This is a genomic window from Zobellella sp. An-6, from assembly GCF_052487945.1.
In genome coordinates, this window is record NZ_CP199259.1 from 1532007 (window position 1) to 1588299 (window position 56293).

52 protein-coding genes and 1 other RNA gene (1 of these 53 running past the window's edge) are annotated in these 56293 nt (G+C 65.4%); 35 read left to right on the forward strand and 18 right to left on the reverse strand.

From position 1 onward, the window contains the following. Together ACT7DK_RS07135 and serA are read left to right on the forward strand one after the other, a co-directional pair. Window positions 1–131, forward strand: the 3' portion of a protein-coding gene (locus ACT7DK_RS07135; protein ID WP_445397701.1) for an SIMPL domain-containing protein. It extends 580 nt beyond the left edge of the window; the window shows 131 of its 711 coding nt (coding positions 581–711); its start codon lies off the left edge, out of view; the stop codon is at window positions 129–131. Window positions 132–323: 192 nt separating this feature from the next. Next, window positions 324–1553 carry a phosphoglycerate dehydrogenase gene (gene serA, locus ACT7DK_RS07140; protein ID WP_445397703.1) on the forward strand — a complete coding sequence of 410 codons (1230 nt, stop codon included), beginning with the start codon at window positions 324–326 and terminating at the stop codon, window positions 1551–1553. 98 nt (window positions 1554–1651) lie between these two features. Here the strand turns inward: serA and ACT7DK_RS07145 are convergent, their stop codons facing one another. Both ACT7DK_RS07145 and rimK read right to left on the reverse strand, forming a co-directional pair. Beyond that, window positions 1652–2671 (reverse strand): succinylglutamate desuccinylase/aspartoacylase family protein, encoded by a 1020-nt coding sequence (locus ACT7DK_RS07145; RefSeq protein WP_445397705.1) that lies wholly within the window; start codon window positions 2669–2671, stop codon window positions 1652–1654. Further along, the gene (gene rimK, locus ACT7DK_RS07150) at window positions 2671–3573 is read right to left on the reverse strand and encodes a 30S ribosomal protein S6--L-glutamate ligase (RefSeq protein ID WP_445397707.1); all 903 of its coding nucleotides are present in this window, start codon (window positions 3571–3573) and stop codon (window positions 2671–2673) included. Before rimK ends, ACT7DK_RS07145 begins: the two co-directional genes overlap by 1 nt. Window positions 3574–3872: 299 nt before the next feature. Between rimK and acnA the strand changes: the two genes are divergently transcribed. After that, window positions 3873–6581: an aconitate hydratase AcnA gene (acnA, locus tag ACT7DK_RS07155; protein WP_445397709.1), complete on the forward strand. Its 2709-nt coding sequence runs from the start codon at window positions 3873–3875 to the stop codon at window positions 6579–6581. A gap of 178 nt (window positions 6582–6759) precedes the next feature. Here acnA and ACT7DK_RS07160 read toward each other — a convergent pair whose 3' ends face one another. Then, entirely contained in the window at window positions 6760–7533 is a 774-nt protein-coding gene (locus ACT7DK_RS07160) for a TOBE domain-containing protein (protein WP_445397711.1), read from the reverse strand. A 164-nt stretch (window positions 7534–7697) separates the two neighbouring features. On the opposite strand from ACT7DK_RS07160, the gene modA reads away from it, so the two are divergent. From modA to modC, 3 genes are read left to right on the forward strand one after another with little or no spacing between them, the layout of a single operon-like run. Then, window positions 7698–8474, forward strand: a complete 777-nt coding sequence (modA, locus tag ACT7DK_RS07165) for a molybdate ABC transporter substrate-binding protein (RefSeq protein ID WP_445397713.1) — start codon at window positions 7698–7700, stop codon at window positions 8472–8474. A 9-nt stretch (window positions 8475–8483) separates the two neighbouring features. Then, on the forward strand, window positions 8484–9164 hold the full coding sequence (modB, locus tag ACT7DK_RS07170) for a molybdate ABC transporter permease subunit (protein ID WP_445397715.1): 681 nt from the start codon (window positions 8484–8486) through the stop codon (window positions 9162–9164). Beyond that, window positions 9161–10225 (forward strand): molybdenum ABC transporter ATP-binding protein, encoded by a 1065-nt coding sequence (gene modC / locus ACT7DK_RS07175; protein WP_445397717.1) that lies wholly within the window; start codon window positions 9161–9163, stop codon window positions 10223–10225. Before modB ends, modC begins: the two co-directional genes overlap by 4 nt. Window positions 10226–10256: 31 nt before the next feature. Here modC and rpiA read toward each other — a convergent pair whose 3' ends face one another. From rpiA to ACT7DK_RS07200, 5 genes are all read right to left on the reverse strand, one after another. Then, the gene (gene rpiA / locus ACT7DK_RS07180; protein WP_445397719.1) at window positions 10257–10916 is read right to left on the reverse strand and encodes a ribose-5-phosphate isomerase RpiA; all 660 of its coding nucleotides are present in this window, start codon (window positions 10914–10916) and stop codon (window positions 10257–10259) included. Between the two features lie 66 nt (window positions 10917–10982). Further along, complete coding sequence (locus tag ACT7DK_RS07185) at window positions 10983–11561, reverse strand: 5-formyltetrahydrofolate cyclo-ligase (protein WP_445397721.1); 579 nt, start codon at window positions 11559–11561, stop codon at window positions 10983–10985. Window positions 11562–11630: 69 nt separating this feature from the next. After that, window positions 11631–11864, reverse strand: coding sequence for a VF530 family protein (locus ACT7DK_RS07190; protein WP_445397723.1), 234 nt, complete (start codon window positions 11862–11864; stop codon window positions 11631–11633). Between the two features lie 21 nt (window positions 11865–11885). After that, a non-coding RNA gene (gene ssrS / locus ACT7DK_RS07195) (6S RNA) lies at window positions 11886–12067 on the reverse strand. 18 nt (window positions 12068–12085) lie between these two features. Next, the gene (locus tag ACT7DK_RS07200; RefSeq protein WP_445397725.1) at window positions 12086–12385 is read right to left on the reverse strand and encodes a cell division protein ZapA; all 300 of its coding nucleotides are present in this window, start codon (window positions 12383–12385) and stop codon (window positions 12086–12088) included. A 151-nt stretch (window positions 12386–12536) separates the two neighbouring features. On the opposite strand from ACT7DK_RS07200, the gene ACT7DK_RS07205 reads away from it, so the two are divergent. The 15 genes from ACT7DK_RS07205 to ACT7DK_RS07275 all read left to right on the forward strand — a co-directional run bounded on the left by ACT7DK_RS07205 (window position 12537) and on the right by ACT7DK_RS07275 (window position 28241). After that, window positions 12537–13103, forward strand: a complete 567-nt coding sequence (locus tag ACT7DK_RS07205; RefSeq protein WP_445402296.1) for a UPF0149 family protein — start codon at window positions 12537–12539, stop codon at window positions 13101–13103. Window positions 13104–13124: 21 nt separating this feature from the next. After that, complete coding sequence (gene ubiH / locus ACT7DK_RS07210) at window positions 13125–14315, forward strand: 2-octaprenyl-6-methoxyphenyl hydroxylase (protein WP_445397727.1); 1191 nt, start codon at window positions 13125–13127, stop codon at window positions 14313–14315. 3 nt (window positions 14316–14318) lie between these two features. After that, window positions 14319–15530: an FAD-dependent monooxygenase gene (locus tag ACT7DK_RS07215; protein ID WP_445397729.1), complete on the forward strand. Its 1212-nt coding sequence runs from the start codon at window positions 14319–14321 to the stop codon at window positions 15528–15530. Between the two features lie 320 nt (window positions 15531–15850). Then, window positions 15851–16954 (forward strand): glycine cleavage system aminomethyltransferase GcvT, encoded by a 1104-nt coding sequence (gene gcvT / locus ACT7DK_RS07220; RefSeq protein WP_445397731.1) that lies wholly within the window; start codon window positions 15851–15853, stop codon window positions 16952–16954. 19 nt (window positions 16955–16973) lie between these two features. Beyond that, window positions 16974–17363, forward strand: coding sequence for a glycine cleavage system protein GcvH (gcvH, locus tag ACT7DK_RS07225; RefSeq protein WP_094037887.1), 390 nt, complete (start codon window positions 16974–16976; stop codon window positions 17361–17363). Between the two features lie 232 nt (window positions 17364–17595). Then, window positions 17596–20478, forward strand: coding sequence for an aminomethyl-transferring glycine dehydrogenase (gcvP, locus tag ACT7DK_RS07230; protein ID WP_445397734.1), 2883 nt, complete (start codon window positions 17596–17598; stop codon window positions 20476–20478). A 258-nt stretch (window positions 20479–20736) separates the two neighbouring features. Then, a complete protein-coding gene (locus tag ACT7DK_RS07235; RefSeq protein ID WP_445397736.1) occupies window positions 20737–21672 on the forward strand; it encodes an urease accessory protein UreD in 936 nt (311 codons plus the stop codon). Window positions 21673–21685: 13 nt separating this feature from the next. Next, complete coding sequence (ureA, locus tag ACT7DK_RS07240) at window positions 21686–21988, forward strand: urease subunit gamma (protein WP_445397738.1); 303 nt, start codon at window positions 21686–21688, stop codon at window positions 21986–21988. A gap of 9 nt (window positions 21989–21997) precedes the next feature. After that, window positions 21998–22327 (forward strand): urease subunit beta, encoded by a 330-nt coding sequence (locus ACT7DK_RS07245; RefSeq protein WP_445397740.1) that lies wholly within the window; start codon window positions 21998–22000, stop codon window positions 22325–22327. Further along, window positions 22314–24020, forward strand: coding sequence for an urease subunit alpha (gene ureC, locus ACT7DK_RS07250; RefSeq protein ID WP_445397742.1), 1707 nt, complete (start codon window positions 22314–22316; stop codon window positions 24018–24020). The genes ACT7DK_RS07245 and ureC overlap by 14 nt, the downstream gene beginning before the upstream one ends. Before the next feature lie 285 nt (window positions 24021–24305). Then, window positions 24306–24779: an urease accessory protein UreE gene (ureE, locus tag ACT7DK_RS07255; RefSeq protein WP_445397744.1), complete on the forward strand. Its 474-nt coding sequence runs from the start codon at window positions 24306–24308 to the stop codon at window positions 24777–24779. Then, window positions 24748–25434, forward strand: a complete 687-nt coding sequence (locus ACT7DK_RS07260; protein WP_445397746.1) for an urease accessory protein UreF — start codon at window positions 24748–24750, stop codon at window positions 25432–25434. The genes ureE and ACT7DK_RS07260 overlap by 32 nt, the downstream gene beginning before the upstream one ends. 3 nt (window positions 25435–25437) lie before the next feature. Next, window positions 25438–26091, forward strand: coding sequence for an urease accessory protein UreG (ureG, locus tag ACT7DK_RS07265; RefSeq protein WP_445397748.1), 654 nt, complete (start codon window positions 25438–25440; stop codon window positions 26089–26091). Between the two features lie 2 nt (window positions 26092–26093). Beyond that, the gene (locus ACT7DK_RS07270; protein ID WP_445397750.1) at window positions 26094–26645 is read left to right on the forward strand and encodes a HupE/UreJ family protein; all 552 of its coding nucleotides are present in this window, start codon (window positions 26094–26096) and stop codon (window positions 26643–26645) included. 303 nt (window positions 26646–26948) lie between these two features. Further along, the gene (locus tag ACT7DK_RS07275; RefSeq protein WP_445397752.1) at window positions 26949–28241 is read left to right on the forward strand and encodes an NCS2 family permease; all 1293 of its coding nucleotides are present in this window, start codon (window positions 26949–26951) and stop codon (window positions 28239–28241) included. Window positions 28242–28443: 202 nt separating this feature from the next. Here ACT7DK_RS07275 and ACT7DK_RS07280 read toward each other — a convergent pair whose 3' ends face one another. The 4 genes from ACT7DK_RS07280 to asnS form a co-directional block, all read right to left on the reverse strand. Then, the gene (locus ACT7DK_RS07280) at window positions 28444–29871 is read right to left on the reverse strand and encodes a carbon starvation CstA family protein (protein WP_445397754.1); all 1428 of its coding nucleotides are present in this window, start codon (window positions 29869–29871) and stop codon (window positions 28444–28446) included. Window positions 29872–30019: 148 nt separating this feature from the next. Then, window positions 30020–30733, reverse strand: a complete 714-nt coding sequence (btsR, locus tag ACT7DK_RS07285; RefSeq protein ID WP_445397756.1) for a two-component system response regulator BtsR — start codon at window positions 30731–30733, stop codon at window positions 30020–30022. Further along, a complete protein-coding gene (locus tag ACT7DK_RS07290; RefSeq protein ID WP_445397758.1) occupies window positions 30730–32406 on the reverse strand; it encodes a LytS/YhcK type 5TM receptor domain-containing protein in 1677 nt (558 codons plus the stop codon). The genes btsR and ACT7DK_RS07290 overlap by 4 nt, the downstream gene beginning before the upstream one ends. Window positions 32407–32875: 469 nt before the next feature. Beyond that, window positions 32876–34276: an asparagine--tRNA ligase gene (gene asnS, locus ACT7DK_RS07295; RefSeq protein ID WP_445397760.1), complete on the reverse strand. Its 1401-nt coding sequence runs from the start codon at window positions 34274–34276 to the stop codon at window positions 32876–32878. Between the two features lie 120 nt (window positions 34277–34396). Between asnS and ACT7DK_RS07300 the strand changes: the two genes are divergently transcribed. Next, window positions 34397–34741: a hypothetical protein gene (locus tag ACT7DK_RS07300; RefSeq protein ID WP_445397762.1), complete on the forward strand. Its 345-nt coding sequence runs from the start codon at window positions 34397–34399 to the stop codon at window positions 34739–34741. Between the two features lie 12 nt (window positions 34742–34753). On the opposite strand, the gene ACT7DK_RS07305 is transcribed toward ACT7DK_RS07300, so the two are convergent. From ACT7DK_RS07305 to paaZ, 3 genes are all read right to left on the reverse strand, one after another. After that, complete coding sequence (locus ACT7DK_RS07305; protein ID WP_445397764.1) at window positions 34754–35797, reverse strand: SCO family protein; 1044 nt, start codon at window positions 35795–35797, stop codon at window positions 34754–34756. Window positions 35798–35863: 66 nt separating this feature from the next. Then, window positions 35864–38647, reverse strand: a complete 2784-nt coding sequence (locus tag ACT7DK_RS07310; RefSeq protein ID WP_445397766.1) for a multicopper oxidase family protein — start codon at window positions 38645–38647, stop codon at window positions 35864–35866. Window positions 38648–39072: 425 nt separating this feature from the next. Continuing rightward, window positions 39073–41112 (reverse strand): phenylacetic acid degradation bifunctional protein PaaZ, encoded by a 2040-nt coding sequence (gene paaZ / locus ACT7DK_RS07315; protein ID WP_445397768.1) that lies wholly within the window; start codon window positions 41110–41112, stop codon window positions 39073–39075. Window positions 41113–41380: 268 nt separating this feature from the next. On the opposite strand from paaZ, the gene paaA reads away from it, so the two are divergent. From paaA to ACT7DK_RS07380, 13 genes are all read left to right on the forward strand, one after another. After that, window positions 41381–42313 carry a 1,2-phenylacetyl-CoA epoxidase subunit PaaA gene (gene paaA / locus ACT7DK_RS07320; protein ID WP_445397770.1) on the forward strand — a complete coding sequence of 311 codons (933 nt, stop codon included), beginning with the start codon at window positions 41381–41383 and terminating at the stop codon, window positions 42311–42313. 23 nt (window positions 42314–42336) lie between these two features. After that, window positions 42337–42621, forward strand: a complete 285-nt coding sequence (gene paaB / locus ACT7DK_RS07325) for a 1,2-phenylacetyl-CoA epoxidase subunit PaaB (protein WP_106729539.1) — start codon at window positions 42337–42339, stop codon at window positions 42619–42621. Between the two features lie 8 nt (window positions 42622–42629). Continuing rightward, entirely contained in the window at window positions 42630–43394 is a 765-nt protein-coding gene (gene paaC, locus ACT7DK_RS07330) for a 1,2-phenylacetyl-CoA epoxidase subunit PaaC (protein ID WP_445397773.1), read from the forward strand. Between the two features lie 11 nt (window positions 43395–43405). Continuing rightward, window positions 43406–43900, forward strand: coding sequence for a 1,2-phenylacetyl-CoA epoxidase subunit PaaD (paaD, locus tag ACT7DK_RS07335; protein ID WP_445397775.1), 495 nt, complete (start codon window positions 43406–43408; stop codon window positions 43898–43900). A 23-nt stretch (window positions 43901–43923) separates the two neighbouring features. Then, the gene (gene paaE / locus ACT7DK_RS07340) at window positions 43924–44985 is read left to right on the forward strand and encodes a 1,2-phenylacetyl-CoA epoxidase subunit PaaE (RefSeq protein WP_445397777.1); all 1062 of its coding nucleotides are present in this window, start codon (window positions 43924–43926) and stop codon (window positions 44983–44985) included. 17 nt (window positions 44986–45002) lie between these two features. Beyond that, the gene (locus tag ACT7DK_RS07345) at window positions 45003–45779 is read left to right on the forward strand and encodes an enoyl-CoA hydratase-related protein (RefSeq protein WP_445397779.1); all 777 of its coding nucleotides are present in this window, start codon (window positions 45003–45005) and stop codon (window positions 45777–45779) included. Next, a complete protein-coding gene (paaG, locus tag ACT7DK_RS07350; protein ID WP_445397781.1) occupies window positions 45779–46570 on the forward strand; it encodes a 2-(1,2-epoxy-1,2-dihydrophenyl)acetyl-CoA isomerase PaaG in 792 nt (263 codons plus the stop codon). Before ACT7DK_RS07345 ends, paaG begins: the two co-directional genes overlap by 1 nt. A gap of 1 nt (window position 46571) precedes the next feature. Beyond that, window positions 46572–48074: a 3-hydroxyacyl-CoA dehydrogenase gene (locus tag ACT7DK_RS07355; protein WP_445397783.1), complete on the forward strand. Its 1503-nt coding sequence runs from the start codon at window positions 46572–46574 to the stop codon at window positions 48072–48074. After that, window positions 48067–48513: a hydroxyphenylacetyl-CoA thioesterase PaaI gene (paaI, locus tag ACT7DK_RS07360; protein WP_445397785.1), complete on the forward strand. Its 447-nt coding sequence runs from the start codon at window positions 48067–48069 to the stop codon at window positions 48511–48513. Before ACT7DK_RS07355 ends, paaI begins: the two co-directional genes overlap by 8 nt. Beyond that, on the forward strand, window positions 48506–49714 hold the full coding sequence (gene pcaF, locus ACT7DK_RS07365; protein ID WP_445397787.1) for a 3-oxoadipyl-CoA thiolase: 1209 nt from the start codon (window positions 48506–48508) through the stop codon (window positions 49712–49714). Before paaI ends, pcaF begins: the two co-directional genes overlap by 8 nt. Before the next feature lie 24 nt (window positions 49715–49738). Next, the gene (paaK, locus tag ACT7DK_RS07370) at window positions 49739–51034 is read left to right on the forward strand and encodes a phenylacetate--CoA ligase PaaK (protein WP_445397789.1); all 1296 of its coding nucleotides are present in this window, start codon (window positions 49739–49741) and stop codon (window positions 51032–51034) included. A gap of 296 nt (window positions 51035–51330) precedes the next feature. Further along, the gene (gene paaX / locus ACT7DK_RS07375; protein ID WP_445397791.1) at window positions 51331–52257 is read left to right on the forward strand and encodes a phenylacetic acid degradation operon negative regulatory protein PaaX; all 927 of its coding nucleotides are present in this window, start codon (window positions 51331–51333) and stop codon (window positions 52255–52257) included. Window positions 52258–52427: 170 nt separating this feature from the next. Then, window positions 52428–53024 carry a hypothetical protein gene (locus ACT7DK_RS07380; protein WP_445397793.1) on the forward strand — a complete coding sequence of 199 codons (597 nt, stop codon included), beginning with the start codon at window positions 52428–52430 and terminating at the stop codon, window positions 53022–53024. 287 nt (window positions 53025–53311) lie between these two features. Here the strand turns inward: ACT7DK_RS07380 and ACT7DK_RS07385 are convergent, their stop codons facing one another. Genes ACT7DK_RS07385 through ACT7DK_RS07395 form a run of 3 tightly spaced genes read right to left on the reverse strand, consistent with a single transcriptional unit; the run spans window position 53312 to window position 56180 of the window. Continuing rightward, window positions 53312–54613 (reverse strand): TRAP transporter large permease, encoded by a 1302-nt coding sequence (locus tag ACT7DK_RS07385; protein WP_445397795.1) that lies wholly within the window; start codon window positions 54611–54613, stop codon window positions 53312–53314. Continuing rightward, entirely contained in the window at window positions 54610–55149 is a 540-nt protein-coding gene (locus tag ACT7DK_RS07390; RefSeq protein WP_445397797.1) for a TRAP transporter small permease, read from the reverse strand. The genes ACT7DK_RS07385 and ACT7DK_RS07390 overlap by 4 nt, the downstream gene beginning before the upstream one ends. A 5-nt stretch (window positions 55150–55154) precedes the next feature. Continuing rightward, on the reverse strand, window positions 55155–56180 hold the full coding sequence (locus ACT7DK_RS07395; protein ID WP_445397799.1) for a TRAP transporter substrate-binding protein: 1026 nt from the start codon (window positions 56178–56180) through the stop codon (window positions 55155–55157). Between the last annotated feature and the right edge of the window lie 113 nt (window positions 56181–56293).

Sequence of the window (56293 nt, forward strand, 5' to 3'; positions counted from 1 at the left end):
AGGGGCCCATCATGCCGCGTCCCTTCGGCATGATGGCGAAGCTGGCCTCGGCCGAGAGCCTGGACGCCAGCTATGTACAGAATGAAATCCAGTTCAACGACTCGGTACAGGTGGTGTTTACCCTCGAATAACGGCGGCCGGGGAAAAGGAATATTTCCCGGATGCTTCGCCCGGAGCCGGCCGGTACCCTTGCAGAAAGGGGCCGGTGATTAAAAAAAAATTTATAACTTAAAAAAACGTGACCTTGATTACAGAAATTCCCTAAAGCGGATGTTTTTGATACTTTATGGCCCTATAACGCAGTTGTCATAAAGGACCAGGTAATGGCTAACTATTCTTTAGATAAAGAAAAAATTAAAATTTTATTATTGGAAGGCGTGCATCCGGGCACTGTTGATTCTTTCAAAAATGCTGGCTATAGCAATATCGACTACCTGAAGACCTCTCTGGCAGAAGATGAACTCAAGGAACGCATCAAAGACGTTCATTTCGTCGGCATCCGTTCCCGTACCCAATTGACCGAAGCCGTACTGGACGCCGCCGACAAGCTGGTGGCCGTCGGCTGCTTCTGCATCGGCACCAACCAGGTCGATCTGGCGGCGGCGGAGATCCGCGGTATTCCGGTGTTCAACGCCCCCTTTTCCAATACCCGCAGTGTGGCCGAGCTGGTGCTGGGTGAACTGCTGCTGCTGCTGCGCGGTATTCCCGAGCGCAATGCCCTGGCCCACCGCGGCATCTGGCAGAAAACCGCCACCCGTTCCTTCGAGGCCCGCGGCAAGAAGCTCGGCATCATCGGTTACGGCCATATCGGTACCCAGCTCGGCATCATCGCCGAGGGCATCGGCATGCAGGTGTTCTACTACGATATAGAGAACAAGCTGTCGCTCGGCAACGCCACCCAGATCGCCAGCCTGGAGGAACTGCTGAACATGTCCGATGTGGTGTCCCTGCACGTGCCGGAAACCCCCCAGACCAAAAACATGTTCGGGGCCGAAGAGCTGGCGATGATGAAGCCGGGCGCCATCCTGATCAACGCCTCCCGCGGCACCGTGGTGGAAATCGATGCCCTGGCCGAGGCCTTGCGCAGCAAGCATATCGCCGGTGCGGCCATCGATGTGTTCCCGATCGAGCCCAAGTCCAACGATGAAGAGTTTGTGACCCCGCTGCGCGAGTTCGACAACGTCATTCTGACTCCCCATGTCGGTGGCTCCACCCAGGAAGCCCAGGAAAACATCGGTTACGAAGTGGCCGGCAAGCTTATCAAGTACTCTGACAACGGCTCCACCCTGTCGGCTGTCAACTTCCCCGAGGTGTCCCTGCCCGAGCATTCCGGCACCAGCCGGCTGCTGCACATCCACCACAACAAGCCCGGTATCCTGAGCCAGATAGCCCAGGCCTTCGCCAGCGAAAATATCAATATCGCGGCCCAGTACCTGCAGACTTCACCGAAAATCGGTTATGTGGTGATCGACGTGGAAACCGCCCAGAGCGAGCAGGCCCTGAACAAGCTCAAGGCCATCGAGGGCACCATCCGCGCTCGTATCCTGCACTAGAAGCTAGAAGCTAGAAGCTAGAAGCTAGGAGCTAAAAGCCCGGGAAACCGGGCTTTTTATTGCTCAAATTGTCGGTTGTTCTTCTTGGCCGTTACGGGTTACAGCACTTCCGGCCGGATATCCAGCTCGTCCACAAAGCGCTCGACGCTGAGCTCCGCCTGCTTCACCTCGTCGAAGCTGGCCAGGTGGCATACCGCATCCCCCTCGTTGACCAGCGGCATGGTCAGGCAGCCGATGACGATGCCGCTCTTCGGTGCCGTGACCTCGCAGGTGTCGGCGCCCAGGGGCGCGCTGATGGTGCCCAGGCACTGGCCCTTGCTGACCCGGTCGCCGAGCCGGGCCTTGAGATGCAGCAGACCGTCCTGCTCGGCGCGGATCCAGGTGCTGGAGCGGGCGATCATGGGAGGGACGCGAACTTGGCTGGCCACCGGTTTCAGCATGCCGAGACTGCGCATCACGTTGAGCACGCCACGGGTACCGGCCTTGATGGCGAGGGGGTCGAAGCGCAGGGCTTCGCCCGCCTCGTAAAGGATCACCGGTATACCGCTGCTCTCCGCTACCGCCCGGAGCGAGCCGTCGCGGATGCTGGCATCCAGCACCACGGGGGCGCCGAAGGCATCGGCCATCTGGCGGGTGATGGCGCAGTCCAGCTTGGCCCGGATCTGGGGCAGGTTGGATCTGTGGATGGCACCGGTATGCAGATCCACGATGTGGCTGCACTGACTGACGATCTCGTCCACGAAGAAATGGGCCACCCGCGCACCCAGGGAGCCCTTTTCCGAGCCGGGAAAACAGCGGTTCAGATCCCGCCTGTCCGGCAGGTAGCGGGACTTGTGGATAAAGCCGAACACATTGACCACGGGCACCGCCACCAGGGTGCCCTTGAGCCGGGCCGGGTTCACTCTGGCCAGCACCTGGTTGACGATCTCGATGCCGTTCAGTTCGTCGCCGTGGATGGCGGCGCAGATCAAGAGCACCGGGCCGGGCTGCCGGCCGTGCACCACTTCCAACGGTACCGTCAGGGGAGACTGGGTGTAGAGCTGGGCCAGGGCCAGCTGCAGCACCCGGCGGCTGCCGGGCGTTATCTGGGTGCCGGCGATATGGAAGGCCTCCTGCATCAGCCGCGCTCCCGCGTCTTGCGCTTTTTGTGGGCGTGCTTTTCGATGTACTGGATCATCAGCTCTGCCACATCCTTGCCGGTGGCCTGCTCTATGCCCTCCAGTCCGGGGGATGAGTTGACCTCCATCACCAGAGGGCCTCGTTTAGAGCGAAGCAGATCCACCCCGGCCACGCTCAGGCCCATGGCCCTGGCCGAGGCGATGGCGGTCTTGCGCTCTTCCGGACTGATGCGCACCAACTGGGCCTCGCCACCCCGGTGCAGGTTGGAGCGGAACTCGCCCTCCCTGGCCTGACGCTTCATGGCGGCGATGACCTTGTCGCCCAGCACGAAGCAGCGAAGATCGGCGCCATTCGCCTCCTCGATAAACTCCTGCACCATGATGTTGGCCTTGAGCCCCATAAAGGCTTCCAGCACGCTCTCTGCCGCCTTGCGGGTTTCCGCCAGCACCACCCCTATGCCCTGGGTGCCTTCGAGCAGCTTGATCACCAGGGGCGCGCCGCCCACCATGTCGATCAGATCCGGCACGTCGCCGGGCTTGCAGGCGAAGCCGGTAATGGGCATGCCGACGCCCTGGCCGGACAGCAGCTGCAGCGAGCGCAGCTTGTCCCGGGAGCGGCTGATGGCAGCGGAGTGGTTGAGGGAATAGCAGCCCATCATCTCGAACTGGCGCAGCACCGCCGTGCCGTAGAAGGTGATGGAGGCGCCGATGCGCGGGATCACGGCGTCGAAATGCTCCAGCTCCCGGCCCTGGTAATGGATGGAGGGCTTGTTGTCGTTGATGTTCATGTAACACTTGAGGGCATCGATGATGGTGACCTTGTGCCCCCGCACCTCGGCCGCCTCCTGCAGGCGGCGGGTGGAGTACAGGGACGCGTTACGCGAAAGAATGGCAATGTTCATGGGTTTCATCAGGCTTGGCACGGCTCTCTGTTCCTCGATCCGAGGGAGGCTAAAATCAGGCCCACTATCTACGCTATCCGGGGGGCCGGCGCCAACAAGAAAAAGCGGGGTCGGGGTCAAAAATATTCGTTTTGCGGTCAAAGCGCCACTATTGTCGGTTTATCAGCCATCATTGGGAAGTATCCGTTTTCGGCGGCGCCTTTATTTGTGGCGCCCGCTGTGCCTAAATAATAATCCGATGTGAGCGGGCGGCAGCATACTGGCCTGCTGCCCGGCAGACAACCGAGTGAGGAGGAGCCATGTCTTCCATTTCGAAGGTATCCACACTGAAACTGGGCAAGCAGTCTTACCTTTACTACAGCCTGGAGCAGGCGCCCGGCGGCGAGGCCCTGGCCCGCCTGCCCAAGTCCCTCAAGGTGCTCGCCGAAAACCTGCTGCGCAACCTGGACAACGACGGCGTCACTCTGGACGATATCACCGCCATGGCCGACTGGCTGAACGGCGGCTCGAGCCAGCGGGAGATCGCCTTTCGCCCGGTGCGGGTGTTGATGCAGGACTTCACCGGGGTGCCGGCGGTGGTGGATCTGGCCGCCATGCGCGAGGCGGTGCACCGCCTGGGCGGCGAGGTGGAAAAAGTCAATCCGCTGACGGCGGTGGACCTGGTCATCGACCACTCGGTGATGGTGGACGCCTTCGCCGACGACAAGGCCTTCGCCACCAATGTGGACATGGAAATGGTCCGCAACGGCGAGCGCTATGCCTTCCTGCGCTGGGGCCAGCAGACCTTCGACAACTTCCGGGTGGTGCCGCCCGGCACCGGCATTTGCCACCAGGTCAACCTCGAATACCTGGGCCAGACGGTATGGCGCCTGCCCGGCGAAGAGGAGACAGTCGTCTGCCCCGACACCCTGGTGGGCACCGACTCCCACACCACCATGATCAACGCCCTGGGCGTGCTTGGCTGGGGGGTGGGCGGCATAGAGGCGGAGGCGGCCATGCTGGGCCAGCCGGTGTCCATGCTGATCCCCGAGGTGGTGGGCTTCAAACTGAGCGGCAAACTGCGCGAGGGCATCACCGCCACCGATCTGGTGCTCACCGTCACCGAGATGCTGCGCAAGAAGGGGGTGGTGGGCAAGTTCGTGGAATTCTACGGCGACGGCCTGGCGAGCCTGCCCCTGGCGGACAGGGCCACCATTGCCAACATGGCGCCGGAATACGGCGCCACCTGCGGCTTCTTCCCGGTGGACGAGGAAACCCTGCGCTACCTGCGGCTGACCGGCCGCGACGAAGAGCAACTCGAACTGGTGGAAGCCTACTGCAAGACCCAGGGCCTGTGGCGCCGGCCCGGCGACGAGCCGGTGTTCACCGACACCCTGAGCCTGGACATGGGCCAGGTGGAAGCCTGCCTGGCCGGACCCAAGCGCCCCCAGGACAGGGTTCCGCTGTCGCGGGTACCGGAGGCCTTCGCGCTGAGCAACCAGATCAAGGTGGAAGAAGCCCAGCAGAGCCGGCTGGAAAATGAAGGCGGCCAGACGGCGGTGGGCGCCTGCCAACCATTGCACGGCACCGAATTTTCCCTCGATGGCCAGAGTCACCGACTGCAGGAGGGCGCCGTGGTGATCGCCGCCATCACTTCCTGCACCAATACCTCCAACCCCAGCGTGCTGATGGCCGCCGGCCTGCTGGCCAAGGCGGCGGTGGAAAAAGGCCTGCCCCGGGCGCCCTGGGTCAAGAGCTCGCTGGCGCCGGGTTCCAAGGTGGTGACCGACTACCTGAAGGCGGCCGGGCTGATGCCGTACCTGGAGCAACTGGGCTTCTACCTGGTGGGCTACGGCTGTACCACTTGCATCGGCAATTCCGGCCCTCTGCCCGAGCCCATCGAGCAGGCCATCCGGCAGGACGACGTCACCGTCGCTTCCGTGCTGTCGGGCAACCGCAACTTCGAGGGCCGGATCCATCCGCTGGTCAAGGCCAACTGGCTGGCCTCGCCGCCGCTGGTGGTGGCCTACGCCCTGGCCGGCAGTATCAAGGTCGATCTGACCCGGGATCCGCTCGGTACCGGCAAGGACGGCAAGCCCGTCTATCTCAAGGATATCTGGCCTTCCCGGCAGGCCATCCATGAGGCGGTGGAGCAGGTGAAGAGCGAGATGTTCAGCAAGGAATACGCCGAGGTGTTCGAGGGCGACACGCGCTGGCGGGCCATAGCGGTCACCGGCGGCAGCACCTTCGACTGGCAGCCGGATTCCAGCTATATCCGCCACCCGCCCTTCTTCGAGACCATGGGCAAGGAGCCCGAGCCGGTGGCGGACATAGAAGATGCCCGGCTGCTGGCCATACTGGGAGACTCGGTGACCACCGACCATATTTCCCCGGCCGGCAACATCAAGGCCGAGAGTCCGGCGGGCCGCTACCTGCAGTCCCTGGGCGTGGAGCGCAAGGATTTCAATTCCTACGGCTCCCGGCGCGGCAACCACGAGGTGATGATGCGCGGTACCTTCGCCAATATCCGTATCCGCAACCTGATGCTGGACGGGGTGGAGGGAGGAGAGACCCGCCATTACCCCAGCGGCGAGCAGCTGGCGATTTACGACGCCGCCATGCGCTACGAAGAAGAAGGCGTGCCGCTGGTGGTGGTGGCCGGCAAGGAATACGGCACCGGCTCCAGCCGCGACTGGGCGGCCAAGGGCACCCGCCTGCTGGGCGTGCGTGCGGTGATCGCCGAATCCTTCGAGCGCATCCACCGCTCCAACCTGATCGGCATGGGGGTGGTGCCGCTGGAATTCACCGGTGGCGACAATGCCGGCAGCCTGGGGCTCAAGGGAGAGGAGATTATCTCCATCGGTGGGCTGGACGCCTTGTCCCCGGGTCAGGAACTGGAGGTTGGCATCCGTCGGGCCAGCGGCGAGCAGGAGAGGGTGAAGGTGCGCTGTCGCATCGACACCGGGGAGGAACTCACCTACTACCGCCACGGCGGCATACTGCACTATGTGATCCGCAAAATGCTCTGAAGCCGGAAGCTTGAAGCTTGAAGCCGGAAGTAAAACCATTCTGCCCGAAGAGCCGGCGTCGTCCCCGTCAATATTGAGGTAACGGAGGTACGGCACCACATAAACAAAAGCCGGAAGCCAAGTCTACCCACCCACTCGGTCTGCTTCCGGCTTCCAGCTTACGTCTTCCAGCTGTTTTTTAACCCAGGGTGGCGAGGATCACCTGGTCGGGGGCGAAGCAGGCGAAGGCGCGGCTGCCCGGGGCGGGCAGGGGTTCCTGCGCCGGGCGCAGGGCGTGGATATCATGGCCCTGCTCCAGCCGCAAGGTGACTTCGTTGAATTGCTCGCCGCTGGCCACCTCGGTGATGGTGCCGGCCAGGCGGTTGCGGGTGTCGTCTTCCGGCGCCGTTTCAACGGCGACCCAGGGCGCCTTGACCAGCGCCAGCACCTCCTTGCCCGGCGTCAGTCCCAGCCGCCGGCAGCTGCGCTCGGTGATGTCCGCGTAGAGCCGGGCGCCGCCGTCCAGCCGCAGCCGGACCTTGCGGCTGAGATCGCTCGGATCCAGCCCTTCCACCCGGGCGAAAAACTGATTGCGGGCGCTGGTCTGCAGGCCGAAGCGCGCCACCACCGCCAGCAGGCTGTCGAGGGAGGCGGCCTCGTCCTGCAGGGCGTCCACCGCCATCCGCTCTATCTGCGCCAGCAGATGGTAGATCTTGAGCAGCCGCCCGCCGTAGGGGGTGAGGCGGGCGCCGCCGCCGCCCTTGCCGCCGGCCTCGCTCTCCACCACCGGCTGCCCGGCCAGCTCGTTCATCTCGCGCACCGCATCCCAGGCCGACTTGTAGCTGATGCCGGCGGCCCGGGCGCCCTGGCTGATGGAGCCCTGTTGCTGGATTTGCTCCAGCAGGCGGATGCGCCTGGGGTTGACGAACAGCCGACCCTCGCGGTGCAGGCTCAGTAACAGTTCCAGATCCATGGGGGCCCTCATGGCTAAATAAGCGCATTCTGACGCGGGAAGGAGCAAGGCACAAATTATTATCCTGACCCATTGGTCAATTAATTTCGTTGTATTTTTTCTTATATAGCGTTAGAGTGGCCTTCGCTATATACATCTTTATATAACCAAAGGAAGGTCCTGCCATGAACACCAGGTTCCGTTGCTCCCTGCTGGTCGGCCTGCTGACGACCGCGACCTCATTGTCCGCGGACGAGGTGCGGGTGGCCGTCGCCACCAATTTTATCGATGTCATGGGACAACTGGCCCAAGGATTTGAACAGCAGACGGGGCACAAGGTGATCCTGTCTTCCGGCGCGACGGGCAAGCTCTATGCGCAAATCAAGAACGAGGCTCCCTTTGACGTCTTCTTCTCCGCCGATGAAGAACGTCCGCTACTGCTGGAGCAGGAAGGGGTGGCGGTGCCCGGCAGTCGCTTTACCTACGCCCTCGGCAAGCTGGTGCTGTGGAGCCCGGAGCCGGGCTATATCGACGAGGACCAGTCGGCCCTGCGCGAGAAGCGGTTCCGTTTCCTGTCCATCGCCAACCCGGCCACGGCGCCCTACGGCCGGGCCGCCCGGGAGGTGCTGGAACGACTGGGGCTTTGGGATGAGCTCAGCGAGCAGACGGTGCGGGGAGAAAATATCGGCCAGGCCTACCAGTATGTCTACAGCGGCAACGCCCAGCTCGGTTTCGTGGCCAAGGCGCAGGTGTACCGACAGGGGGAGTACGCCGATGGCTCATACTGGCAGGTACCCGACGAACTCTATTCTCCCATCGTCCAGCAGGCGGTGTTGCTGCAGGACTCCGAAGCGGCCCGGGCCCTGCTCGACCATGTGCGCAGCCCGCAAGCGGTAGAGTTGATCGAGTCTTATGGTTACGGTGCCGAGGCCGGGGAACCCGTTGCCCGGCACGCGCACTGAGGAGGACGCATGCTTTCTCCCCAGGATATGGCCGCCCTCGGCCTGACCCTGCGACTGGCGGGGGTGACGGTGCTGGTGCTGTTGATCATCGGTACCCCCCTGGCCTGGTGGCTGAGCCAGAGCCGGTGGCGGTACAAGGCCCTGATCGAGGCGGTGGTGGCCCTGCCGCTGGTGCTGCCGCCGACCGTGCTCGGCTTCTACCTGTTGCTGGCATTGGGGCCGAGTGGTCCCATCGGTGGCCTGTCCCGGGCCCTGGGGGAGGGCACCTTGGCCTTTACCTTCACCGGCCTGGTGATCGGCTCGGCCTTTTATTCTCTGCCGTTCGTGGTGCAGCCCCTGCAGGGTGCCTTCAGCGCCATCGGCCGACGCCCGCTGGAAGTGGCGGCCACCTTGCGGGCTTCCCCGCTGGATTGCTTCTTCTCCGTGGTGCTGCCGCTGGCCCGCAACGGCTTCCTGACCGCCATCGTGCTCGGCTTTGCCCATACCCTGGGTGAATTCGGCGTGGTGCTGATGATCGGCGGCAATATTCCCGGGGTGACCCAGGTGATCTCCATCGCCATCTATGATCATGTGGAGACGCTGCAGTACGCCGAGGCCCATCTGCTGTCCGGCATCTTGCTGGTGCTGTCGTTCAGCATCCTGATGGCGGTCTATGTGCTGAATCGCCGTTTCGCGGTGGTGCACCCATGATGCTCAGTGCCGAATTCACACTTCAGCGACGAAACTTTTCCCTGGAGGTCGGGTTCGAGGTGCCGTTGTCGGGGGTGACGGTGCTGTTCGGACCCTCCGGCTGCGGCAAAACCACCCTGCTGCGCGCCATGGCCGGCCTGGAGCCATGCCAGGGCCGGCTCTGGCTGGGAGAGGAGTGCTGGCAGGACGGCAAGCGACGAGTACCGACCCATCGGCGCCGGTTGGGCTATGTGTTCCAGGAAGCCAGCCTGTTTCCCCACCTGTCGACCCGGGGCAATCTCGACTACGGCTGGAAACGGTTGCCGCCGGCAGAGCGCCAGCTCGCGCCGCAAACGGTGATCGACTGGCTCGGTCTGACGCCCCTGCTCGGCCATCGGGCCCACGAACTGTCGGGAGGGCAGCGCCAGCGGGTGGCCATAGGGCGGGCCCTGTTGACCAGTCCCCGCATCCTGCTGCTGGACGAACCCTTGTCGGCCCTGGACCGGGCGGCCAAGCAGGAGATCCTGCCCTACCTCGAGGAGCTGGCCGCCCAGAGCGGGGTGCCCATCTTTTACGTGACCCATGCGCCGGAAGAGGTGGAGCGGCTGGCGGACAGGGTGATCCTGATGGAGCGGGGACGGATCAAGCGCATCGAGAGTCTGCGTGACGCCCTGACCCGGCCGGACTCCCCGCTCTTCGTCGAGGAGGGGGCGGCCAGCATTCTGGAAGGGGTGATAGGGCCGGGGCTGGACGATGGCCGAACCCCCTTCGATTTCGGTGGGCAGCGACTCTGGTTGGTCAAACCGTTGCGCCGGCAGCCGACCCGGGCTCGGTTGCGGATATTGGCGTCGGACGTCAGCCTGTCGCTGACGCCGCTGGACGGGGTCTCCATCCTCAACCAGCTGCCGATGCGGATCCGCCGGGTGCATCCGGCCAAAGAAGGCCGGGTGCTGGTGAGTGGGGAGCTGGCCGACGGCCAGGGCCTGCTGGCCGAGGTGTCCGCCTATTCCGCCGGCCAGTTGCGACTGGCGGAAGGACAAGGCTGTTATGCCCTGATCAAGGCGGTGGCGCTGCTGAGCTGAAGGCTGGCCCCGCAGGGGCCAGCACAGATCCTCAGGCGCCCTTGCGCACCACGCCCTCGGGGGTGCCGATCAGCAGCACATCGGCGCCGCGTTCGGCGAAGAGGCCGTTGGTGACCACGCCGACGATGGCGTTGATGCGGGTCTCCAGGCCCTTGGGATCGGTGATCTTGAGATCGTGCACATCCAGGATATGGTTGCCGTTGTCGGTGACCACCCCTTCCCGGTACACGGGGCGGCCGCCGAGCTTGGCCAGCTCCCGGGCCACGTATTCCCGCGCCATGGGGATCACTTCCACCGGCAGCGGGAAGGCGCCCAGCACCTCCACGGTTTTGCTGCCGTCGACGATGCACACGAACTTGTCGGCCACGGCGGCCACGATCTTCTCCCGGGTCAGGGCCGCGCCGCCGCCCTTGATCATCGCCATGGAGCCGTCGATTTCATCGGCGCCGTCCACATAGACCGCCAGCTCGCCGACCTCGTTGAGATCGAAGACTTCGATGCCCAGTTGCTGCAGCCGGGCGGTGGAAGCCTCGGAGCTGGACACGGCGCCCTTGATCTGGTTCTTGATGGAGCCCAGGGCGTCGATAAAGTGGTTGACGGTGGAGCCGGTGCCCACGCCCACCAGGGTGCCCGGGGTCACGTACTCCAGCGCCGCCCAGCCGGCGGCTTTTTTCATTTCGTCTTGTGTCATGGCTGTGCTGTCTCCTGCAAAAGTGCCGCGCATTATAGCAAAGGCGGCCCTGCTTGCATGCGGCTTTTACCAGCGCCAGTGCTGGCTCGGGGTGAGCAGCTCGGGCAGGGGCACGTCCCAGTGATCGGTGGGAATGGCTTCCAGTTGCTGGCAGTCGTGGGCCAGGCCCACCGGGCGCGGGCCCTGGCCCCGGTGCCAGCCGGACAGGGTTCTGTCGTAGAAGCCGCCGCCCATGCCCATGCGGTTGCCCTGGGCATCGAAGGCCACCAGCGGGGTGTAGATAAGATCCAGCTCCGACTTGGGCAGCAGCAGGCGCACATCGAGCCGGGGCTCGGGAATGCCGAAGCGGTTGGCGATGAGCGCCGTGTCCGGATCGTAGCGCAGAAACAGCAGGTGGCCCGGGCTGAAGTGGTGTAGCACCGGCAGGTAGACCCGGGCGCCCCGGGACCAGTACCAGTCGATCAGCGGCTTGGGGTCGAGCTCGCCGTCGTTGGCCAGGTACAATGCCACACGGCGGGCCGAGGCCAGGTGAGGGGTGTCGGCCACCCGCTCCGCTATGGTGCGGGCCGCGGTGTCCTGTTCGAGCTGGGTCAGCCGGCGGCGCGCCTGGCGTATCTGCTGCCTGATCTGGTGTCTGTCAGTCATGGCGGGTTCCGGTAAAAAAGAGACTAACGGCAGCTTATCGCAGTCTTCGCCGGCAATGCAAAGCGGCCGTCAGCGGTGCCAGGGGCTGTTTTTCAGGCGCAGGTACAGTTCTTCCACCTGGGTGCGGGCCCAGGGAGTGCGGCGCAGGAACTTGAGGCTGGACTTGATGCTGGGATCCTGCTTGAAGCAGTTGATATTGACCCTGCGGGCCAGCTCTTCCCAGCCGTAGCGTTCGACCAGCTCGGTCAGCAGGGCTTCCAGGGTGATGCCGTGCAGGGGATTCTTGGGTTGCTCTTGGGCCATGACTTCGCCGAAGGTAAGGAGAGGGTCCCCAGGGTGCCGTTGCAGGTGTTAGTCCTTGAACCCTATGGTTCAAGGCGGAAACCCGGTATCTGCCGCAGGCGTCTCGGTCGGGCCGAGCTTGCTCAATAGCAAATAACGCGACTTTCCTTTGCTGTCGATATCGGCTCAGGGACGCCACCCACTGACGGACACCCCAGGGAAAACAAAACGGATTGTAGCGCTTAACCGACTTTGCTGGCCAGCGCTTCTTCTATGGTATGCTGCAGCATCTTGATGCGCTTGTCCATGGCGTCGGCATATTGATTGTTCTTGTCCTTTTCAAGCTCGAGTTCATGGCAGACATTGAGCGCCAGCATGATGGCGATCTGCTCGTTGGAAGCCGACTTGCCGCCCTGCTTGAAGTTGCGGATCCGCTCGTTGAGCATGTTGGCCGCCCTATGCAATGCCGCTTCCTGTCCGGCAGGACAGGCCACCTTGTACGGGCGCCCGAGAATAACGATGTCGATTGCCGCTGTGGTCATGTGGTCCTCAGGTGGCTTGCAATAGGCAATAAAATTGTGGCGACTATATAGTGGCGCTCCAGAAGTTTCAAGGGGTTGCTGGCCTGGGCCGGGCCACAGTGCTAGGATCCGCAATAATATGAGCCACCTTTTATCGCCAATCGAGTAAATGATGAACGACAACGCCCGTCTTGACTATGACGCCTTCACCTCCCTGCTGGAAGAGCACAACATGGTGGCCACCGCCGCCGAGGTGCACGGCGTTATCTGCGGCCTGATCTGCGGCGGCATGGCCAAGGACGATGCCCGCTGGCAGCAGCATTTCAACGATCTGCTGAACGACGGTTTCGGCCTGCCGGCCGAGTTGAAGAAAGCGGTCAACCTGCTGTTCTACCGGGTGTACGAGGACCTGCTGAGCCAGCACCGGCTGGAGCTGCTGATGCCGGACGACGACCAGCCCCTCGACGAGCGGCTGGATGCCATGATGGAATGGGCCGGTGCCTTCCTGGCCGGCTTCGGGGTGGTGCAGCAGGAGCTGAACAAGGCCTCGCCCGAGCTACAGGAGATGATCCAGGACATCAGCAACATCACCCAGGTCTCCGGCGAGTTCGAGCAGGAAGACGAAGAGAGCGAAGCCGCCTACACCGTGCTCTACGAACACCTGAAACTGGGCGCCACCCTGGCCTTCGAGGAGTTCGGCAAGGGCCAGCCCGCCCCCCAGCGTCCCACCCTGCACTGATTCCCGTTACAGCTACCGCCTATGACCCATTTTGACGTGGTAATCAACGGTGCCGGCATGGCCGGCGCCGTGCTGGCCCTGGGGCTGGCCGCCCTGCGCAGGGCCGACGGCTCGCCCTTGTCCATCGCCGTGATCGAGGCCGCGGCGCCCGACTTCGACCTCCATCCCGGCTTCGATGCCCGCAGCATCGCCCTGGCCTGGCACAGCCGTGAGCTGCTGGAACAGCTTGGGCTCTGGGCGCGGCTGGCTCCCCTGGCGACCCCCATCACCCATATCCAGGTCTCCGACCGGGGCCATTTCGGCCGGGTGGAGATGACGGCGTCCGAATACCGGGTACCGGCCCTGGGCTACGTGGTGGAGCTGACCCCGGTGGGGCAGGGGCTATACCGGCAGATGGCCGAACGGCCCAATATCCGGCTGTTGTGCCCGGCCAGGATCAAGGAATTTGTCCAGCAGCCCGATAACATAGCGCTGACCCTGGACGACGGCGTCGCTTTCAGCGCCGCCCTGCTGGTGGCGGCCGATGGCAACCGCTCCCTGGTGCGCCGGCAACTGAAGCTGCCCTGCCGCCGGCTGGACTATGGCCAGAGCGCGGTGATCGCCAACGTGGAAAGCGCCGAGCCCCACCGGGAGCGGGCCTTCGAACGCTTCACCCCCGAGGGGCCCATCGCCCTGTTGCCCATGAGCCAGGGGCGCAGTTCCCTGGTGTGGTGCGCCAGTCATGAGCGGGCGAAGGCGCTGATGGCGCTGGATGATGCGGCCTTTCTCGCCGCCCTGCAGCGGGAGTTCGGTTATCGCCTGGGTCGCCTGGTACGCACCGGCGAGCGCCACCGCTACCCCCTGGTGCTGGACGAGGTGGAGCGGCCCTGGCACCACCGGCTGGTGCTGGTGGGCAATGCCGCCCACCTGCTGCATCCCATCGCCGGCCAGGGCTTCAACCTGGGGCTGCGCGACGTGGCCGCCCTGGTGGCGGCCCTGCGACAAGCCCTGGCCGACGGGCGGGATATCGGCAGCCATGGCGTGCTGTCGGGCTACGGCCGGGAGCGGCAGCCGGATCAGGCCGCCATCGTCGGCCTGACCACGGCACTGGCGCTGCTGTTCTCCAACGACCACCCGGCCCTGGCGGCCGGACGCAACCTGGGGCTGACGGCCATGGCGGCCTGCGCCCCCTTCAAGAGTCAACTGGCCTGGCGGGCCATGGGCAAGAGGTAAGCAATGCAAGCGGCGGACATCATCCTTATCGGTGGCGGCATGGTCGGACTGACCCTGGCGCTGGCCCTGGAGCACAGCGGGCTCAGGGTGGCGGTGATCGAGGGGCAGCAGGAAGAGGGCGAACTGCCCGCCATTCCCGACAACAGGGTCAGCGCCATCAACCTGGCTTCCCAGACCCTGCTGGCGCGGCTCGGGGCCTGGCCGGGCGACGGCAGCCGGCTCGGTCCCTATACCGAGATGGAGGTGTGGGAGGCGGACAGCTTCGCCCGCATCGGTTTCTCCGCCGCCCTGCTGCACCAGCCCCACCTCGGCCATATCGTGGAAAACCGGCTGTTGCAGCAGTCCCTGCTGGCCCGGGCCCGGCAATGCCCCCATATCAGCCTGCACATGCCGGCCCGGGCGGCGTCGCTGTCGGTGAGCGAGCAGGGGGCTTTCGTACTGCTCGACAACGGCACTCCCATCACCGGCCGCCTGCTGGTGGGGGCCGACGGCGCCCGCTCCTGGCTGCGTGGCCAGTTGCAGCCGGGCATGACCGAGTGGGACTACGATCACAGCGCCCTGGTGGCGACCGTGGCCACGGCCGAGCCCCATGGCCGCACCGCCCGTCAGATCTTCCGCGGCAACGACATCCTGGCCTTCCTGCCCCTGGCGGATGCGCGCCAGTGCTCCATCGTCTGGTCCTGTGCCCCGGAGCGCGCCGAGGCCCTGGCGGCCCAGCCCGAGGCCGAGTTCGACAAGCAGCTGTCCCACGCCTTCGATCTGCGTCTGGGCCTGTGCGAGGTGCTCGGGCCGCGCATGGCGATACCCCTGCGGGCCCGTTTCAGCCAGCAGTTCTGCGGCCCGCGCTGGGCGCTGATCGGCGACGCCGCCCACACCATACACCCGCTGGCGGGACAGGGGGTCAACCTGGGGCTGCAGGACGCCGCCGCCCTGGCCGAGACCCTGACTCGCCTGCACGGCCAGGGTAAGGATATCGGCGCCCTGGCCGGGTTGAGATCCTTCGAGCGCTGGCGCAAGGCGGAAGCGGCCACCCTGCTGGCGGCGATGGAAGGCCTGAAGCGGCTGTTCGGCGCCAGCCATCCCCTGGTACAGGGGCTGAGGGGCCTGGGACTGGGTCTGACCGACCGGCTGACGCCGCTCAAACGGCGGCTGGCGGCCCAGGCGCTCGGCATCGGCGGCCTGCAGCCCGCGCTTTCCAGCCTTGAGAAAAACTAATCCGATTGATTTTCATGATTAGTTTTTCTGGGGCTGGTTTTCAATGCCCTTTGGCTAAAGCATTTGTGCTTATGCTTATTGAAAGGGTTTTTAATGGTTTAAATATTGATTTTTTGTTAATTTTTGAAATTTAATTCCAAGTTAAACGCTTTCTTTCGTTAAAATGGCTACCCTGTTGCTGCTTACTTTTTGGCTACAAAAATAAAACGATAAGTTTTTTTTGAGTGTAGGTCGGTTCTATCCCGGGCCGGCTTGAGTATAATCGAGGGGCAATACCGGATTATCGCTCACAGGCCAGGCCTCAAACAAAAGGAAGCGCCATGACTCAGCAAACAGTTCTGCACCCCCAGCACCTGGAAGCCGGTGCCAAGATGGTGGATTTTCACGGTTGGGACATGCCCATCAACTACGGCTCCCAGCTGGAAGAGCACCACGCGGTGCGCCGTGATGCCGGCATGTTCGACGTTTCCCACATGACCATAGTGGACGTCAAGGGCAGCCAGGCCAAGGCCTTCCTGCAGAAGCTGCTGGCCAACGACGTGGGTCGCCTGACCCAGCCCGGCAAGGCGGTGTACAGCGGCATGCTCAACGAGCAGGGCGGCGTCATCGATGATCTGATCACCTATTACTTCGCCGACGACGACTACCGCATGATCGTCAACTCCGCCACCCGCGAGAAAGACCTGGCCTGGATGACCACACAGGCGACGGGCTTCGACGTGACCCTTACCGAGCGGCCCGAGCTGGCCATGATCGCGGTGCAGGGCCCCAACGCCAAGGCCAAGGCGGCCACCGTGTTCAGCGCCGGGCAGAACGCCGCCGTGGACGGCATGAAACCCTTCTTCGGGGTGCAGGCAGGCTCCCTCTTTATCGCCACCACCGGCTACACCGGGGAAGACGGCTATGAAATCGTGGTCCCCGCCGACGAAGCCGCGGCCCTGTGGAACGCGCTCAAGGACGCCGGCGTGCGCCCCTGCGGCCTGGGCGCCCGGGATACCCTGCGCCTGGAAGCGGGCATGAACCTGTACGGCCAGGACATGGATGAAACCATTTCTCCCCTGGCCGCCAACATGGCCTGGACCATTGCCTGGGAGCCCGCCGAGCGCAATTTTATCGGCCGCCAGGTGCTGGAAGCCCAGCGCGCGGCCGGTGACCAGCCCAAGCTGGTGGGCCTGGTGATGAAGGAAAAAGGCGTGTTGCGCGCCGGTACCCCGGTGCGCTTTGTCGATGAGCAAGGTAATGAACAACAAGGCATTATCACTTCCGGCACCTTCTCGCCTACACTGGGTTTCAGCATTGCCCTGGCGCGGGTTCCGCGCTCCATAGGCGCCAATGCCGAAGTGGAACTGCGTAAAAAATGGATGCCGGTCTCCGTGGTGAAGCCGACTTTCGTACGGTTCGGCCAAGCGGTCGCCGAGTTTTAAGAATCAAGAGGAACAACTGATGAGCAATATCCCCAGTGAATTGAAGTATGCCCGCTCTCATGAATGGGTACGGCTGGAAGGAAACGGTGAAGCCGTGGTCGGTATTACCGAGCATGCGCAGGATCTGTTGGGTGATATGGTGTTTGTTGAGCTGCCCGAAGTGGGCCGCACCGTGGACGTGGGCGAAGACTGTGCCGTGGCCGAGTCCGTCAAGGCCGCGTCAGACATCTACGCCCCGGTCAGCGGTGAGATCATCGCCGTGAACGAGGATCTGGAAGACAGCCCCGAGCTGGTCAACTCCGACCCCTATGGCGATGGCTGGTTGTTCCGTATCAAGCTCGCCGACGAGTCCGATCTGGACGAGCTGCTGGATGCCGAAGGCTACGAGAACAGCATCGAGGAAGAGTGATCCCAAGCCCCCTTTTTGGGGGCTTATTGTATCGACAAAGTCTGAACTTTCGCTGCAGGTCGGCCAAAGGGCCAGCTCCGCCGACACGCTGTGAATACCTCCCTGTACGCTCGCACCTGCCATCCCTGGCAGGTGACGGTCGGCGGAGCCGTTCCCTTTGTCCCCCTCTGAACTGCCGCATTGCCGGTCCGGAAGCCCCTCTGCTGCCGGCCTATTAAGGAAGTGAAAGAAAATGACCCAGTCTTTGTTAGAACTTGAGCAGAAAAACGCATTCATCGGCCGTCATGTCGGGCCTTCCGAACAGGAAGTGGCCGAGATGCTGGCGGTGGTGGGCGCCGAGTCCCTGGACGATCTTATCCGCCAGACCGTACCCGCCAGCATCCTGAACGATCAGCCGCTGGGTATCGGTGAAAGCCGGACCGAGGTGGAGGCCCTGGCCTACCTGAAGTCCCTGGCCCAGCAGAACAAGGTGTACAAGAGCTATATCGGCATGGGCTACCACGATACCCATGTGCCCCTGGTGATCCAGCGCAACGTGCTGGAAAACCCGGGCTGGTATACCGCCTATACCCCTTACCAGCCGGAGATCGCCCAGGGCCGCCTGGAGGCGCTGCTCAACTTCCAGCAAATGACCCAGGATCTCACCGGCCTGCCCCTGGCCAGCGCCTCCCTGCTGGACGAAGCCACCGCCGCCGCCGAGGCCATGGCCCTGGCCAAGCGGGTGAGCAAGAACAAGAAGGCCAACACCTTCTTTGTCGCCGATGACGTCCATCCCCAGACCATCGACGTGGTGCGCGAGCGGGCCGAACATTACGGCTTCGACATTGTCGTGGCCCCCGCCGAGGCGGTGGTGGAGCACGAACTGTTCGGCGCCCTGTTCCAGTACCCATCCACCACCGGCCAGATCCGCGACATCCAGGCCCTGATCGCCAAGGTGCAGGGCCAGAAGGGCATCGCCTGCGTCGCCGCCGACATCCTGTCGCTGGTGTTGCTGAAGGCCCCGGGCCAGCTGGGTGCCGACGTGGTGCTGGGCAACGCCCAGCGCTTCGGCGTGCCCATGGGCTACGGTGGTCCCCACGCCGCCTTCTTCGCCACCCGCGACGAACACAAACGCTCCCTGCCGGGCCGCATCATCGGCGTGTCCAGGGATACCCGCGGCAAGCCGGCCCTGCGCATGGCGATGCAGACCCGCGAGCAGCACATCCGCCGGGAAAAGGCCAACTCCAACATCTGTACCGCCCAGGTGCTGCTGGCCAACATGTCCAGCTTCTTCGCCGTCTACCACGGTCCCGAAGGCCTGAAGCGCATCGCCGAGCGGACCCACCGCCTGACCGACATCCTGGCCCTGGGCCTCAAGTCCAAGGGCGTGCAATTAAAGCATGACAGCTGGTTCGACACCCTGACCATCGTCACCGCTGACAAGGACGCCATCGTCGCCCGCGCCCTGGCCGCCGGCGTCAACCTGCGCACCGACCTGGACGGCGCCCTGGGCGTGTCCCTGTCCGAAACCACCACTCGCAATGATGTGGCGGAGCTGTTCGACATCTTCCTGGGGGCAGGCCACGGCCTGGAGGTGGAGGCGCTGGACGCCGTTGCCGCCAAGGGGACCGGCTCCATTCCCGCCGCCCTGCTGCGCGACGAGCCCATCCTCAGCCACGAGGTGTTCAACCAGTATCACTCCGAAAGCGAGATGCTGCGCTACATCCACAAGCTGGAAATGAAGGATCTGGCGCTCAACTACGGCATGATCTCGCTCGGCTCCTGCACCATGAAGCTCAACGCCACCGCCGAAATGGTGCCGGTGAGCTGGCCCGAGTTCGCCCAGATCCACCCCTTCGCGCCCCTGGATCAGACGGTCGGCTACCAGCAGATGATCGGCGAGCTGGAAGACTGGCTGGTGAAGGTCACCGGTTACGACGCCATCTGCATCCAGCCCAACTCCGGCGCCCAGGGTGAATACGCCGGCCTCCTGGCCATCAAGAAGTACCACGAGTCCCGCAATGAGGGGCACCGCGACATCTGTCTGATCCCGAGCTCGGCCCACGGCACCAACCCGGCGTCGGCCCAGATGGTCAACATGAAGGTCATAGTGGTGGCCTGCGACAAGAAGGGCAACGTGGACATGGCCGACCTCAAGGCCAAGGCCGCCGAGGCGGGCGAGAACCTGGCCTGCATCATGGCCACCTATCCCTCCACCCACGGGGTTTACGAGGAAAGCATCCGCGAGATCTGTGACATCATCCACAGCTACGGCGGCCAGGTGTACATGGACGGCGCCAACATGAACGCCCAGGTGGGCATCACCTCGCCCGGCTTTATCGGCTCCGACGTGTCGCACCTCAACCTGCACAAGACCTTCGCCATTCCCCACGGCGGCGGCGGCCCCGGCATGGGCCCCATCGGCGTCAAGGCGCACCTGGCACCCTTCGTGGCCGGCCACGCCGTGGTCAAGACCGGCAAGGAAAGCCGCGACAACGGCGCCGTGTCCGCGGCCCCCTTCGGCTCCGCCAGCATACTGCCGATCAGCTGGATGTACGTTGCCATGCTGGGCGACGAAGGCCTCAAGCGCTCCACCCAGGTGGCCATCCTCAACGCCAACTACCTGATGAAGAGCCTGGCCGAGGACTTCCCCATCCTCTACACCGGCCGCAACGACCGGGTGGCCCACGAGTGCATCGTGGATCTGCGCCCGCTGAAGGAAGAGTGCGGCATCAGCGAGATGGACGTGGCCAAGCGCCTGATGGACTACGGCTTCCATGCGCCGACCATGAGCTTCCCGGTGGCCGGCACCCTGATGATCGAGCCGACCGAGTCCGAGTCCAAGGTGGAAATCGACCGCTTTATCCATGCCATGAAGCAGATCCGCGAGGAGATGCGTCGGGTGCAGAGCGGCCTGTGGACCCTGGAGGACAACCCCCTGGTCAATGCCCCGCACACCCAGGACGACGTGATGGATGCCGAGTGGAACCGGGCCTACAGCCGCGAGCAGGCGGTCTTCCCCTCGGTCGAGGTGCGCCGCTCCAAGTTCTGGCCGACCGTCAACCGCATCGACGACGTCTACGGCGACCGCAACCTGTTCTGCAGCTGCCTGCCCACCGAGGCCTACGGCGAATAAGCTCCTGTCTGTTCAATCCGTGATGAAGGGCGCCGAGAGGCGCCCTTCTTGTTATTGGCGGGGTCTCGAATTGCACCATAACGGATCGCTTGCACCCGATTGCGCACCACTTTGGTGATACCTGGCCGCCTGGCCAGGGTGACATCCCCGCCGAGGTGCCATGTTTTATTTTAATCATTTGATTTTACTTATAAATTAATTATTGGCACGAATTCTGTTAAGGCTTGTGTACAGACTCTTCGACCCTGATGTGTCCATATGACCCAGACCCCGGCACAAGCCCTGCAAGCCAGCTCCGGTTACGGCCAGACGCGCAGCTGGCCGGCGCACCTGCGCCTGCGGCTGGAAGCCGACTCGTCTCCGGCCGGGGGCAAGGCCCTCCTCGAGGGCAAGACCCTCCTCGAGGGCAAGACCCTCCTCGAGGGCAAGACCCGGCTCAAGGGGCTGGACTTTGCCGGCCCCCTGCGCATCCAGCGCCCCTTCTACCCGGAAGGGGGCCGCTGTCATCTCTACCTGTTGCATCCCCCCGGCGGCCTGGTGTCCGGCGACCGGCTGGCCATCGAGGTGGCCGCCGAGCCCGGCAGCCAGGTGCTGCTGACCACCCCCTCGGCGGGCAAGATCTACGGCCGCGACAGCGCCGGCGTGGTCCAGGGCCAGCAGGTGCTGCTGCGCGCGGGCGAGGGCGCCGAACTGGAGTGGCTGCCCCAGGAGACCATCGTCTACCGGGGCGCCAACGGCGTGCTCGACACCCGCATCGAGCTGGCCGAAGGCGCCCGCTTTATCGGCTGGGATCTGGTCTGCCTGGGCCGTCCGGCCGGCGAGCAGTGGTTCGAACAGGGCCACCTGACCCAGCGCCTGCAACTGCACCGGGCCGGCCGCCTGCTGTTCAACGAACGCCTCTGCCTCGAGGGCGGCGACTGGCTGCACCGGGACCGGGTGGGGCTGAACGGCGGCTGCGTGTTCGGCACCCTGATGGCGGCGGGGACCGGGCTGGATGACGCCCTGATCGGTGAGTTGCGCGAGGCCCTGCCGGGCCCCGATTTCACCCTGACCGAACGCCTGGGCGTGCTGCTGGTGCGCTATTTGGGCACTGATATGAACATTTGCCGCGACGGCATGTGGCGGGCCTGGGGGCTTATCCGCCCCGCCGTGCTCGGCCGGCCCGCCGTTATCCCCCGGATCTGGCTTACCTAGGAGAGACCCCAATATGGAACTCAGTCCAAGAGAAAAGGACAAGCTGCTGTTGTTTACCGCCGCCCTGCTGGCCGAACGCCGGCTGGCGCGCGGCCTCAAGCTCAACTACCCGGAGGCGGTGGCCTACCTGTCGGCGGCGGTGATGGAAGGCGCCCGCGACGGCCGCACCGTGGCCGAGCTGATGGGCGAGGGCCGCACCTGGCTGAGCCGCGACCAGGTGATGGCGGGCGTGGCCGAGCTGGTGCAGGAGGTGCAGGTCGAAGCCACCTTTCCCGACGGCACCAAGCTGGTGACCCTGCACCAACCCATTCAATAAGGAGGCGTCATGATACCGGGCGAATACCAGCTGGCCGAAGACGACATCGTCCTCAATGAAGGCCGGCAGCGGCGCACCCTGAGCGTGGCCAACACCGGTGACAGGCCCATCCAGGTGGGCTCCCACTACCACTTTGCCGAGGTCAACCCGGCGTTGATCCTGGATCGGGAGCAGGCACTCGGCTTTCGCCTCGATATCGCCGCCGGCACCGCGGTGCGCTTCGAGCCGGGCCAGAGCCGCACCGTGACCCTGGTGGCCCTGGGCGGCAAGCGGGCAGTCTACGGTTTCCGGGGCGAGGTAATGGGACGACTGGAAGGAGGGCAGGATGAGCAAAATTAGCCGGCAGGCCTATGCGGACATGTTCGGCCCGACCCTGGGCGATCGGGTGCGGCTGGCCGACACCGAGCTGTGGATAGAGGTGGAGCAGGACTACACCCGCTACGGCGAGGAAGTGAAGTTCGGCGGCGGCAAGGTGATCCGCGACGGCATGGGCCAGAGCCAGGCGGTGCGCGCCGACAGCGTGGACACGGTGATCACCAACGCCCTGATCCTGGATCACTGGGGCATCGTCAAGGCCGACCTGGCCATCAAGGATGGCCGCATCCACGCCATCGGCAAGGCCGGCAACCCGGATATCCAGGACGGGGTCACCATCAACGTGGCGCCGGGTACCGAGGTGATCGCCGGCGAGGGCCTGATCCTCACCGCCGGCGGGGTGGATGCCCATATCCACTATATCTGCCCGCAGCAGGTGGAGGAGGCGATCTGCTCCGGCATCACCACCATGCTCGGCGGCGGCACCGGCCCCGCCACCGGCAGCAAGGCCACCACCTGCACCCCCGGCGCCTGGCACATCGCCCGCATGCTGCAGGCCACCGACCAGATGCCGATGAACTTCGGCTTTCTCGGCAAGGGCAACGCCAGCCGGCCCGAGGCCCTGCGCGAGCAGCTGGAAGCCGGTGCCATGGGGCTCAAGCTGCATGAAGACTGGGGCACCACCCCGGCGGCCATCGACTGCTGCCTGTCGGTGGCGGAGGAATACGACGTGCAGATCGCCATCCACACCGACACCCTCAACGAGTCGGGCTTCGTGGAGGACACCCTGGCCGCCTTCAAGGGCCGTACCATCCATACCTACCACACCGAGGGCGCCGGCGGCGGCCACGCACCGGACATCCTCACCGCCTGCAGCCTGCCCAACGTGCTGCCCTCGTCCACCAACCCGACCCGGCCCTATACGGTCAACACCGTGGACGAGCACCTGGACATGCTGATGGTGTGCCACCACCTGGATCCCAACATCCCGGAAGACGTGGCCTTCGCCGACTCGCGTATCCGCAAAGAGACCATAGCGGCGGAAGACATCCTCCAGGATCTGGGGGTGATCTCGATGATCTCCTCCGACAGCCAGGCCATGGGCCGGGTGGGGGAGGTGGTGTGCCGCACCTGGCAGACCGCCCACAAGATGAAGGTGCAGCGCGGCCTGCTGCCGGAAGACCGGGCGATGGGCGCCGACAACTTCCGTGCCAAGCGCTACATCGCCAAGTACACCATCAACCCGGCCATCACCCACGGCATCGGCCACGAGGTGGGCTCGGTGGAGGTGGGCAAGCTGGCCGACCTGGTGCTGTGGAGCCCGGCCTTCTTCGGCATCAAGCCGGCGCTGATCATCAAGGGCGGCAGCATCGCCTACGCCCCCATGGGGGATGCCAACGCCTCCATCCCCACGCCCCAGCCGGTGCACTACAGGCCCATGTTCGGCGCCCAGGGGCGGGCGGCGGCGGCGAGCAGCCTGACCTTCGTCAGCCAGGCGGCGCTGGCGCGGGATCTGGCCAAGGATCTCGGCCTCACGCGACAGCTTGCGGCCTGCCGCAACACCCGCGACATCACCAAGGCGGACCTCATCCACAACGGCGCCACCCCGGCGCTGACCGTGGATGCCCAGAGCTACGAGGTGCGCGCTGACGGCGAACTGCTGCACTGCGAGCCGGCCGAGGTGCTGCCCCTGGCCCAGCTGTATGCGTTGTTTTAACCAGGCGACATGGACGCCCTCCTGCACTGTAGGGCCGACTTGTGGGGTTGACTTGTAGGGTCGAATTTATTCGACCGAACCCGGCGCCGGTGTTGGAAAGGTCCATTGAAATGGACCCTACGGCAAAGCCACCACCTGCGGTAGCGGCGTCAAGGCTCGACTCGTAGGGCCGACTTGTGGGCTCGACTTGTAGGGTTGAATTTATTCGACCGAACCCGGCGCCGGTGTTGGAAAGGTCCATTGAAACCGGCCCTACGGAAACAGCCGCTTATACAGAGGAAACATATGCTGAGAATCACCCAAAACCTGGGCCAGACGGATGAGCCGGCACAGGATACCCTGACCCTGCCCTTCGAGCTGCGCCGGAAGGGGCGCTTTCGCGCCGTCAGCGACGCCGGCACCGAGGTGGGGCTCTTCCTCGAGCGCGGCCAGGTGCTGGCCCAGGGCGACAGGCTCAAGAGCGAGTGCGGCCAAGTGTTCGAGGTGGCGGCGAGCCCCGAGCCCATGGTCACCGCCCACGCGGCGGACTGGCCGGGTTTCGCCCGCGCCTGCTATCACCTGGGAAACCGCCACGTCACCCTGGAAATCGGCCCGCTCTGGCTGCGCTTTCCGCCGGATCATGTGCTGGAGCACCTGGCCGAGCACCTGGGCCTGCGGCTGGAGCACGGCGAGGCGCCCTTCAGCCCCGAGTCCGGCGCCTACCAGGGCCTGGGCGGTCATCACCACCATGATGATCACGGGCACCACCATGACCACTGAGGTGGGGGAACTGCTCGGGCTGCTGCACCTGGCCAGCCCGGCGTTGCCCATCGGCGGCTTCGCCTATTCCGCCGGCCTGGAGTCGGCCATCGATCTGGGCTGGGTGAGCGACGAAGACGGCCTGGAGCTGTGGCTGGCCGGCGCCCTGCAGGGGCTGGCGCACCTGGACCTGCCGGTGCTGCTGCGCCTGTACCGGGCCCTGGAGCGGAATGATCACGAGGCGCTGGCGCACTGGAACGACGTGGTGCGCGCCAGCCGTGAAACCCGTGAACTGCTGTTCGAGGACGAGCAGCAGGCCCGGGCCCTGGTGCGGCTGCTGAAGGGGCAGGGCACCGAGGTGGCGATGCTGCCCGCGCCGCCGGCATTGATGAGCGCCTGGGCACTGGCCGCCCGCAGCTGGGGGCTGAGCGCCGAGGGCGCGGCCCTGGGCTTTGCCTGGAGCTGGCTCGAAAACCAGCTCACCGTGGCCAGCAAGACGCTGCCGCTCGGCCAGACCGCCGCCCAGCGGTTGTTGCTGGCACTCAAGCCGGCATTGGCCGGGGCGCTGGCCCGGGCCGGTGAACTGCACGACGACCAACTGGGGCTGAGCCTGCCCGGCCAGGTACAGGCCAGCGCCCTGCACGAAACCCAATATTCCCGTTTATTCCGGAGTTGAATCATGAGTACACAATGTTTACGCGTAGGTGTGGGCGGACCGGTCGGCTCGGGCAAGACGGCGCTGCTGCGCCAGCTGTGCCTGGCCCTGCGGGATCACTACGATCTGGCGGTGGTCACCAACGACATCTATACCAAGGAGGATGCCGAATTCCTGCTGCGCAACGAAGCGCTGGCCGAGGATCGCATCATGGGGGTGGAAACCGGCGGCTGTCCGCACACCGCCATCCGCGAGGACGCCTCAATGAACCTGGCGGCCATCGACACCCTGCAGGAGCGCCACCCCGGGCTCGAGCTGGTGCTGGTGGAAAGCGGCGGCGACAACCTCTCCGCCACCTTCAGCCCCGAGCTGTCGGATCTCACCCTCTATGTGATCGACGTCTGCGCCGGCGACAAGATCCCCCGCAAGGGCGGCCCCGGCATCACCAAGTCCGACTTGCTGATCATTAACAAGACCGATCTGGCACCCATGGTCAACGCCTCCCTGGAGGTGATGGACAGGGACGCCAGACGCATGCGCGGCGAGCGCCCCTTCGTCTTCACCAACCTGATGCGCGGCGACGGCCTGGGCGACATCATCCAGTTTATCCAGCAACAGGGCATGCTGCGCCCGCTGCCCGCCGACGTTGCCATAACAACCACAAAGGAAGGAGCATAACCATGAACAGAGCACTGATAGTACTGCTGACCCTGGCCCCCGCCGCCGCCTTCGCCCACCCGGGCCACGGCGATCACGGCCTGGTGTCCGGCTTCACCCATCCGCTGTTCGGTTGGGATCACCTGCTGGCCATGGTGGCGGTGGGCATGCTGGCGGTGCTGGGCCGGGAGCAGAAGGCCTGGCAATTGCCGCTGGCCTTCGTGGCGGCCATGGTGGCGGGGGCCCTCCTCGGCATCGGCGGGGTCGGCATGGCCGGGGTGGAAACGGGCATTCTCGCCTCGCTGGTGGTACTGGGGGGCATGTTGGCCGCCGGCGTCACCGGTTTTACCGGCCTGGCCCTGGGGCTGTGCGCCCTGTTCGGCCTGTTCCACGGCAACGCCCACGGCCTGGAGCTGCCGGCCCACGGCTCGGCGCTGGGCTATTTCGCCGGCTTCGTGGCCGCCACCGCCCTGCTGCACGCCGCCGGTTGGCTGGCCGCCGGCAAAGTCCACGCCACCGCGGTGCGCATCGCCGGTGCCGCCATGGCCGGCGCCGGGCTGATCGCGGCGATATAAGAGGCATCGCCCGGGTGGTGCAAAGCCGGATAATGGCGACCGCCCGCAAGACCCTGTGGACTCCCGCGCCCGCCTGCGCAGGGGACGAGCGGCGGGTGTGGCCCCAACGCCGTCATCCCCGCGCAGGCGGGGATCCAGGGCAAAATGCACTCAACTGGACAACGGCGCCGGGTCGGCAGAGGTGATGGACGCCCGCCGCGGTCCACCCTGTCCCGCCGGTCAGCTGGCCGGTCCTGTCATTGCCAAAGGCCCCTTTTGAGTCGATAATTTCCTATTCCAACAACCTGTTCAGAGCAATCCCCCATGCTTGAAAAATATTTTCATTTAAAGGAATTGAATACCGACGTGCGCCGTGAGGTGGTAGCCGGGATCACCACCTTCCTCACCATGGCCTACATCATCTTCGTCAACCCGGCCATCCTGGCCGATGCGGGCATGGACCGCGGCGCCGTCTTCGTGGCCACCTGCCTGGCCGCCGCCATCGGCTGCCTGATCATGGGCCTGCTGGCCAACTACCCCATCGCCCTGGCGCCGGGCATGGGGCTCAACGCCTTCTTCACCTATACGGTGGTGCTTACCGAGGGCTACAGCTGGCAGACCGCCCTGGGTGCGGTGTTCTTCTCCGGCTGCATCTTCGTGCTGCTCAGCCTGTTCAAGGTACGGGAATGGATCATCAACTCCATACCGGCACCGCTGAAGATCGGCATCGCCGCCGGCATCGGCCTCTTCCTGGCGCTGATCGGCCTGAAAAACGCCGGCATCATCGTGGATCACCCGGCCACCTTGGTGTCGCTCGGCGATGTTACCAGCCTGCCGGTGGGTCTGGCGGTGCTCGGCTTCTTCCTGATCATCGGCATGGCGGCACGCGGCATGCGCGGCGCCGTGATGATTGGCATCCTGGTGATCACCGGCCTGGGCATCGCCTTCGGCGACGTGCAGTATACGGGCATCATGTCCGCCCCGCCGTCCATCCTGCCGACCTTTATGCAGCTGGATATCGCCGGCGCCTTCAATGTGGGCATGCTGTCGGTGATCTTCGCCTTCCTGTTTGTGGACCTGTTCGATACTTCCGGCACCCTGATCGCCGTGGCCCAGCGCGCCAAGCTGCTGGACGAGCAGGGCCGGCTGCCGCGCCTGGGCCGAGCCCTGCTGGCCGACAGTACCGCCTCCATCACCGGCTCCATGCTGGGTACCTCCACCACCACTTCCTACGTGGAAAGCGCCGCCGGGGTGGCGGTGGGCGGGCGCAGCGGCCTGACCGCCGTGGTCACCGGCCTGATGTTTATCCTGGCCTTGCTGTTCTCGCCCCTGGCTGGCATGGTGCCGGCCTACGCCACCGCCGGTGCCCTGGTGTACGTGGCGGTGCTGATGATGGCCCAGCTCAGCCACCTGCACTGGGACGACATCACCGAAGCGGTGCCCGCGGTGGTGGTGGTGGCCATGATGCCCTTTACCTTCTCCATCGCCCACGGCATCGCGCTGGGCTTTATCAGCTTCGTCGGGGTCAAGCTGCTGTCCGGACGGGCCGCCGAGATCAGTACCACCGTCTGGGTGCTGGCCCTGCTCTTCGTGGTGAAGTTTGCGGTAGGGTTGTAACCCCGCGCCGGGGGCCTGGTCGACTGAAGTCGACCCTACGGGCCGGCGCTGTGGGAGGAGGCTGTAGGGTCCATTTCAATGGACCTCCACCACCGGCGCCGGGTTCGGTCGAATAAATTCAACCCTACGGCTCCCACAGCCCCAGGCAAACACAAAAAAGCCCCGGACTGCCGGGGCTTTTTGCGTGATGGCCTGAGTCGTATCAGGGCTGCTCTTCCACCGTGGCCGGGGTGCCGGCCGGGCGGTATTTCAGCAGGAAGGCGACGGTGAAGGCCAGGGCCACGCCCAGGCCGATCAGGGTGGCCGGCTGCATACCTAAGCCGAAGCCGATTTCCGCATGGGCCAGGTAGGTGAAGGTGACTGCCGTCATAAAGATGGCGGGCAGGGTGCATACCCAGTGCAGCTTGCCTTCCCTGGCCAGGTAGGCGGCGGCGGCCCACAGCATGATCATGGCGGTGGTCTGGTTGGCCCAGCCGAAGTATCGCCAGATCACGCCGAACTCGGCCTGGGTGATCAGGTAGCCGACCACGAACATGGGCAGGGCGATCAGCAGCCGCTTGGGCAGGGACTGCTGGGGCAGTTTGAGGAAGTCGGCGATGATCAGGCGGGCGCTGCGGAAGGCGGTGTCGCCCGAGGTGATCGGCAGTATCACCACGCCCAGTATCGCCAGCACGCCGCCCACCATGCCCAGCAGGCTGGTGGAAACCTGGTGCACCACGGCGGCCGGACCGCCGCTGGCCAGCACCGCGTTCAGCGCCTCCGGGCTTTCATAGAAGGAAATGCCGAGGCTGCACCAGATAAGCGCTATCACCCCTTCGCCGATCATGGCGCCGGTGAAGATAAAGCGGCCGGAGCGTTCGTTTTGCATGCAGCGGGCCATCAGCGGGGACTGGGTGGCGTGAAAGCCGGACACGGCGCCGCAGGCGATGGTGATAAACAGCAGTGGCCACAGGGGCAGGCCGTCCGGATGCAGGTTGCCGAAGTCCAGCCCGCCCGAGTGGAAGCCGTTGCCGCTGGCAAACTGGCCCAGCAGCAGGCCCACCGACATGAATACCAGCAGGGCGCCGAAGATGGGGTAGAGGCGGCCGATGATTTTGTCGATCGGCACCAGGGTGGCGATGATGTAATAGGCGAAGATGGCGGCGACCCAGGCGGCCACCGTGGTGCCGGAGAGATCACCCAGCAGCTTGGCCGGGCCGAGCACGAACACCACGCCCACCAGCAACAGCAGCAGCACGGCGAAGATATTCATAAAGTGCTTGGCGAAGCTACCCAGTTGCTGGCCGACCACGGTCGGCACCGAGGCGCCCCTGGCCCTGACCGACAGCATACCGGAAAAGTAATCGTGCACGGCGCCGGCGAAGACGCAGCCGAATACGATCCAGAGCATGGCCACGGGGCCGTAGAGGGCGCCCAGTATGGGGCCGAAGATGGGGCCCAGGCCGGCGATGTTCAGCAACTGCACCAGGTAGACCTTCTTGTCCGACATGGGCACATAGTCGACCCCGTCGGCCATGGTGACCGCAGGGGTATCCAGCTCGGGCCGGGGCCCGAACAGGCGCTCGATGAACTTTCCGTAGGTGAAGTAACCGGCAATCAAGAGGCCGATGCAAAGTAAAAGCCACGTCATAACACTGCTCCTTGTCTGTGAACGGGTTGTTAACGTTATGCAGTGTAAGGAGCCGGCCGGTAAAATCCCGGCCTTATTGGGTGAGCGGTCATATGGCCCGCCGAGCGGCGAGGCCCCCTTCCGGAGCCGGGCCGGAAGGTGAGCGCTATCACGTTGCGGTGAAGCCGAAATGGTCCTTGAGAAACTTCAGGTAGCGGCGGCTGACCGGCAGGGCGTGGCCATGGCGGGTCTTGAGCTCGGCGGCGTGGTTGTCCAGCAGGGTGATCTCGCGGATCGCCTCGCCGCGGACCAGGTACTGGCGGTGAATGCGCAGCAGGGGGCTGCGCGATTCCAGCGCCTTGAGGGTGAGCTGGGCATGGTAGGTGGCCTCGGCGGTCACCAGGTGGACGCCGCCGAGATCCGAATAGGCGTACTCCACCTCGTCGATGGGCACCAGGCGGATGCGCTGGTGCTGGTAGCAGGGCACCATCCGCAGGGGCGGGGTCACCGCCGCCAGATCCTGGGGCGCCAGCGCCTGCGACAGCCGGGCCAGGGTCTTGTGCAGCCGGGCCGGGGCTACGGGCTTGAGCAGGTAGTCGAAGGCGTTGTCCTCGAAGGCCTGCACCGCGTAGTCGTCGAAGGCGGTGACGAACACCACCCGGGGCAGGCGGGCGGGATCGAGCAGGGCCAGCAGCTCCAGCCCGCTGACCTTGGGCATCTGGATGTCGAGGAAGACCACATCGGGCTGCAGCCGGTTGAGCAGGGCCAGCGCCTCCAGGGCGTTGCCGGCTTCTGCCAGCACGGTGACGTTTTCGGCGCGCAGCAGCTCGGCCAGCTCGGCGCGGGCATAGGGTTCGTCGTCGACGATAAGGGCACTGATCATGGGGTGGCCTCCGTAACGGGCAGTGACACCGTGACCCGGGTCCACTGTTCCGGCTCGCATTCTATCTGTACCCCGTACTGGTCGCCATAGAGGGATTTGACCCTTTTATCGACCAGGCCGAGGCCGAGCCCGTCCGATTGGGGGGCGGGCTGGTAGTTGCCGGCGTTATCGGTGATCCGCAGCCGTATCTGTTCGCCTTCCCGTCGCGCCTCCACCCTGATATCGCCCTGCTCCAGCAGGGTGGAGGTGCCGTGCTTGATGGCGTTCTCGATGATCGGCTGTAGGGTGAAGGTGGGCAGTTGCTGCCCCAGCAGGGCCTCGGGCACATCGAAGCCGACCCTGAGCCGGTCGCTGAAGCGGGCCTGCTCTATCGCCAGGTAAGCCTTCACGTGCTCCAGCTCTTCCTTCAGGGTGGTGCGCTCGCCGGAGCGCTTGAGGTTCTTGCGGAAAAAATGGGACAGGTGCAGCAGCAGGGCCCGGGCCTTGTCCGGATCCAGCCGGATGATGGCGCCGATGGTGTTGAGCGCGTTGAACAGGAAGTGGGGATTGACCTGGGCGTGGACCAGCTTCAGCTCGGCCTGGGTCAGCAACTGCTGCTGGCGCTCCAGCTGGCCGCTGAGGATCTGGTGGGCCATCAGTTCGGCGATGCCTTCACCCAGGGTGCGGTTGATCTTGAGGAACAGCCGTTTCTTGGGCTCGTAGAGCTTGATGGTGCCGAGGATGCCGTTGCAGCCCTTGATGGGGATCACCAGCACCGAGCCCAGCTTGCAGTCGGCGGCGAGGGAGCAGGCATAGGGTGTCCGGTAGCCGTCGGCGAACTTCACCTGCTGATCCGCTATCGCCTCCAGGGTCAGGGCCGAGGAGATGGGGGTGCCCGACCGGTGGTGTTCGTGGCCCAGGCCGGTGAAGGCCAGGATCTTTTCCCGGTCGGTAATGGCCACGGCGGCGACCCCGATCTCCTGGTGCAGTATGCGGCAGATCTGCTCGGCGGACTCCCGGCCGAAGCCCCTGGCCATGATGCCCACGGTGCGGCGGGCGATGGCCAGGGCCCTGGCCGAATAGGCGCTGGAGAATTTTTCATGCATGGTCTTCTGGTCGCGGATCATGCTGATAAAGAGCGCCGCGCCGGTGGCGTTGGCGAGCAGCATGGGCAGGGCGATCACCTGCACCAGGGCCCAGGCCTGCTCGACGGGGCGGGCGACCAGCAGTATGGTGCCCATCTGCATGGCCTCCGCCGCCAGGGTGGTGAAGAAGGCGATGCGCGGGGAGAAGAGGGCGGTGATATCGCCCTTCCTCACCAGCCAGTAATGCACCAGGCCGCCCAGCAGGCCCTCCAGGGTGGTGGAGATGGCGCAGGCCAGGTCGGTAAAGCCGCCCATGGAGTAGCGGTGCAGGCCGCCGGTGAGGCCGACCAGAAAGCCGATCACGGGCCCGCCCAGCAGGCCGCCGAGCACGGCGCCCACCGCCCGGGTGTTGGCGATGGCGTCCTGCACCGCCAGGCCGAAGTAGCTGCCCATGATGCAGAAGCCTGAAAACACAAAATAAATCAGTAGTTTGTGCTGAAACCGCATGGCGTCGTTGGCCACGGGCCTGAACAGGGGAGACTTGGAAAACAGATAGGCGATCACCAGAAAGACGCTCATCTGCTGCAGCAGGGAGAGGATCAACAACATCCGCAAGGCTCCTCGGACTCGCTCCGCCCACGGTTGTGGCCGGCATGGTTCAGGGGGCTATTGTCGACCCTGAGCGGCGACAAGTAAATGCAGTCTGCATTGCCCCGCAGAGCCGCCAGGTTTCCCGTTATTCCCGCGACTTTCCGTCACTCCCGCCTCCCTCTCGTCACTCCCGCGAAGGCGGGAGTCCAGGGCGGCGGGCAGAAAAATCGAGCCGGCTTTATGGATCCCCGCCTTCGCGGGGATGACAAAAAAGGCGCGGGGATGATGTGATAGAGCGGGCACGAGGGTTGCCGCTGCGCGGCAAGGCAGGCGGGCCGTCTGCGCTCCAGACCAAAGCCCGGCGCCGGGTCATGTAGGGTCGACTCCAGTCGACCAACCTTCCAACGCCGGTGGTGGAAAGGTCCATTGAAATGGACCCTACAACAACCCCCCGGCGGCGCAGCCGGGGGAATCCTCAACCAGCCGGTTAAAACTCGGCGTTGCGCGGGGTGCGGGGGAAGGGGATCACGTCGCGCACGTTGGCCATGCCGGTCACGTAGGCCACCAGGCGCTCGAAGCCGAGGCCGAAGCCGGAGTGGGGCACGGTGCCGTAACGGCGCAGATCCCGGTACCACCAGTAGTCTTCCTTGTTCAGGCCCATCTCTTCCATGCGCCGGTCGAGCACTTCCAGCACCTCTTCCCGCTGGGAGCCGCCGATGATCTCGCCGATGCCGGGAGCCAGCACGTCCATCGCCGCCACGGTTTCGCCGTCCGGATTCAGCTTCATGTAGAAGGCCTTGATGTGCCGCGGGTAGTTTTTCACCACCACCGGCGCCTTGAAGTGCTCCTCGGCCAGGTAGCGCTCGTGCTCGGAGGAGAGGTCGATGCCCCATTCCACCGGGAACTCGAAGGTGCGGCCGCTCTCCTGCAGGATGCGCACCGCGTCGGTGTAATCCACCTGGGCGAAGTCTTTTTCCACAAAATCCTGCAGCCGGGTGATCACCTCATTGTTGACCCGCTCGGCGAAGAAGCTCATGTCGTCCATGCGCTCTTCCAGCACGGCCCGGAACACATACTTCAGCATGTCTTCGGCCAGGGCGGCGATGTCGTTCAGGTCGGCGAAGGCCAGCTCCGGCTCGATCATCCAGAATTCGGCCAGGTGGCGGCTGGTGTTGGAGTTTTCGGCGCGGAAGGTGGGGCCGAAGGTATAGATTTTGCTCAGGGCGCAGGCGTAGGTTTCGCCGTTCAGCTGGCCGGACACGGTGAGGAAGGCTTCCTTGCCGAAGAAGTCTTCGCCGAAGTCCACATTGCCTTTCTCGGTGCGCGGCAGGTTGTGCAGATCCAGGGTGGATACCCGGAACATCTCGCCGGCGCCTTCGGTGTCGGCGGCGGTGATGATGGGGCTGGCCACCCAGATGTAGCCGCGCTCATGGAAGAAGCGGTGAATGGCCTGGGACAGGCAGTTGCGCACCCGGGCCACGGCGCCGATCAGGTTGGTGCGCGGGCGCAGGTGGGCGTATTCGCGCAGGTATTCGATGGAGTGGCGCTTGGCGGCCATGGGGTAGGTGTCGGGGTCGTCCACCCAGCCCACCACCTTGATCTCGGTGGCCTGCAGTTCGAAGTCCTGGCCCTGGCCCTGGGAGGCGGCGACGGTGCCGGTCACTTCCACGGAGCAGCCGGTAGTCAGACGCACCACTTCGGACTGATAATTCGCCACGTTATTGGGCACCACGGCCTGCACCGGATGGAAGCAGCTGCCGTCGTGTACCGCCAAAAACGAAATGCCCGCCTTGGAGTCACGGCGAGTACGAATCCACCCCTTAACGGTCAGGGTGGTACCAACGGGGTATTTGCCCGCCAGCACATCGGTTACGGATGCGTGGGTCATCTTGAATCGCTCTCCAGCTTTAAACTAAATCGGCGCCCGGCCGATAGACTATACATAAGGGGGCTAATGTTACCCTTGTAGCCTCAGGACTCAAGCAAAAGATGAGCGTGGAGGTGGCCCATGGTACAGCGACGCACAGACTGGCTGGGACGGCTGCTGGCGGGCATGACCCTGGGGGGCTGGGCCCTCTACCTGTTGCTGCTGGTGCTGTTCCACTACGGCCGCCCCGAGCAGCAATTCGGTTACCTGAAATACCTGGAAGTCGACGTCAGGACCACTTGGCTGAGCTTGCCCACCTACTGGTTCCATGTCGGTATCTGGGGGGCGCTGGGGCTGGCGGTGACCACCTTCACCCTGGTGCACCTCAGGGGCCGCCGCCACAGCCAGTTCCTCAAGGTGTACCTGGTGATGCTGGCCTCGGCCGCCACCTTTACCCTGCTGCTGTTCTATCTTTACCCTTCCTGAACCCCATCGGCCTCAGTGCTGGTGGTCGCCATGGCCATCATGATGAGCGCCATCACCGCCCTGGTGGTGGGCGCTGTGATCCATGGGGGCCGGCTCGGGCTCGGCCGGCATCAGCCGCTCGGTTTCCTCCTCGATATAGGCCAGCAGGGCGTGAACATGGGTGTCGTTCAGGCGCAGGTTCGGCATCGACACCCGGTTGTATTGCTCGTACAGGGCCAGGGCCAGGGGATCCTTTTCTTCCAGCATGCGGTCGGGCTCCTTGATCCAGCGGACCAGCCAGGCGGGATCCCGGTTGCGGGTCACCCCCAGCAGATCCGGGCCTATGCCGCGCATGCCCGCGTGCTCGTTATCGCCCAGGGTGTGGCAGGAAGAGCAGCGGGTACGGAACAGCTGTTCACCGGTGGAGGGCGCGCGCAGCTCGGGCGCCTCCTCGTAGCTGTTGTCCATCGCCACCGCCTGCTTCCAGTTGTGCAGGCTGTTGCCCAGCCGGTCCGCCAGTATGTAGGGATTCTCGAACGGCGAGGCCTTCATCCAGCGGCCGGTACTCTGGTTGCCGACGATCATGGTGATGGTGTGGTTGTTGTTGGGGCTGTCGTCGACTCCCTCGATAAAGAGGCCGAGCTTCTGGCGCAACCGATCGATATCCTGCTCGTCGCCGGTCAGGAACTGCCAGCCGGGTCCGACCCGGAATCGTTCGGCGTACTGCCTGAGCACCTCCGGGGTGTCGGTTTGTGGATCTATGGTGATCGAATAGAAGAAGATGTCCCGGCCGACCCTGTCGCCCAGCAGGTCCTGTACCTGCTTCAGGCGGGCGGTTTCCAGCGGGCAGGAGTCGGTGCAGCTGGTAAAGATGAAGTTGATCGCCACCACCTTGTCCTTGAGCAGATCGTCAAAAAAGCGGACCTCTTCCCCATGCTGGTTGACCAGCAGTGTATTGGGGAAATAGTCGGCTCCCCAGGGCGTCTCGGCCCTCACCGGCGCGAGCCATATCATGGTACAGCAGGCGATGAGCAGTACCCGTGCCGACAGCGTTGTTTTGCGATGTATGTTCCGCATGCTTCCTCCTTGGCTTCCGTTCCAGGCCCGGGGTGGCGGTACCCTGACCGCCACCCCGATCCGCTGCTACCTTCTTTCCCTGTTGCGGGCGGTGGGCAGGGCCACCGAGTCCACATAGCGTACCCCGTCCCAGCTGGGCAGGGGGGTGGGCATCAGCTGGAACTGGCCCGGGTGCTCCAGATCCCAGCGCATCAGCATGGCGGTGTCCTCGTGCTGGGTGTTATGGCAGTGCTCCATATAGGTGCCGGCAAACTCCCGGAAGTGGAAGGCTATCTCGATGACTTGAGAGGCCTCGTCCTCCACGCCGAGGCGGAACACGTCCTTGCGTGCCCATTTTTCCCACTCCGGCGGCGTCTGGCCGTTGCGGCTCAGGATCACCCCTTCCTCGAAGTGCACATGTATCGGGTGGCTCCAGCTGTTGTCGGGATCGTCGCCGTTGTCCAGCGTCCATACCTCCAGGGTGGCGTCGCCGCTGAAACCGGCGTCGGTCGGGCCGGTGGCCAGCTGGGGCGCCGCCGAGATGCGCCGGGGATCCATGGCGTAGCCGAAGCCGTCGTCGGTTTCTATGGTCCAGGGATTTTCGTCGGTGCCGTCGGAGCGGCTGAACTCGAAGGTCCGGGTACGGGCCTGGGCCAGTTTGGCCAGCATCTCCGGATCATCCCGATCGATGGGCAGCGGGATCATCTTCTTGCCCGCCGGCTGACCGGGTTTGGCCGGTTCGTACTCATAGGGATTCATGCTCAGATCCTGGCCGCCATAGGGCTTGACGTTCAGGCGCAGGAAGGTCCCTATCGCGGGATCCCCGTCTCTCCATCTCAGCCCCTTGTCCGTTTTCCTGATGGTGGGTTTGTATTTTCCGGACAGCACATCCGCCAGGGGGATCACCGCCTCGGGGTTGCGGCCGTCGATGTGCTCCATCAGGTTGACGAAGAAGATCTTGTCGCCCGGCTTGATGCCGTGCTTGGCGAAGTCGATGATGATGTCGTAGCGCTCGGCGACGGCCAGCGCCGGCAGGACGCCGTGGTGGTCACTCAGATCACCGTCGCCGTCCAGGTCCAGGCTGCCGTCGAAGGGCACGGCGTGCTCCATGACGTTGCCGTCGTTGGCGATCAGGTGGAAAGGCATCCGTTCATAGGAGTAATTGGTGCCGTCGGGGCCGGGGAATTCGCCATTGGTGCCCTGGATTTTGCGCACCACGGCCAGCTTGAAGTAGCGGGACACCGAGCCGTTGAGGATACGGAAGCGGTAGCTACGGGCGCGCACGTCGAGATAGGGTTTGTACAGCCAGTTGACCAGCATGCGGTCGCCGAGGAAGCCGTCGGTATTGAAGGGGTTGAACCACAGCTGGCCCTGCCTGTCCCAGGCCTTGTCGGCGATCATCAGGTTGACGTCGTAGTCGCGGTTGCCCCAGCTGCGGGCGGTGCCGCTGGGAAAGCGCAGGTTGACCCCGTCCTCGAAGGCCTCGTTGCCCCGGTCGACGGCGCTGTAGTAGTTCATCATGGCGGCGTTGCCCTTGTAGACGTTCTGGGCGGTGAAGTCGAGCATGTGGTCGTGGAACCAGTTGGTGCTCAGGGTTTCGCGCCAGTCGCCGCGGATGCGGATGCTGCCGTTGTCGCAGTGCTTGAGGCCGGGGTTGGCGTCGTTGACCCACAGGGTTTCGCCGGGCTCGCAGGGGAAGGCGGCGCGGGGATCCTCGGCGGTGGTGTTGATGCTGTCGTAACCGGCCAGCTGCAGCGGCCAGCGGTAGTCGTAGAACTGGCCGGGGAAGAAAAAGGCGTTGGCGAAACCGTCACTCTCCGCCGGCACGTGGCCGTTGTGCTGATGGGTGGTGAGGGTGTGCAGGCCGAAGCCGCGGTTGGCCGCCGGATCGATGGGCAGGGCGTTGTAATGGCGCAGCAGCATGGGCTGGCCGTGGCGGGCCATCAGCAGTTTGGGCGGCAGGGTGCCGTCGAAGGTCCAGAGCGACTTGTGGTTCTGCACCGGCATGTCGGGATGGAAGCGAATGTCGATGCCCCGGGTGGTGCCGCGGCTGGCGACGGTGCCGGTGGTCTTGTGATACAGGCCGCCGGGAGCGAATTCGCCCTGACTGTAGCGGTGGGACTGCATGGCGTCGCGCAGGCCGTTGTTGACCCGGGCACCGACCTGGGCGGTCTTCAAGGCCACCTGGGGATAGAACTCGTTCCAGCGCTGGTGCGACCAGCCCTTGCCGGGGGGGCGGCCCTCGGCGGGGGCGCCGACCAGGCTGCGGTTGAGGAAGCGCTCGATCCGGGGCTGCCAGGGGTTACGGTCCAGCACGTTGGCAAACTGGCTGGGGAAGGGGCGGAAGCCGGGCTGGCCCAGGAAGGCGTCGAGGTGGTCGCCGTTGGGGCTGCTGCGGGCATAATCGAAGGGATCCTGGGCGGGCCTGGGTCCCTTGACCGGACCGGGGAAGTGGACCTTGCCAACGCGGACGGTGGGATCCAGTTTTTCCATGCCTAACTCCTCGAAGCGCAACATGGGCTGGGAGAAGGGCTTGGCGCCGAACAAGGGGCTGGCCGGTCCCTCGGAGGGATAGTCGAAGGAGGGTTGTTCCTCGAGCGGCAGCACGTTTTCGCTGTTGGGGTAATACCGATCGCCATACTGGTTGTTGGGCAGCTCCAATGCGCCCTGATTCGCCACCGGCAGGGTCAGCAGCTCGGCCAGCGCGGCGGCGTTGTCGGCCGGCGGATCGACGAAGGCGGACGGATCGGTGGGCGGTGGCGGGCCGACGTCGTCGATCGGGGCGGCGCTGGCCAGGCCCAGGGTCAGCAGCACCGCCGCGGCGATGCCGGTGTATTGCAGTCCTTGTATCGGGGTTGTGTTGCTGTTCATTCTTGTCATCCTCCGCCGGGCATGCCGTCCCTGGCATGCCACGCCTTTCGCCTCTCGATGCGCCCGGAGCGGGCGCCGTCATTGTTGCCATGGCGCCGGCCGTGCCCGGACGCCGTGGCTTTCTCCCTGTTGGCCGTTAATGGCCTTGTCGGCGGCCGCAAGCGGGCACCGCCATCGGGATCTCCAGCAAGGAGCGCGCCATTCCCGGATACTTCGGCCGTGCTGGCACGGCAGCGGCACGCCGTGGGTGCGGATGAAGGGATGGCGAGGGCCATTTTCCCCGTTTGTGGGGATATGTCCCCACAAACGGGGGCGGGCTGCCGGTCCGGGAATAGACGAAAAAACGCCAGTTGCAGACTGGCGTAAAGGCCCGCCGGCCATGCCCGGGCACCGGCGGGGGATGAGGGGGCATGGCCCCGGTGTCGTTACTCCTTCGCCTGCACCAGGGTCAGGATGTCGTAGCTGGCCACCAGCTGGTCGCGCTGGTTTTTGACCTTGATGTCCCACACCACCACGCCCTGGGGCAGGTCGTCCGGGGTGCGCCTGGGCTTGCGGGTTTTCTGCTTGCAGGTCAGCTCCACCTGTATGGTGTCGCCTATCTTCACCGGCTCGATAAAGCGCAGCCCTTCCATGCCGTAGTTGGCGATCACCGGGCCCGGCGCCGCGTCCACGAACAGGCCGGCGGCGGCGGAAACGATAAAGTAGCCGTGGGCCACCCGCTCGCCGAACAGGGATTCGGCGGCGGCAATCTTGTCCATGTGGGCATAGAAGTGATCCCCGCTCAGGCAGCCGAAGTTGACGATGTCGGCCTCGGTCACGGTGCGGCGGGCGGTCAGCAGGCGCTCGCCCACCGCCAGCTCCTCGAAGTATTTGCGGAAGGGATGCACCCTGTCTTCCACCACCGGCGCGCCCGTGGTCCAGCTGTGGCTCAGCTGGGTCATGGCTCCGGGGGAGGACTGCACCGCGGTGCGCTGCATATAGTGCTTCACCGCGCGCAGGCCGCCCATCTCCTCGCCGCCGCCGGCCCGGCCCGGGCCGCCGTGCACCAGGTGGGGCAGGGGCGAGCCGTGGCCGGTGCTCTCCTCGGCGCTGACGGGATCGAGCAGGTGCAGCCGGCCGTGCCAGGCGCCCAGTTGCGCCACCAGGGCGGATACGTCCTGGCCGGCGTTGAACACCACCGAGGCGACCAGGCTGCCTTCGCCCAGGGCCACCAGTGCCAGCAACTCTTCCTCGTTGTCGTAGGGCAGCAGGGTGCACACCGGGCCGAAGGCCTCGGTCTGGTGCACCAGCGGGCTTTCCTTGGGCTGATCACACAACAGCAGGGTGGGCGGATAGAAGGCGCCGGCCTCGGGGGCCTCGGCGTCCACCGCAAAGGGCTGCAGGTGGCCGCCGCACAGGATGCGGGCCTGGCTCGCCAGCTGCTCCACCTTGTCGCGCACGTCCGCCAGCTGGCGCTGGCTGGCCAAAGGCCCCATGGTCACGCCTTCCCGCGCCGGATCGCCCAGCACCACCTTGCCGAGTTTGGCGAGCAGGGCGTCCTGAACCCGGGGCAACAGGGCCCGCGGCACAAAGGCGCGGCGGATGGCGGTGCACTTCTGGCCGGCCTTGGTGGTCATCTCCCGCACCACCTCGCGCACGAACAGGGCCTGGGTAGCATCGTCGGCGCCCTCCACCAGGATGGCGCTGTTGACCGAGTCCGCCTCCATGGTGAAGGGGATGGAACAGCGGTTGAAGCGGGCAGTGGCGCGCAACTGCTGGCCGGTGTGGGCCGAGCCGGTGAAGGTGACCACGTCCTGGGGGCCCAGTTGGTCGAACAGATCGTTGACCCCGCCGCAGAGGATCTGCAATGCACCCTCGGGCAGCAGGCCGGACGCCAGCGCGCACCGGACCACCGCCTGGGTGAGCTGGGCGCCGTCGGTGGCCGGTTTGACGATGGCCGGCATGCCCGCCAGCAGGGTGGGGGCCAGCTTTTCCAGCATGCCCCACACCGGGAAGTTGAAGGCGTTGATGTGCACCGCTACCCCCGGCTTGGGGGTCAGCATGTGGCGGGCGCCGAAGCCGCCCCGACGCGACAGGGGGATCCAGTCGTCTTCCAACAGGATGCGCTCGTCGCTCAATTCGCGCCGCACCAGGCTGGAATAGGTGAACAGGGTGGCGAAGCCGCCTTCTATGTCGATCCAGCCGTCCTTGCGGGTGGCGCCGGTGGCGGCGGACAGGGCGTAGAATTCCTCCTTGCGTTCCGCCAGGTGGCTGGCCAGGGCCTTCAGCATATGGGCCCGCTGATGGAAGCTCATGGCCGCCAGCGCCTTGCCGCCCTGTTTGGCCCAGGCCACCATGGCGGCCATGTCCAGCCCCTGGCTGGTCACTTCATACAGCGGGGCGCCGGTTACCGCGTGGTGCACCAGGCGTCCTTCGCCTTCACCCGCCAGCCAGCGGCCGGCCACATAGCTCTGCAGTTTTTCCATCACTCCTCCCTCGGATACGACACCAAAAAGTCACTGAATACATGGATTGCGTTACATAATTTGTTGTCATTTTTGTGCCTTGTCAATGCTGTTCGTCACCTGTTTATCGATTCAATAAAGGTGTTTATTTCTTATCTGTTTGAAAATAAAGGGTTTATTGTAATCATTAAATGATTCACTAAAAAATATATTGAAATATTTATCGTGTCACATTAAGTTTTCACCATGTTTTTTAAATGTTGCACACCCTGGTGCAGGAGGTTGAGTGATGGAAAACGCCGAACAGCTCGCACGGTTCGAGCAGGCCGTACGCGACGATGTGAACATAGAGCCCAAGGACTGGATGCCGGAGGCCTACCGCCAAACCCTGATCCGCCAGATTGGCCAGCATGGCCACTCGGAAGTGGTGGGCATGCTGCCGGAAGGCAACTGGATCACCCGCGCACCCAGCCTGCGCCGCAAGGCGGTGCTGCTGGCCAAGGTGCAGGACGAGGCGGGCCACGCCCTTTACCTGTACAGCGCCGCCGAAACCCTGGGCGCGGACAGGGACGAGATGATGGAAAAGCTGAACAACGGCAAGATGAAGTACTCCTCCATCTTCAACTATCCCACCCTGGGCTGGGCCGACGTGCCGGCCATCGGCTGGCTGGTGGACGGCGCCGCCATCGTCAACCAGGTGGCCCTGTGCCGCACCTCCTACGGGCCCTACGCCCGGGCCATGGTACGCATCTGCAAGGAAGAGAGCTTCCACCAGCGGCAGGGGTTCGAGGCCATGATGGCCCTGGCCAACGGCAGCGAGGAGCAGAAACGCATGGCCCAGGACGCGGTAAACCGCTTCTGGTGGCCGGCGCTGATGATGTTCGGCCCCTCCGACGCCGACTCGCCCCATTCCGCCCAGAGCCTGGCCTGGAAGATCAAGCGCTTCGGCAACGACGAACTGCGCCAGAAATTCGTGGACAACACCGTGCCCCAAGTGCATGCCCTGGGCCTGACGGTGCCGGACCCGGATCTGAAATGGAACGAGGAAACCGGCCACTACGAGTTTGGCGAGATCGACTGGGACGAGTTTTACGCCGTGATTGCCGGCCAGGGGCCCTGCAACCACGAGCGGCTGGCCGCCCGCCGCAAGGCCTGGGAAGAGGGCCGCTGGGTGCGCGAAGCCGCCAGCGCCTATGCCGCCCGCCGCCGGCACGCGGCCTGATGAACAAGCAAGGAGAGCAAGCAATGAACAAGCAATGGTCGTTATACGAAGTCTTTATCCGCAGCAAGCAGGGCCTGCACCATCGCCATGTGGGCAGCCTGCGCGCCGCCGACGATGAAATGGCCCTGGAGCACGCCCGGGACGCCTACACCCGCCGCAAGGAAGGGGTGAGCATCTGGGTGGTGAAGTCCGAGCTCATCACCGCCAGCCAGCCCGAGGAAAAGGGCGCCTTCTTCGAGCCGGCGGAGGACAAGGTGTATCGCCACCCGACCTTCTACCGGATCCCCGACGGCATCGAGCACATGTAGGAGGCGGCATGGACAAGGCACACAAAGACGCGCTTTTCACCTACCTGCTGCGCCTGGGCGACAGCCAGCTGGTGCTGTCGCACCGGCTGTCCCAGTGGTGCGGCCACGCGCCCGAGCTGGAGCTGGACATCGCCCTGGCCAACATCGGCCTGGATATCCTGGGCCAGGCCCGCGCCCTGCTGACCATGGCGGGCGAGCTGGAAGACCTGGGGCGGGACGAAGACCGGCTCGCCTTCTTCCGGGACGAGCGGGAGTTCTGCAACCTGCTGCTGTGCGAGCAGCCCAACGGCGACTTCGCCCGGACCCTGATGCGCCAGTGGTGGCTTGACCACTACCACCAGCTGCTGTTTTCCGCCCTTACCCAGTCGGGGTATGCGCCCCTGGCCGCCTTCGCCACCAAGTCGCTGAAGGAGGTGAACTATCACCTGCGCTTTTCCAGCGGCTGGATCCAGCGGCTCGGCCTCGGCACCGAGGAGAGCCACCAACGCACCCAGGCCGCCCTGGACGAGCTGTGGCGCTTTACCGGCGAGCTGTTCGCCACCGACGAGGTGGAAGCGACGCTGGTGGCGGCGGGCATCCTGCCCGGGCTGGACGAGCTGGCCGGCCAGTGGCGGGCGCGCATCGAGGCAGGCTGCCGCGAGGCCGAACTGACCCTGCCGGCCCAGGCGCCCTATCGCCAGGGGGGCCGCCAGGGCCTGCACACCGAACACCTGGGCTACCTGCTGGCGGAGATGCAGTCGCTGCCGCGCAGCCTTCCGAACGTGAGCTGGTAAGGAGAAACAAGGTGCAGATCGCCGATCATCGTATTCCCCGCTGCTGGGAGCTGCTGAAAACCGTGTCCGACCCGGAGATCCCGGTGCTGTCGGTGACCGATCTCGGGATGATCCGCGGGGTGGCACTGGCCGACGATGGCGCCCTGGTGGTGCGTTTTACCCCCACCTACAGCGGCTGCCCGGCCACCGACATGCTGGAGGCCGACATACTGGCGGCCCTCGGCCGGGACGGGCTGGAGCCGGCCCGGGTGGAACTGGACCTGTCCGAGGCCTGGACCACCGACTGGATGAGTGCCGAGGGCAAACAAAAACTGCGGGAATACGGCATAGCGCCGCCCCAGGGCCCGGCCTGCGGCCAGCACCTGATCCCCGAGGACGGGGTGCCCTGCCCGCAATGCGGCAGCCCCCATACCCGGCTGGTGAGCGAGTTCGGCTCCACCGCCTGCAAGGCCCAGTACCAGTGTCGCGACTGCCTGGAGCCGTTCGATTACTTCAAGTGCATCTAGCCCAAGGGCACAGGGAGCAGAGTATGAATCAGTTTTATTCACTACGGGTCAAGTCCGTACAAGAGCAGACCCAGGACGCCATCGCCATCGCCTTCGAGCTGGAGGGCGACAACCGGGAGCGGTTCCGCTTCAGGCCGGGCCAGCACCTCACCCTGCGTTACCAGGATCAGGGGGAAGAGCTGCGCCGCTGCTACTCCATCTGCAGCCGCCAGGGCGAGGAGGAGCTCACCATCGCCGTCAAGCGGGTGCCCGGCGGCCGTTTTTCCAACTGGGTGAACGACAACCTCAAGGCGGGAGATGCACTGGAGGTAATGCCGCCCCAGGGCGTGTTCTTCCAGCATGCGGAAAAGCAGGGCGGCGAAAGCTACCTGGGCTTTGCCGCCGGCAGCGGCATCACGCCCCTGCTGTCCATCGTCAAGGCGGTGCTGGGCGAGCGGCCCGACAGCCGCTTCACCCTGGTGTACGGCAACCGCAGCTGGCGCCAGACCATGTTCGCGGAGGCGCTGGCGGATCTGAAGGACCGTTACCCCAACCGCTTCCAGCTGATCTGCCTGTTCAGCCGGGAGCAGGGCGAGAGCGACATCCTCAACGGCCGGCTCGACGCCGAGCGGATCCAGTCCCTGTTTGCCAGCCGGCTGCTGTCCGATGAGTACGACCACTGCTTTGCCTGCGGTCCCGAGGAGATGATGCAGGCGGTGGAGCAGGTGCTGCCCGACCAGGGCCTGGCCCGGGAGCGCATCCATACCGAGCGCTTCAACTCGGGCGCGCCGCGCGCCATCAGCGCCGAGCAGCGCGCCGCCCGCAGCCAGGGCGAAGTCAGCCTGGTGCTGGACGGCCGCGAGTTCCGGGTGGAGGTGAGCGCCGAGGACGACAGCATCCTCGACGCCGCCCTGCGCGCCGGGGCCGATCTGCCCTACGCCTGCAAGGGCGGGGTTTGCGCCACCTGTAAATGCCGGGTGCTGGAGGGCGAGGTGGACATGGCCCTCAACTACAGCCTGGAGCAGGACGAGGTAGCCAGGGGCTATGTGCTGAGCTGCCAGGCCCGGCCCCGGAGCGGTGCGGTACGCATCAGCTTCGACGACTGAACCAGGGGGAGGAGAGGATGACGGAGCGGGATATTCTGAGCCAGTTGGGGGATGACGGGGTCTTGACCCTCAGCCTCAACCGGCCCGAGCGGCGCAATGCCTTGCGCAACCAGAGCCTGCGCGAGCTGGGCGATGTCCTGGCTGGGGCCGCCAGTGATGAGCGGGTGCGCGCCGTGGTGCTGCGCGGCGAGGGCCGCGGCTTTGCCGCCGGGGCCGACCTGGAGGAGATGCGCCACCTGGACGCGGTGGCCCTGCAGCAGGACGAGCGGCCGGCCCTATGGGCGCGCATCGAGGCCTTTCCCAAGCCGCTGATCGCGGCGGTGAACGGCTTCGCCCTGGGCGCCGGGCTGGAGCTGGTGCTGCACTGCGACCTGGTGGTGGCGGGCGAGGGCGCCCTGCTCGGACTGCCCGAAATCAGCCTCGGCATCATGCCCGGCGCCGGCGGCACCCAGCGGCTGACCCGCCAGCTTGGCCAGCAGACCGCCATGCGCATGGTGCTCACCGGCGAGCCGATCAGCGCCGAGCGCGGCCATGAGCTTGGCCTGGTGAGCCGGATCTGTCCGCCGGCCCTGACCGACGAATACGCCCACCAGCTGGCCCGGCGCATCGCCGCCCAGGCGCCGCTGGCGGTGCGGGCCGCCAAGGCCGCCGTGCGGGCCTGCCAGGAAACCAGCCTGAGCCAGGGCCTGCGCCAGGAGCGCCAGGCCTTTGTCTGGCTGGCCGCCACCCAAGATCGCAACGAAGGCATCAACGCCTTTCTGGAAAAACGTGCACCTCACTACCGGGGGAAATAATGGAATACCAGCATATCGAATGTTACAGGGAAGGCGCCGTGGGCGTGCTCGTGCTCAACCGTCCGGCCCAGCTCAACAGCTTCAATGAACGCATGCACCAGGAGGTGGCCGAGGCGCTGAAAGCCTGGGAGCAGGACGCCGAGGTGCGCGCCATCCTGCTCACCGGCCGAGGCCGGGGCTTTTGCGCCGGCCAGGATCTGGGTGATCGGGCCGTGGCCCCGGGCGGCGAGGCGCCGGATCTGGGCCTGTCCATCGAGCGTTACTACAACCCGCTGATCCGCCGCCTGACCAGCCTGCCCAAGCCGGTGGTGTGCGCGGTGAACGGGGTAGCCGCCGGCGCCGGCGCCAACATTGCCCTGGCCTGCGATATCGTGCTGGCGGCGCGCAGCGCCTCCTTTATCCAGGCGTTTTGCCGGCTGGGCCTGGTGCCCGACTCCGGCGGCACCTGGCTGCTGCCCCGGCTGGTGGGCCGCGCCCGCGCCTTAGGATTGGCCCTGCTGGGCGACAAGCTCGGCGCCGAGCAGGCGCTGGACATGGGCCTTGTCTGGCGGGTGGTGGACGACGAGCAACTGGGCAGCGAGGCCATGCAACTGGCCCAGCACTTGTCCCGCCAGCCTACCTATGGCCTGGGGCTTATCAAGAAGGCCATCCACCAGGCGGAGAGCAACAGCCTGGAGCAGCAACTGGAGCTGGAGCGGGATCTGCAACGCCTGGCCGGCCGCAGTGAAGACTACCGGGAAGGGGTGGATGCCTTCCTTAACAAGCGCACCCCCGAATACAAGGGGCGCTGAGATGAGCCGCATCATCATTCAACAGGTGGCGGTGATCGGCGCCGGCACCATGGGCCTGGGCATCGCCCAGGTGGCGGCCCAGGCCGGACACCGCGTGCAATTGTACGATGTCGACCCGGCCCGCACCCGCGCCGCCCTGGCGGAGCTGGCCGAACGGCTGGCCCGGCGGGTGGCCCGGGGCAGGCTGGCCGAGGATGACAAGACCGCCCTGCTGGCGCGGCTGGTGCCCGCCGAGCGCCTGGCCGAACTGGCCGGGGCCGAGCTGGTGATCGAGGCGGTGGTCGAGCGGCTGGAAGTCAAGCAGCAGCTCTTTGCCGAGCTGGAAGGCATCTGCGGCGAGCAGACGATGTTCGCCTCCAACACTTCCTCCATTTCCATCACCGCCATCGGCGCCGCCCTGGCGCGGCCCGAACGGCTGGCCGGGCTGCACTTTTTCAACCCGGCGCCGGTGATGAAGCTGGTGGAGGTGATCTCCGGCCTGGCCACGGCGGCGGTGGTGCGCGACACCCTGCTCGCCCTGGCCCGGGACTGGGGCAAGGTGGCGGTCCATGCCAGCTCCACCCCCGGCTTTATCGTCAACCGCATCGCCCGACCCTATTACGGCGAAACCCTGCGCGCCCTGCAGGAAGGGGTGGCGGAGCCCCAGGTGCTGGACGCCCTGATGCGCGGTGGCGGCGGCTTTCCCATGGGCGCCTGCGAGCTGACCGACCTGATCGGCCAGGACGTGAACTTCGCGGTGAGCGCCAGCGTCTACCGGGCCTTCTTCGACGAGCCCCGCTACCGACCCTCGCTGGTGCAGCAGGCACTGGTGGAGGCCGGCCGCCTGGGGCGCAAGTCCGGCCAGGGCTTCTACCGCTACCAGGGCGGCCAGCCGGAGCTGCCGGCCCTGCCCAGCCCCGTTGGCCGGGCGCCGGAGCGGGTGATAGCGCGCGGCGACTGGTCCGGGCTCAGGGGCGTCGAGGCCCTGCTGGCCCGTTATCCGGGCACCATTGAGCGCGAAAAGGGCGCGCCCGCCCTGTTGATCGACGGCGTTTGCGTCGAGCTGACCAACGGCCAGAGCGCCGCCCTGCGCCACCCGGGGCGGGCCGCCATGGCCCTGGACTGGGCCGAGGACTACGAGCAGGCCCCCTGCCTGGCCCTGGGGGTATCGGCCTGCTGTACCCCGGCCCAGGTGGCCGCCGTGACCGGCTTTTTCCAGACCCTGGGCAAGCAGGTGCTGCTGCTCTCGGATCACCCGGGTCTGCTGGTGCTGCGCACCCTGGCCACCCTGGTCAACGAGGCCGCCGAGGCCTGCCTGCACGGGGTGGCCAGCCCGGAAGACATCGACCTGGCCATGCGTTATGGCGTGAACTATCCCAAGGGGCCGGTGGCCTGGGGGGCGGAAATCGGTTACCGCCGGCTGCTGGCCCTGCTTGAACAACTGCACGCCCTGTACGGCGAGGACAAATACCGCCCGTCGCTCACCCTGCGGCACTGGGCGGCCATGGAGGAAGCCCATGACTGAACGAATGGAAGAGGATCTGGCCCGGCGCTGCGCCGAGGCCATGTTTGCCAACGACGCCTGCAGCCAGCACCTGGGCCTGGAACTCGAGAGCATGGCGGCCGGCGCCGCCGTGATGACCATGCGGGTGCAGCCGTGGATGCTCAACGGCCACGGCAGCATCCAGGGCGGCATACTGTTCACCTTCGCCGACGCGGCCTTCGCCTTCGCCTGCAACGGCTATAACCGGGTGACCATAGGCCAGGGCTGCAGCATCGATTATCTCAAACCCGCCTTCGCCGGCGAGTTTTTGCGGGCCCGGGCCGAGGAGCGGCACCGGGGCGGGCGCACCGGCACCTACGACGTGCAACTGGAGAATGAAATGGGGGAAGTGCTGGCGCTGTTCCGGGGCCGCTCCTACCAGGTAAAGGGAACCATTTTAAAGGAAGAACACCATGACTGATGCCTATCTGTGCGACATGGCGCGTACCCCGGTGGGCCGCTACGGCGGCGCCCTGAGCGGGGTGCGGGCCGACGATCTGGCCGCCATTCCCCTGCGCCGGCTGATGGAAAACCATCCCCAGCTGCCCTGGGAGCGGGTGGACGAGGTGATACTGGGCTGCGCCAACCAGGCCGGCGAGGACAACCGCAACGTGGCGCGCATGGCGGCCCTGCTGGCGGGGCTGCCCGTCACGGTGCCGGGCACCACCGTCAACCGGCTGTGCGGCTCCGGGCTGGACGCCCTCGGCTTCGGCGCCCGCAGCATCAAGGCCGGCGAGGCCCATCTGGTGCTGGCCGGCGGGGTCGAGTCCATGTCCCGGGCGCCCTTCGTGATGGGCAAGGCCGAGAGCGCCTTTTCCCGCCAGGCGGAGCTCTTCGACACCACCATCGGCTGGCGCTTTATCAATCCGCTGATGAAAAGCCGGTACGGCAGCGATGCCATGCCGGAAACCGCCGAAAATGTGGCCGAACGCTATGGCATCGGCCGTCACGATCAGGATACATTTGCGCTACAAAGCCAGCGGCGCACCGAGCGGGCCCGCCAGAGCGGCATCCTGGCCCGGGGCATGGTGCCGGTGCTGGTGCCGGGGCGCCGGGGCCAGGTCACCGAGGTGAGCGCCGACGAGCACCCCAGGCCCGAGACCACAATGGCGGATCTTTCCCGGTTGCCGACCCCCTTCCGGGCGAACGGCACCGTTACCGCCGGCAATGCCTCGGGGGTGAACGACGGCGCCGCCTGCGCCCTGCTGGCCAGTGGCCAGGCGGTGCGCCAGTACGGCCTGGTGCCCCAGGCCCGCATCCTGGCCATGGCCAGCGCCGGGGTGGAGCCCCGCTACATGGGCATAGGCCCGGTGCCGGCGGTGCGCGCCGTGCTGGAAAAGGCCGGTCTTAATCTTGAGCAGATGGACGTGATCGAACTGAACGAAGCCTTCGCCGCCCAGGCCCTGGCGGTGCTGCGCGAGCTGGGGCTGCCGGACGATGCCGCCCACGTCAACCCCAACGGCGGCGCCATCGCCCTCGGCCATCCGCTCGGCATGAGCGGGGTGCGCCTGGTGATGGCGGCGGTGAATGAACTGAAACGCACCGGCGGTCGTTACGGCCTGTGCACCATGTGCGTGGGTGTGGGTCAGGGCGTGGCCCTGATCGTCGAGAACCTCGTGTAACCAGCCAAAGGGAGGAGGCTACCAATGAGCAAACTGGACCATATTGAAACCGCATCCGTCGACGAACTGCGTTCGCTGCAACTGGCGCGGCTGCAAAAGACCCTGCACCACGCCTATGAAAACGTGCCCATGTACAAGCGCAAGTTCGACGAGGCCGGGGTGCATCCCTCCGACTGCAAGACCCTGGAGGATCTGAACAAGTTTCCCTTCACCACCAAGCAGGATCTGCGCGACAACTATCCCTTCGGCCTGTTCGCGGTGCCGATGGAGAAGATAGTGCGGCTGCACGCCTCGTCCGGCACCACCGGCAAGCCGACGGTGGTGGGCTATACCCAGCACGACATCGACGTCTGGGCCGACGTGGTAGCCCGCTCCCTGCGCGCCGCCGGCCTCAGCGCCCGGGACAAGATCCACGTGGCCTACGGCTATGGCCTGTTCACCGGCGGCATGGGCGCCCACTACGGCGCCGAGCGCCTGGGCGCCACCGTCATCCCCATGTCCGGCGGCCAGACCGAGAAGCAGGCCCAGTTGATCCAGGACTTCCAGCCCGACGCCATCATGGTCACGCCCTCCTACTGTCTCAACATCATCGACGAGCTGGAGCGGCAGATGGGCGGCAGCGCCAGCGCCTGCTCACTGCGGGTGGGGGTGTTCGGCGCCGAGCCCTGGACCAACGGCATGCGAGCCGAAATCGAGCAGCGCCTCGGCATCGACGCCCTCGACATCTACGGCTTGTCGGAGGTGATGGGGCCGGGGGTGGCCATGGAGTGCCTGGCGTCCAAGGACGGCCCCACCATCTGGGAAGATCACTTCTATCCGGAGATCATCAACTCGGAAAACGGCGCCGTGCTGGCCGACGGCGAGCTGGGCGAGCTGGTGTTCACCACCATCACCAAGGAAGGGCTGCCGGTGATCCGTTACCGCACCCGGGATCTGACCCGCCTGCTGCCCGGCTCCGCCCGCACCATGCGCCGCATGGACAAGATCACCGGCCGCAGCGACGATATGCTGATCATCCGCGGGGTGAACGTGTTCCCGTCCCAGGTGGAGGAGCAGATCCTCAAGTTCCCGCAGCTGACCCCGCACTACCAGCTGGAGGTGAGCCGCCACGGCCACCTGGACTCGCTGATGGTCAAGGTTGAGCTGCGCCACGACTGCGCCAGCGCCGATCTGCATTCGCTCGGCCACCAGCTCAAGCACCGCATCAAGGCGATGATCGGCATCTCCACCCAGATAGACATAGTGGGCGAGGGCCAGTTGCCCCGTTCCGAGGGCAAGGCGACCCGGGTGCTGGACCTGCGCAACAGCGCCTGCGCCTGAGCGCCGGACCTGATACACAAAAGTGGCGGCAACGCCACTTTTGTGCTTGATGTCCGCCATTTAAACGGGGTGTAATGGGCTCATCCCGGCCTTTGGCCCGTCAGGCATGCTGACATGCCGTTGTCGTCACTCCCGCGAAGGCGGGAGTCCAGTGCATGGATCTCCGCCTTCGCGGAGATGACGGCGGTAAATTCGCGGAGATGACGGCGGTTAAGCAGCGGCCCTGGCAGGGAACATCCGATGCAAAAAGTGATGCACCTTATCGACCCATTGACTCATACCCCAGATTGGACACCATGGATTCCCGACTCAGCCACTTTATCCAGCAGGCCCTCGACTACGAAACCGTGAGCGGCACCTCCCTCATCATGACCATTTTCGGCGACAGCCTCGCCCATCGGGGCGGCGGCATCAGCCTGGCCAGCCTGATCGAGCTGGTGGCCGGCTTCGGCTTCGGCGAGCGCTTCGTGCGCACCTCCGTCTTCCGCCTGGCCAAGAACGACTGGCTCAGCTCGGAGCGTATCGGCCGGCTCAGCTTCTACCGGGTGACCGACAGCAGCGTCCACCGCTTCCGCCAGGCCGAGGCCCGCATCTACGGCATCGGCCAGCGGGACTGGGACGGCCTGTGGGATCTGGTGCTGCTGAGCTCGGTGGAGCTGGAGGCCAAGGCCCAGCTGCGCAAGGAGCTGGAATGGCTGGGCTGCGCCGGCATCGCCCCCAACCTGATGGCCTACCCGGGGCTGGACCAGGGCAAGCTGCGCCAGTTGCTGCTGGATCTGGACATGGCCGAGCAGGTGGTGGTGTTCCAGGCCCGGACGCCGGACTTGTCGCTGGGGGTGGCGCCGCCCCTGCCGCGGATGGTGAGCGTCAACTGGCCGCTGGAAGACATCAGCCAGCGTTATCACGAGTTTCTGGCGTTGTATCGGCCCTTGCTGCCGCTGCTGGAAGACGGCGCCGGGCTGGATCCGGCCCAGGCCTTCCAGCTGCGCACCCTGCTTATCTACCACTACCGGCGGGTGCTGCTGAAGGATCCCAACCTGCCCATCGGCCTGCTGCCGGCGGGCTGGCCCGGCGCCGCCGCCCAGACCCTGTGCGCCAACATCTACAACCTGCTCTACCGGGCGGCGGACGAACACCTCTGGGCCACCGGCCGCACCGCCGAAGGCCCGCTGCCGCCGGCCGGCCCCGCCTTCTACCGCCGCTTCGGCGGTTTGAGGCAATAGCCGGAGCCGTCGGTGGAGCGCAGACGGCCCGCCCGCGCCCCAAGCAGCATCGCTGCCTTGTCATTCCCGCGAAGGCGGGAATCCAGGGCGGCACTTGTTTTCGTCATTCCCGCGAAGGCGGGAATCCAGGGGGGGCACCGGGGCAAGCGAGTTAACAAAGGAGGTTTTTGATGAATTGCTATGAAATAGACGGCCTGGTACCGGTGGTGGAAGAGGGCGCCTATGTGCACCCCACCGCCGTGCTGATCGGCGACGTCATCGTGGAGCGGGGCGCCTACATCGGCCCCCTGGCCTCGCTGCGGGGCGACTTCGGCCGCATCCAGGTGCAGCAGCACGCCAATGTGCAGGACAACTGCGTGATGCACGGCTTTCCCGACGCCGATACCCAGGTGCGCCCCTGGGGCCATGTGGGCCACGGTGCCATCCTCCACGGCTGCGTGGTGGGGGAGAATGCCCTGGTGGGCATGAACGCCGTGGTGATGGACGGAGCCGAGGTGGGCGAAAACAGCATAGTGGCGGCCCATGCCTTCGTGAAGGCCGAGATGCGGATCCCGGCCAATGTGCTGGTGGCCGGCACCCCGGCCCGGGTGATGCGCGCGCTGCGCCCGGAGGAGATCGAATGGAAGCGCCAGGGCACCCAGACCTACATCGACCTGGTCGGGCGCTGCCTGCACAGCCTGCGCCCGGCCACCCCGCTCAAGGCGGTGGAGCCGGATCGCCCCCGCCTGTTCCAGCACGCCGACTACCTGCCCAAATACAAGGCCTGAACGGCCTCCTTCCCGCCGGCCCCCTCCAGTGGCGGGGCCTTGTTGTCTCTCTGTCCGGGGCGCGGGTCTTGTCCCCGAATGGGGACGGCCCTCGCATAAGGGTTGCACCCAAGCCAAAGGTTCCCATATTGGGGCGCGGGCGGTCCGCCCGCATGGGTGTACGCCTGTGGTTAAGGCATGGCTTGCCAGGCCGCAGGTTCCCGCTGCGCGGAAAGGCAGGCGAGCCGCCTGCGCTCCAAAAAAATGCCGGCGGATGCCGGCATGGAAACAGGGAACGAAAGTCACACTCAGCGGTACAGCAGCTCCGGCAGCCAGAGGGTGAGGGCCGGTAGCAGGATCAGCAGCCCCAGGCGGAGGATATCGGCACACCAGAAGGGGGTGACGCCCCTGAATACGGTGCTGCTGTTCACGTCCTTCAGCATGCCGCTCAGCACGAACACGTTCATGCCCACCGGCGGGGTGATCAGGCTGATCTCGGTGGCCACCACCACGATGATGCCAAACCAGATGGGGTCCAGCCCCAGGCTGTGGATCACCGGGAAGAACACCGGCACCGTCAGCAGCATCATCGACATGCTTTCGAACACGGCGCCCAGCACCAGGTAGATGGCGATGATCATCAGCAGCACCGTCATCGGCGACACCGAGAAACCGGTGATCAGCTCCACCAGGTGTTCGGGCAGGCCGGCGCGGTTGACGAAGTTGGAGAAGATAAGGGCGCCGATCACCACGAAGAACAGCATGGCCGAGGTGCGGGCGGTCTCTGTCAGCACTTCCTTCAGTTCGGCAAGGCCCAGGCTGCGGCGCTTGAGGGCGATGCCCAGGGCGCCGGCGGCGCCGATGCCGGCGGCCTCGGTGGGGGTGAAGATGCCGAGGTAGATGCCGCCCATCACCAGGGCGAACAGGCCGAGGATGCCGCCCACGCCCCTGAAGGCGCGCCACTTCTCGGCCCGGCTCATGGCGTCGCCGGGCGGGCCGGCCTCGGGATTGCGCCACACCACGTAACGCACCGCGCCCAGGTAGAGCAGTATGCCGAGCAGGCCGGGCACGAAGCCGGCGGCGAACAGATCGCGGATGCTCTGCTCGGTGAGCACGCCGTAGATGATCAGCGCCACGCTCGGCGGAATGAGGATGCCCAGGGTGCCGCCGGCGGCGATGGCGGCGGTGGCCAGGCTGTCGGCGTAGCCGTATTTGCGCATCGGCGGAATGGCTACCCGCGACATGGTGGCGGCGGTGGCCAGGCTGGAGCCGCAGATGGCGGAGAAGCCGCCGCAGGCGGTGATGGCGGCCATGGCCATGCCGCCCTTGCGGTGGCCGATCAGCGCATGGGAGGCCTGGAACAGCTCGCCGGACAGGCCGGAGCGGCTGACCAGGTTGCCCATCAGGATGAACAGCGGGATCACGCTCAGGCCGTAGTCCTGGGCGGTGTCCAGCAGCCGGCGGGCGCTGATGGACAGGGCGGCGGTGAAGTTGAAGTCCGAGAGGGCGGCGTAGCCGACGACCCCCACCACGGCCATGGCGAAGGCGATGGGCACGCGCAGGAAGATAAGGGTCAGCAGCACGCCGAATCCAAGCAGTGATTCCATCATAGGGCCGGCGCCTCCTGCGCGGGTTCATGTTGTGTCAGGGCCTGCTCGGCGGGTTCGCCGAGCAGGGTCAGCACCAGAAAGGTCAGGGCGGTCAGCCACAGGCTGGCGGCGATCAGGTACATGGCCCAGGCGCTGGGAATGGCCAGGTATTCGGTGACCGAGTTGTAGCGGGCGGCGCGCTCGGCCAGCTTCCATACCGTCATCGCCATCCAGGCGACGCCCGCCGTCATGAACAGGTGGCACAGCCGGTCGCGCAGCCGGCGGACCAGCCGGGGCAGATAGGGCTCGGCCAGATCCACCGCCACGTGCTCCCGGTGCCAGGTGATGGTGGGCAGCACCAGAAAGATGGCGGCGGCGAGCATGATTTCAATCAGCTCCGAGGCGCCCACCACCGGCCGGTTGAACAGGTAGCGGCCGAGCACGTCGACGGTGGTGAGCAGCATCATCAGCAGCAGCATCAGGGCGGCCAGCAGGTTGAGCAGCCGCTTGAGGGCGGCCGCGCCGCCACACCAGAGCCGGGTTGCGGTGTGAGTCATGGTGTTCATCCCTGGTTACCGTCCATTTGAGCCTGGTATTCCCGGGCAATGCGGCGGAATTCGGCCAGGGCCTGCGCCGCGTCGACCTTGCGATCGGCCACCTCATCCAGCCAGCCGTGCTCGATGCCGCGGGTCAGCTCGGCGAACAGCTGCACATCCTGCTCGCTGGCCTGGATGATGGTGTTGCCGAATTCGAGGGCGTCCTGCTCCGCTTCCTTGTCGCCCTGCACCCAGGCGCGGGCGGCCATGGCCGAGAGCCGCTCGCCGGACACCGCCATGACGGCCTCCCTGTCCTGCTCCGACAACCGGTCGAGGAAGTCGTGGCCGATAAAGATGCCGAAGCTGCCCAGGTACATGCCGTGGGGCATCTTCAGGGTATAGGGGGCCACTTCCTTGAAGCGCATGGTGCGCTTGGTGTTCATGGGGTTGAACACGCCGTCCACCACCCCCTGGGTCAGCATTTCGTAGACCTTGGTGGTGGGGGCGGCCACGCCGATGATGCCGAGCTGTTCGCCGATGCTGTTCTGCACCCCGCCGCCGACCCGGATCTTCTTGTTGCTGAGTTCGCTCAGGCTGTTGATGGGCTGGCGCATGTGGATTTCACCCGGGCCGTGAGTGAACAGGCCGGCCACCACCACGTCGCCGTGCTCGTTGGCCTGGGCCAGGTACTGCTGGTGCACCCGCCAGTGGGCGACGGAGGCGGCCTCGGCGCCGGCACCCAGGTTGGGCAACTCGGCGATGCTGGTCAGCTTGAAACGACCGGGAAAATAACCGTGATACGTCCATGATGCATCAACGGCGCCATCCTGAACCAGGTCAATCATGCTCTGGGGTTGGCCCAGATCGTGCTCCAGCTTGATCCTGACCCTTCCTTCGGTGGCTTCCTCGATCCACTGGCCCCAGGTGGGCAGCACCACCGTATTCATCTCGCTGGTGGGCGACAACCAGGTGGCGACGCGCATGGTGGTGGCGGCATTGGCCTGGGCATGCAGCAGGCCGGCGGCGAACAGAGATATCCATATACCTTTCATAACACTCCCCTTTTCCGAATGGAACATTACCATAACAAACATGATACACATTACATTAATGTATTTTTAAAAGTGAAGTATTTATTTTGGTTTTATTTAACTTCTGCGTAACG

Excerpts from the sequence above, each read along its gene's own strand:
- serA (WP_445397703.1), top strand. The coding sequence starts at position 324 with ATGGCTAACTATTCTTTAGATAAAGAAAAAATTAAAATTTTATTATTG.
- ACT7DK_RS07145 (WP_445397705.1), bottom strand. The coding sequence starts at position 2,671 with ATGCAGGAGGCCTTCCATATCGCCGGCACCCAGATAACGCCCGGCAGC.
- rimK (WP_445397707.1), bottom strand. The coding sequence starts at position 3,573 with ATGAACATTGCCATTCTTTCGCGTAACGCGTCCCTGTACTCCACCCGC.
- acnA (WP_445397709.1), top strand. The coding sequence starts at position 3,873 with ATGTCTTCCATTTCGAAGGTATCCACACTGAAACTGGGCAAGCAGTCT.
- ACT7DK_RS07160 (WP_445397711.1), bottom strand. The coding sequence starts at position 7,533 with ATGGATCTGGAACTGTTACTGAGCCTGCACCGCGAGGGTCGGCTGTTC.
- modA (WP_445397713.1), top strand. The coding sequence starts at position 7,698 with ATGAACACCAGGTTCCGTTGCTCCCTGCTGGTCGGCCTGCTGACGACC.
- modB (WP_445397715.1), top strand. The coding sequence starts at position 8,484 with ATGCTTTCTCCCCAGGATATGGCCGCCCTCGGCCTGACCCTGCGACTG.
- modC (WP_445397717.1), top strand. The coding sequence starts at position 9,161 with ATGATGCTCAGTGCCGAATTCACACTTCAGCGACGAAACTTTTCCCTG.
- rpiA (WP_445397719.1), bottom strand. The coding sequence starts at position 10,916 with ATGACACAAGACGAAATGAAAAAAGCCGCCGGCTGGGCGGCGCTGGAG.
- ACT7DK_RS07185 (WP_445397721.1), bottom strand. The coding sequence starts at position 11,561 with ATGACTGACAGACACCAGATCAGGCAGCAGATACGCCAGGCGCGCCGC.
- ACT7DK_RS07190 (WP_445397723.1), bottom strand. The coding sequence starts at position 11,864 with ATGGCCCAAGAGCAACCCAAGAATCCCCTGCACGGCATCACCCTGGAA.
- ACT7DK_RS07200 (WP_445397725.1), bottom strand. The coding sequence starts at position 12,385 with ATGACCACAGCGGCAATCGACATCGTTATTCTCGGGCGCCCGTACAAG.
- ACT7DK_RS07205 (WP_445402296.1), top strand. The coding sequence starts at position 12,537 with ATGAACGACAACGCCCGTCTTGACTATGACGCCTTCACCTCCCTGCTG.
- ubiH (WP_445397727.1), top strand. The coding sequence starts at position 13,125 with ATGACCCATTTTGACGTGGTAATCAACGGTGCCGGCATGGCCGGCGCC.
- ACT7DK_RS07215 (WP_445397729.1), top strand. The coding sequence starts at position 14,319 with ATGCAAGCGGCGGACATCATCCTTATCGGTGGCGGCATGGTCGGACTG.
- gcvT (WP_445397731.1), top strand. The coding sequence starts at position 15,851 with ATGACTCAGCAAACAGTTCTGCACCCCCAGCACCTGGAAGCCGGTGCC.
- gcvH (WP_094037887.1), top strand. The coding sequence starts at position 16,974 with ATGAGCAATATCCCCAGTGAATTGAAGTATGCCCGCTCTCATGAATGG.
- gcvP (WP_445397734.1), top strand. The coding sequence starts at position 17,596 with ATGACCCAGTCTTTGTTAGAACTTGAGCAGAAAAACGCATTCATCGGC.
- ACT7DK_RS07235 (WP_445397736.1), top strand. The coding sequence starts at position 20,737 with ATGACCCAGACCCCGGCACAAGCCCTGCAAGCCAGCTCCGGTTACGGC.
- ureA (WP_445397738.1), top strand. The coding sequence starts at position 21,686 with ATGGAACTCAGTCCAAGAGAAAAGGACAAGCTGCTGTTGTTTACCGCC.
- ACT7DK_RS07245 (WP_445397740.1), top strand. The coding sequence starts at position 21,998 with ATGATACCGGGCGAATACCAGCTGGCCGAAGACGACATCGTCCTCAAT.
- ureC (WP_445397742.1), top strand. The coding sequence starts at position 22,314 with ATGAGCAAAATTAGCCGGCAGGCCTATGCGGACATGTTCGGCCCGACC.
- ureE (WP_445397744.1), top strand. The coding sequence starts at position 24,306 with ATGCTGAGAATCACCCAAAACCTGGGCCAGACGGATGAGCCGGCACAG.
- ACT7DK_RS07260 (WP_445397746.1), top strand. The coding sequence starts at position 24,748 with ATGATGATCACGGGCACCACCATGACCACTGAGGTGGGGGAACTGCTC.
- ureG (WP_445397748.1), top strand. The coding sequence starts at position 25,438 with ATGAGTACACAATGTTTACGCGTAGGTGTGGGCGGACCGGTCGGCTCG.
- ACT7DK_RS07270 (WP_445397750.1), top strand. The coding sequence starts at position 26,094 with ATGAACAGAGCACTGATAGTACTGCTGACCCTGGCCCCCGCCGCCGCC.
- ACT7DK_RS07275 (WP_445397752.1), top strand. The coding sequence starts at position 26,949 with ATGCTTGAAAAATATTTTCATTTAAAGGAATTGAATACCGACGTGCGC.
- ACT7DK_RS07280 (WP_445397754.1), bottom strand. The coding sequence starts at position 29,871 with ATGACGTGGCTTTTACTTTGCATCGGCCTCTTGATTGCCGGTTACTTC.
- btsR (WP_445397756.1), bottom strand. The coding sequence starts at position 30,733 with ATGATCAGTGCCCTTATCGTCGACGACGAACCCTATGCCCGCGCCGAG.
- ACT7DK_RS07290 (WP_445397758.1), bottom strand. The coding sequence starts at position 32,406 with ATGTTGTTGATCCTCTCCCTGCTGCAGCAGATGAGCGTCTTTCTGGTG.
- asnS (WP_445397760.1), bottom strand. The coding sequence starts at position 34,276 with ATGACCCACGCATCCGTAACCGATGTGCTGGCGGGCAAATACCCCGTT.
- ACT7DK_RS07300 (WP_445397762.1), top strand. The coding sequence starts at position 34,397 with ATGGTACAGCGACGCACAGACTGGCTGGGACGGCTGCTGGCGGGCATG.
- ACT7DK_RS07305 (WP_445397764.1), bottom strand. The coding sequence starts at position 35,797 with ATGCGGAACATACATCGCAAAACAACGCTGTCGGCACGGGTACTGCTC.
- ACT7DK_RS07310 (WP_445397766.1), bottom strand. The coding sequence starts at position 38,647 with ATGAACAGCAACACAACCCCGATACAAGGACTGCAATACACCGGCATC.
- paaZ (WP_445397768.1), bottom strand. The coding sequence starts at position 41,112 with ATGGAAAAACTGCAGAGCTATGTGGCCGGCCGCTGGCTGGCGGGTGAA.
- paaA (WP_445397770.1), top strand. The coding sequence starts at position 41,381 with ATGGAAAACGCCGAACAGCTCGCACGGTTCGAGCAGGCCGTACGCGAC.
- paaB (WP_106729539.1), top strand. The coding sequence starts at position 42,337 with ATGAACAAGCAATGGTCGTTATACGAAGTCTTTATCCGCAGCAAGCAG.
- paaC (WP_445397773.1), top strand. The coding sequence starts at position 42,630 with ATGGACAAGGCACACAAAGACGCGCTTTTCACCTACCTGCTGCGCCTG.
- paaE (WP_445397777.1), top strand. The coding sequence starts at position 43,924 with ATGAATCAGTTTTATTCACTACGGGTCAAGTCCGTACAAGAGCAGACC.
- ACT7DK_RS07345 (WP_445397779.1), top strand. The coding sequence starts at position 45,003 with ATGACGGAGCGGGATATTCTGAGCCAGTTGGGGGATGACGGGGTCTTG.
- paaG (WP_445397781.1), top strand. The coding sequence starts at position 45,779 with ATGGAATACCAGCATATCGAATGTTACAGGGAAGGCGCCGTGGGCGTG.
- ACT7DK_RS07355 (WP_445397783.1), top strand. The coding sequence starts at position 46,572 with ATGAGCCGCATCATCATTCAACAGGTGGCGGTGATCGGCGCCGGCACC.
- paaI (WP_445397785.1), top strand. The coding sequence starts at position 48,067 with ATGACTGAACGAATGGAAGAGGATCTGGCCCGGCGCTGCGCCGAGGCC.
- pcaF (WP_445397787.1), top strand. The coding sequence starts at position 48,506 with ATGACTGATGCCTATCTGTGCGACATGGCGCGTACCCCGGTGGGCCGC.
- paaK (WP_445397789.1), top strand. The coding sequence starts at position 49,739 with ATGAGCAAACTGGACCATATTGAAACCGCATCCGTCGACGAACTGCGT.
- paaX (WP_445397791.1), top strand. The coding sequence starts at position 51,331 with ATGGATTCCCGACTCAGCCACTTTATCCAGCAGGCCCTCGACTACGAA.
- ACT7DK_RS07380 (WP_445397793.1), top strand. The coding sequence starts at position 52,428 with ATGAATTGCTATGAAATAGACGGCCTGGTACCGGTGGTGGAAGAGGGC.
- ACT7DK_RS07385 (WP_445397795.1), bottom strand. The coding sequence starts at position 54,613 with ATGATGGAATCACTGCTTGGATTCGGCGTGCTGCTGACCCTTATCTTC.
- ACT7DK_RS07390 (WP_445397797.1), bottom strand. The coding sequence starts at position 55,149 with ATGACTCACACCGCAACCCGGCTCTGGTGTGGCGGCGCGGCCGCCCTC.
- ACT7DK_RS07395 (WP_445397799.1), bottom strand. The coding sequence starts at position 56,180 with ATGAAAGGTATATGGATATCTCTGTTCGCCGCCGGCCTGCTGCATGCC.